Genomic DNA, 56199 nt, shown 5'->3' with positions numbered 1-56199 from the left:
AACCGGAAAACATCGTAGTTAAACGGGTTCCGGGTAGTTTTGAACTGACTTTTGGAGCCAAAAGATTGGCCGAGACAAAAGAATTAGACGCCGTGATCGTTCTGGGATGCGTCGTAAGAGGTGATACACCACATTTTGATTACGTTTGTTCCGGCGTTACGCAAGGCATTACAGAATTGAATTTAATGTACGATATCCCTTTCATTTTCGGCCTGTTAACAACCAATACCATGCAACAATCCGAGGATCGTGCGGGAGGTAGATATGGCAATAAAGGGGATGAGGCAGCGGTTACCGCAATAAAAATGGTAAATTTTTCAGCCTAAACGCTTGCAGGTTTCAAAATAAATCGTACCTTTGCACTGCAATTAAGAACAAGGGGGCAGTTACCAGAGTGGCCAAATGGGGCTGACTGTAACTCAGCTGGCTTTCGCCTTCGGTGGTTCGAATCCATCACTGCCCACCTTAATTGATCAGTTCACTATGTGAACCAATTCTTTCGAAAATCGAAAGAATACATATTGCGGAAGTAGCTCAGTTGATAGAGCATTAGCCTTCCAAGCTGAGGGTCGCGGGTTTGAGCCCCGTCTTCCGCTCTAGGAAAAGAGGAAAATCGAAAGGTTTTCCTCTTTTTTTATATCCTCACGATACTATATATCCGGGATAATGTCTACTTTAGCCCCCAATACAACAAATAACAAAAAGAGAGATGAAGATGGTGAAAGGGATATACGTGTTGCTGACAATGTTCCTATTGATGGGATGCGCTACGGTAATGAATCCTTATAAAATGGACAACCGGATGCATAAGATAGAGCTAGGGATGACCAAGCAAAAGGTTATATCGATACTAGGAAAAGATTTTGAGTCGGCTGGCGCACGAATAACCCCAGACGGCCCCATAGAGAGTATCAGTTATAAGACGGTCACCATGACGATAGCCGACTACTCTGAAGGCTACTACATCCTAAGCTTCAAGAATGGGATACTAGTGGAGTGGTTCAAGGAAAAGACACCGATCAATAACAATACAGCGAACTAAGGTCTTCTTTTAGGCCGCTAAAAACAAATAAGGCAGATGCCTCTGGGCATCTGCCTTCATTCTTTTACGATTATAAACTTTCTTCGATACATGAATCCGATTATGACTGACCGGCCTGCCGTGGTTTTCTAACTCGGCCTCACGACTGCCTTTCCGGTTAGCCTTTATGTACTCGACTAACGGATCTTGCTTTTTTCTCTTTGTCCTCATAGCTTTATTGCTTTTATATCGCTTTCACGAGGGCAAAGATACGAAAAGAATTTATTAAATCTCATTATCGTCCCAAGGGTATTTTCTTTTCGGATTCCGAGGGAACCAGCCTTTCTGCACGCGTTCCTCCTGCTCGAAAATCTCCTTGATCGTCCAGAACGATGAGAAGGCGAATACGCCGCAAATAGCGGACACAAACACGCTGTCTATAAACAGGGAAGCTATCACCCCTAAAATTCCCAAGACAAGGAATATCCACCAACACTTCGTCCCCCAATAATACTCGGCCTTCACGACTACCGGATGAAACAGACCGATAATCAAAAATGTAGCGATACCGATCAACAATCCATCAAAATTTATCATATCCATATCAGAGTATTTATACTTTTTCTTATTATAGTTAACAAATGTACGAACAATATTTCATGAAACTAATCATTTTTTTCTATCAAAGTATAAGAAACATCTATTCCTTATAATCTTTTCACGTAAGTGAAGAGATCTTTTCACCCTTGTGATACCATCGTTTCACCTATGTGATACGATCTCTTCACCTATGTGAAAAGATCAATCCCTGCGGAAGTTTTCGCTTGAGATAGCGCAAAAAAAACCACATCCTTTATTATCGGACATGGCTTTTATATCATTTTCGAATCGGATCTTACTTATTGCTTTCCTCCGCAGGTGTAGTAGTAGCGGGAGCTTCCTCTGCCGGAACTGCCGGTTGTTGCGCTGTACCAAAGTCTGGAGCGATCGTGTTCGGATCGATAGAGATAGCTTCATTTACTTGTTGTCTGATCTCAGATTGAGTAGCATACTCTGCTCTGGGGATAAATGCGGTAATCAAGATGCTCAATACGATTACGGTACCCGCCAAACTCCAAGTAGCTTTCTCCAAAAAGTCTGTGGTCTTACGTACACCCATGATTTGGTTAGAAGAAGAGAATCCTGAAGCCAAACCTCCACCTTTTGAATTCTGGATCAACACGATCAAGATTAATAGTATAGAGGCAATCAGGATTAAGATAGAAATAAATACGTACATCTTAGTTTTATTTTTTAGTGTTAATAATCAACTTTTCCAAAAATCTGATTTGGTCTGCAAAGTAAACATTTTTTTCTGGATATTTCAAGCTTAAGTTTTTAATAATTTGCAAAGCCTTATCATATCGCTTTTGTTTTATATAAATCCGGGCTAAAGTTTCCGTAAGGCACGAGTCTTCCAACGACTTGGACCGCTCATCATCCAAGTCTTTCACCGATTCAGGAGTCTCCGCACGGCTGTTTTCCTCACGGATTTCCAGCCCGCTACCCGGCATACGCTGTTGATCATTTTTAATGAACGAGTCGATCAAGTCGTGATGTCGAAGCCTATTCTCCGTATCCTCGCCTGATGGCTTCTCCTCTTCCTCCTCCGATAAAGACCAAAACATATAGTCCGACGATACCGATGGTTGAAACAAGAACGGAGCCTCTTTCTTACGCTCCGGTTCCTCGTTACGGTTAGAGAGGAATGCGTCTATCAAGGAGAAAGCATCCTCTTTTCGCATATCCGGCTCATGCTCCACACGGGAGTTCAAACCATATTTGTCTCCCTCTATCAGTTGGAACAGCTTTTTCCGGTCTGGCAAGAATATCGCCATCTTCTCCAGCTCCGAGGCGAAACTCATATCATTTAATACAGCCAGATTCTTTAGATAAAGCATCCGTGCCACTTGAAAATACGGGTAATCCTCCACGATTCGTCGCAATTCAAGAAGAGTACCCTCGGTCAATTCCGAAGGCTTCTCCATCAAACGATATAAATCCTCCGCCCTCATTCTACCAATTGGCAACCGTAGCGTTATAGATTTGGTCTACTATTTCCTCAATAATCTCCTCGCATAATGTACCTTCTACCTGCTGCGGCATCAAGTTACTGTCGAACTCGCGGTAAGCGGAGAACGACTGCTCGAAATCCTCGTCCGGGTTAACCCGATTAGAGTAACGAACCCGCACCGTGATCGTCAACCTCGTCTGCGAGGCGATAGCATCCTCCTTCACGGCCATTGGAGCGAAATCGTAACCAGTAATCTCACCCTCCAGCTCAAGATCGCCATTGCTCGGAACCAGCTGCAGACGGGTCTGACGGATATAAATATCCTTCAAATCCTCCGTAAACTGCGGCGCAAGGGTCGGGTTCACGTAGGGAGCTTGGTTCGTGAAATCACGAATCGTAATGGTCTTCACCTTCGTATAATCGATAGAGGCACCATTAAACTTATAGGAGATAGAGCAAGCCGTAGCCAATACCGTCAAAAATGAAAGTATAAGCCAATTGGCTGCCGACAAACGTATGTTGACAATCTTCTTTAGCATATTATTATTCCAAATTGTATTCCTTGATTTTTCGATATAACGTACGTTCCGATATCTTCAAGTCGGCCGCAGCGTTCTTCCGCCGCCCGTTATGCTTCTCCAGAGCCTTACGGATCATCTCCTTTTCCACCTCTTCCAAGGATAAAGTCTCCTCTTCCACATCCTCGGCATCTTGGATCGTCGGGGGCATCGGATGAACTGCCGCCGGATGGATCGGATGCGCATAAGGGGTATCGTCCACCACCGTCGGCATCGGGATATTCCCTCCCATGATATCATGCACTAATTTCTTTAGCTCGTTCACGTCCTTCTTCATATCGAATAAGACTTGATAAAGAATCTCCCGCTCGCTGTTAAATATCTTTTGATCCGGATCTTGCTTCACCAATACCGGATATTTCTCAACGTTCAAGTTCGGTAGATAAAGACGCAAGACATCTGCCGTTATATCCCGTTTCTCCTCAATCACGGAGATACGTTCCGTGATGTTTTTCAACTCACGCACGTTACCCGGCCAACGGTAAGAAACCAATAATTGACGGGCTTCATCATCCAAGCGGATCGGCGGCATCCGGTATTTCTCGGCGCAATCGCCGGCGAACTTACGAAACAATAAGATGATATCTTCCGGACGCTCCCGCAAGGGGGGCACTTGAATAGGCACCGTATTCAAACGATAGTACAAATCCTCACGGAATTTACCTTCCGAAACCGCCTGCACTAAATTCACGTTCGTAGCGGCAACGATACGCACATTCGTCTTCTGTACCTTAGAGGAACCAACCTTGATAAACTCACCTGTCTCCAACACACGAAGCAAGCGTGCTTGCGTAGGAGTTGGCAGCTCTCCGACCTCATCCAAGAAGATCGTTCCACCGTCCGCTACCTCGAAATATCCTTTACGATCGGCCAATGCCCCGGTAAAAGAACCTTTCTCGTGCCCGAAAAGCTCCGAGTCTATCGTCCCTTCCGGAATGGCGCCACAGTTTACGGCTATATATTGTCCATGCTTACGCTGACTGTTCTGGTGAATAATTTGCGGGAAAGTCTCCTTCCCGACTCCACTCTCTCCTGTAATAAGAACAGACAAGTCGGTTGGCGCCACTTGAAGCGCAACGTCGATCGCACGATTTAATCCTGGGTTATTACCAATAATCCCAAAACGCTGTTTTATCTGTTGTACATCAACCTTCATCACTCTTTCACTTTTAAAATCTGTAATTATTTCAGTTACTCTGCCAAAATTACAAATCTTAATTCAAACTACCACTATTGATAACAGATTCTATCGGCCGTTTCTTATTTTTTAGCACCATATGTACGTTTATACAAGAACTCGGCAAGATCCTTGTCTTCCGGGATGGCGGAGATCTCTTCCGGTGAGATAGGCTCACCGATATATACATCCGCTTTCTTTCCACGCTTATTGAAAGCTTCGGTAGGAATACGCAAGGTACGTATTTGCCAGCTGATATTCCCTAGCCAATAGAAGAAATGGGTATTTTGGAAATCAAAATAAACAGGATATACCGGCGCTTTCGCCTTACGAACCAAGCGGATCACGCTATGCGCCCACGATAAATCCCGCACCTGTTTCTCTTTTTTATTATAAAAAGAGATCGCTCCAGCGGGGAAGAAACCCATCGGATGGCCTTCTTTCAAGCGTTGCAGGGATAGTCGCACGCCATTAACATTCGCCGGATTCGCCCCCCGCTTGTGGGAATCGGGCACCACGGATATGAAATTATCCTCCATCGCCCCGATCTTGGTCAAGATGCCGTTCACCATCACCTTAAAGTCCGGACGGCGGGAAGCGAAAATATCAATCAACATGATTCCATCCAACGACCCGATCGGATGGTTGGAAACAGTAACAAAAGCTCCTTCCGGCAGATGATCTAAAATCTCTTTATTATGAACCTCATAGCGGAGATCAATAATAGGATCGTGCAATAAGGCGGAAGTAAACTCTGCGCCCCGTAAATGACAATTCCGGGCATGTACCTTATTAACCAGATCCACACGTAAGCACTTTATCAGCAACTTACCCAACCATGTCCCCACTCGCCCCTTGAAGAACGGGGCCATCTCTTGCAAATCATAAATGTCAACTACACTCTTCTTCATACTTTATCCTAAAAACGAGGCACACATCTTCTCGTGTTTCTTCATCACTATCGCTAGTACGATGTTCAACACGATGATCTCGTATAGGTAATAAGCCCATACCTGTCCCGTTAGTACGATCACAAACATAACTATCGTCCGGCCATTAAAAGTCAACAAGTCTATGTAACGCATTAAATGACGACTCTGTTTACGAAAGTCTATACGGATATTCTCCGGTATATCATCCCCATACTTCGCATGCAAATTTTGTAACATTCTTTGTAAGGTAGGCGTAGCCTTTACTTGCAACATCGTATACCAACGATATAAGAAATAGAAGAACTTGTTAATACCATACTTCATCTCCTTGTGTTTCGCCTCCACCTGCTCCAAAGACTGAAACTCCGAGCCTTTATCCTTACTGATAAAATAAAGGTGAAGCGTCTTATAGTAATCCGTGATATTCGCTTGAACTAAATGAGACAGACCGGATAAGACCGCCAAGGCAAAGAACCAGTCCGTACCGTAATCATGCGAGAGACGAAGAGCGAATCCGATATAGATCGAAGCGAACCAAATATCCCCGGCGAACCCGTCCAAGATACGCCCGATCGCAGACTTAATTCCGGTAAGACGTGCCAGCTGCCCATCCACGCAGTCGAGGATATTGGCAAATACCAACAACAATATACCGCAGATATTATATGTCAGGTTATCGCGATAAAACATAAATCCGACCGCCGCACCCACGAAGATCGAGATAACCGTAATCATATTCGGGGTAATCCCCGTACCTCGCAACATACGAGCAATACGAAAACCTATCGGGCGATAAAAAATTCGGTCTATCTTATTCTCTGTTTCTATTGACTTTAACGATGCTTCGTATTCCTTATCCAACTCGCTCATTTGTTTCTTATTTATACGAGTAACCGCCATCCACAACGACTACCTCGCCATTAAAATAACTATTCTCTATCAACATCTTATAAACTTCCGCCAATTCATCCGGGTCGCAGAACCGTCCCAAAGAGACCTTGTTCTCTATATTCCGACGGATCTCGGCAGGCTTTGTTTTCTGCCATTCCGTATCAACAAAACCGGGAGCCACTGCATTCACACGCAGTGCATAGGGAGCCAAGAACTTCACCATGTTTTTGACCAGCGCATGAACCGCACTTTTCGTCACTCCATATGCCAAGGATACCGAATGAGGCTGTATCCCCATCAAGGAACCCGTAAACACGATACTTCCTCCCTTATTAATCCGTCCACCAACAAGCTTCTGTAAAAGGAAAACCGGGAAATGGACATTCGCAAAGAAAACTCGATCCCAATCCTCGAATGAGAGTTCCTCAAAAGGATCACGGCAAGTCATTCCGGCATTGAACACAAGGCCGTCCAGACATAGCCTATTCTCCTCCAAGAACGAATCGATAACCCCGATCGTACTCCGATCCGAGATATCGGCCCGCAAAATAGAAACCTGTATATCGAAACGATCCACCAACTCACTACGTACCTCCTCAGCCGCCGCATGGTCGGAAGCGTAAGTCAATATAAGGTTATATCCGGCCTTCCCTAAGCAGAACGATACCGCCTTTCCTATCCCTTTTGTCCCACCGGTAATTAAAATAAATTTATCCATGAAACCGATCGTTATTTAGCGGCAAATCCTTTCACTGTTTCCGGCTTCGCCTGACGTTGGGTCGTCAGATTCGCCTCATAAGAATCATGTATCGTTTTTTTCAGGTTCGAGGAGGAAACTCCCGTTCCATAAGGGAAATAAAATACCTGAACACCTAAATCTTTCAGATAGTCATACTTCCCGAACCAGTCATCACCTACCACGAAAGCGTCGATATTCAGTTTCTTCACGATTTCCGTGTGGTCCAAAGAATGTTGTGGTATAACGATATCGGGAGTCTTCAACGCCTCGATGATCTGCAAACGTTCATGGAACGGAATGATCGGCTTCGCCTTATAAGAAGAGACCAACTCATCTGTACTAACCCCTACAATCAATATATCCGCCAAACTACGGGCGTAATTGATCATTCGAAGATGATTATAATGGAACATATCAAACGTTCCGGATGTATATACTATCGTTTTGTCTTTAAACATAATCGTAATTTTCGTTTTAAACCGCAAACTTACGCAAACTTTTCCTATCTTAAAAGTTTAAAACCAAAAAGCGTCCCATGCTCCATACAAAAATGTCATGTCAATAACATCCATTTGTTATTAACATGACATTTTATGTATTTATTGAAACTTGTCCGGAAAGATCTACTATAATCTGTCCGTATCGTCATCTTTCGTCAAATCCAATTTCTCATTATCTCCTCCCCTATCGAAATATTGCTTACGCAACGGGTTGGCAGTAGCCTCCTGATAACGCAACCGGTTCCGATAGATATCCAACGCCGCATATAAGGCTTGGCGGAACGACTCTTCCGAGGCCACGTTCTGCCCAGCGATGTCATAAGCTGTCCCATGCGCTGGAGAAGTCCGTACAATCGGCAATCCTGCCGTATAGTTCACCCCGTCATCCATCGCCAACGTCTTGAAAGGAGCGAGCCCTTGATCATGATACATCGCTAAGACACCATCAAATTTATCATACATCTGCGCACCAAAAAAACCGTCAGCCGCATAAGGGCCAAATGACATTACGCCTTTTTTCTCGGCCTCTTGCATTGCCGGTATGATAATCGTCTCCTCTTCCGTACCCAGCAATCCAGCATCACCGGCATGAGGGTTTAAGGAAAGAACTGCGATACGTGGCTTCACGATACCGAAGTCTTGCTTTAGCGACTGATTGAAAATACGCAGCTTTTTCACGATATCGCCCGCATTGATGGAAGACGCTACTTGCGACAATGGCATATGTCCTGTCACCAAAGCGACACGAAGATCATCTTTCATCAAGATCATCAAGGCTTTTTTATCCGAACCATCGAAGCATTTCTCCAAATACTCGGTATGCCCGGGAAAATGGAAACCTTCGTTCTGGATATTATGCTTATTGATCGGGGCGGTAAGCAGTATATCCACGACTCCCCGTTTCATATCCGTAACCGCCGCTTCCAATGCCTTGAAAGCCGACTCCCCGGCAACCGGCGTAGATTTAGACAACTCCACCCTGGTCTCGTCCTCCACGCAGTTAATAATGTTCACTCGGTTTACTCCCGCATCCTCCGCATGTGAAATAATATTCATATTGATAGGAGGAAGCTCCAATGCCTTCCGGTGATAGGCGGCAATCTTGGACGAGCCATAGATGATCGGCGTGCAAAGCTCCGCCATGCGGGTATCGGAAAAAGTTTTTAATATCACCTCATAGCCAATACCATTTATATCTCCGTGGGTGATCCCCACTTTAATCAGTCGTTCTTCCATATATTTTGTTTGTTTATTACCTTTTCTCTTTTGGGATATCCAATGTCTCTGTTACCGGTTCATCGAATTCACCCGGTAAACGTAACGTAAACAAGGAAGCTTCCATTCTACGCATGAAATTACGCTTGTCTGTCTCCGGAGCATACACAAATCCCTCCGCTACAACCACACGATGATTCTTTTCATCCAAACGGGTGTGGCTTACGAACGGGCCTCCCATCATATCGCCTTGCATTCTCCACAGACCGCGCATTACGCCGCAATATTTACCATTTAAGGTTATTGGCGTATACTCCACTCCCGCACGCATTTCCGTCTGCATATAGGAACCCGGAAATGAACCCGGCAGATTCGCCTTCAATACAGAATCTCGTTTAGCGACCAGATATTCCTCCGTAAACGTATTCGGGTCTGTATAAGGAAAAGTATATACGATCAAGTCCATACGACCCGTGTTAGCGTTATTGGAAGACCAGAAGAAATCAGTCGTATCCTTATAGTACGTAAAGTTTGCCGGAGCGTTTAACATCACGTTTAAGTCGCTTTTCAGGTTATCCATAACCACCATACTATACTCCTTTTGTAATTGCTCTATCGCACGATTCATCTCCACCTTCACGAAGAAATCGACCAACGCCTTCTCATGGGTCTTTGAATACTCGACGATCGACTCCGTATCAGGAGCTTTCAGCGAAACAACTACCTGTCCTCTAGCCCAAACATTATTCTCGTAGCCTACAGAAACTTTCGTATAAACGGTAGGATCTATCGTAACCACCAATATATTCCTTACATACCGTAACAGGCCTGTAAAATCCTTTGGTTGCACGTAAGTAATCTTCAAAGAAGGCTCAGCTTGCGGCAGTCCGGGCACTGAAGAGGCCAACTCAGACTTTATAGCTTCACCCGCAGAACCTTTCCAATCCTTTTGATCCATAACTACGACAACCTCATATGCGAAGCCCGTAGCTTGAGTCATCACAGAACCAGAATTACATGCTCCCATCAAAACAAGAAGCAGTAACATACCGATAAATAAAGAACGTATTTTCATACCCATATGTTTTATATTATACAAATGTAACATTTTTTGCGGTAGAAAGCATTCCACAGGCAGCGAAAATATCCTCTCCTCGTGATGCCCTTATCGTACATACAACTCCTTTGGCGTTTAAGAAATCCCGGAACATCTCCATTTTAGCGATATCGGAAGTCTCTAAAGACACATTCGGTATCGCATGAAAACGGATCAAGTTTACCCGACAAGGAATTCCTCCTAATAAACAACTCAAAGCTTCGGCATGTTTCAAGCTATCGTTCAAATTTTTAAAAACAATGTATTCAAAAGAGACCCGTCGTTGATGCGAAAAATCATATTGTTTGATTAAACCGATCACCTCTCTCGCTGGGAATGCCTTTTCAACCGGCATCAAGGAAAGACGTTCCATAGGATAGGGAGAATGCAGACTTACGGCCAGATGACATTCGCTCTCCTCTAAGAAGCGTTTCAAACCTTTCGTCACACCGACAGTTGAAACCGTGATACGCTTCGGACTCCACGCATACCCATACGGGGCCGTGAGTATTTCCAAAACCTTGAAAAGCTCGTCTACGTTATCCAGAGGTTCCCCCATTCCCATGAAAACGATATTCGTCAATGAATCGTTTTCCGGCAAAGACTGGATCTGGTTCAATATCTGGTTTGCTGTCAGGTTCGCCGTGAAACCTTGTTTTCCCGTCATACAAAACAGGCAATTCATTTTGCATCCGACTTGAGAAGAGACACAAAGCGTCGCCCGGTCATCCGTAGGAATATAAACAGACTCAACAAAACGCCCCGGTCCGGCAGCATATAGATATTTGATCGTACCGTCTTTCGACTTTTGATATTCAGATGGCAGATAGGCCCCAACCTCGAATGAATCCTCCAATAAGGCACGTTTGGCTACCGCTATATTCGTCATCTCCGAAATCCGGGTTATTTTCTTCTTATAAATCCAATCGGCCATTTGCTTAGCCGCATATGCAGGAAGACCTACCTCAGACGCTACACCTTTCAGTTCCTCCAAGGTCATCCCTAATAATTGTCTTTTGTCAACCATGCTATCAATGTTTTCTTATTCGCAAAAGTACGAGAAATATTCCATAAAATTAAAGATCCCCTGTTTTGTTGTCAAGATATATTTATTTTGACAACAAAACAGGGGACCTTTTATCTTAAGTAGAAATATTCTTTAATTAATAGAAACGGATACGGTTGTCTTCCACCTTAGCGTTGTTAACCATAGATTGGATAGCTTGGAATCCTACACGATATGCGTTCGAAGCATCCAACGCACGAATTTCCTCAGCCTCATTGAACTCTTTACCATCTTTATTTCTCGCATATACTTTGAACACATAGACACCGTTGTTACCTTTAACCGGAGCACTTACTTGGTCAACTTGAGCCATAGAAACCATAGCATTCAAATTCGGTTCGATACCGATACCGGCAATACGGCGAGTACCAAAGTTCACGAACTTAACTGAATCTACAGAAGAGCCCATCGTTTCAGCATATGCCTCAACTGAAGTCAAATTCTTAGAAGCCAATTCCTGAGCGATCTTATCGCCTTTCTTTTGAGCAGCCAATTCAGCTCTCAAAGCCGGAGCGACCATATCAACCGGACGATACCCCTCGGATATGCTTCCTTCTACAGCAGCCACAACAAATTTATCACTACATTCGAAGATCTCAGAGATAGAACCTTTATCGTTCTGGAACGCCCAACGAATTACCGGACGTGAATTCTTAATAGAACCTAACAATTGATCATCCGTAGTAACCGTTGCACCTGAAATCAAATTATAACCGGCTTCCTTCGCATTCTCCTCCAATTTAGCCATAGAGTTGTTCTTCGATACGAACTGATTCAGCTCATTGTAGATGTCGCTATAGGTCTTAGAACTAGGAGATACAGTCATGTCGATATCAGCGATCTTATATTTTTCTACATTTCCAGTTTTCTCTGTTACTTTTACAAGGTGAGTACCATATAAAGATTTCACAACCGCTACCTCATTCAATGAAGTTGAGAAGACAGCCTTCTTGAAATCATCATTCACACCTCTCAAAGCGGTAACCTCTGTAAACCAACCTAGTTCACCACCATTCTCGGCGGCTTGGTCCGCTGAGTATTTCTTAGCTAATTCAGCGAAATTAGCACCACCTTTCAACGCTCCCATCAAACTATCAGCCAAAGCTGTTGTCTCAGCCTCAGATTTACCGGCCAACATGATGTGGCTAACTTTTACTGAATCCGGAGCGACCGTCTTATCGACTAGCTTAAACATTCTGTATTTGTCATTCTCGAATACAGGACCATAAACAGCACCAACCTCAGAAGTCGTAGCGAATTGTTTCATCTCCGGATCCAAAGCCTTCTCCGTGAAGAAAGCGTCAACATAAGGAACCTCAGAGTTCTCGTTTACTACATCAGCCACTCTTTCAGAAGTAGCTAGCTCCTCTTTCAAGCTCTCGATCTCGACCTGCGCCTTATCATAATCCTCTTTACTCGGACGGATATCTACGGCGATATATTTAATTACCTTAGATTCTTTTTGTCTATAAAGCTCCTTACGTTGGTTATATAATTTCTCGATCTCGCTCTTGCTTACCTCAATCGTTGAATCCGGAATCGTAGCATATGATTGCATAGCATAAATGATATCCGAATTCTCGGCATTATCATTATAAGCTTCCTTTGCATCTAATGAATTCGCAGAAATAGCCTTGCTTAATAATGTCGTATATTTTTGCTCCAAACGTTGACGTTTGATGTTCTTCTCCCAAAACAACCAGAAGTTCTTAGCTTGAATCAACTGTGCCTGTTGATCTGCCGGATAGCTAGCGATATTATCGGAATCGATTTGTTTCAAGAAATTCAACAAAGCAGCCTTATCAAAAGCACCTGTCTGAGGATTCGTAAACATTTGCATTTGTTGGATCAACGGAGAGATATTTTCACCTTGAACCATATCAAACAATTCTTCCGGACTTACTCCCATACCTAATTTAGCAGTAGCCTCGTCCAATACGACCTCTTGTACCATCGCATCGAATACGGACTGGCGAATCTGTGTCATATATTCCTCGGGCAGGCTGGCTGAACCGGATTGCATCTTATACATCTCGACCATCTCATCGACACGACCTTGATAATCTTGAATTTTTACAACCTCTCCATCAATCTCGGCGATCCGTTCCTGTGATTGCCTAAAATAAGTAGAACCAGAGTTTAAAAAGTCTCCAATGATAAAAGCGAACAATGCCAAACCCACCACGAGTACCAGCAGTCCTGCTTTGCTTCTAATTTTTTCCAGCGTAGCCATTTATCTTTATTATTTTTTAAAGTTTATTATTTCACATTTTAAGGGCACAAAGATATGAAAAAAAGGAAATTCCACAGCATATAATCCTTTTTTTTATCAAATCCCTACTTTCATACGTACAAGTTCAATCTTCGTGGCCGTTACTTTGATTAACTTAAACGAATATTTATCGATTTGGACGGTTTCGTTCAATTTCGGAAATTTTTGATAGAAGTGCAAGATAAAACCGGCGATGGTAACATAATCATCCGACTCCGGAAGATCCAACCCGAACATTTCGTTCAAAGTATCAATCTCCATCCTACCCGACAGCAAGTACTCATTGTCCGATACTTTTTTAGCCACATGCGACTTCATATCATGCTCATCCTCAATCTCTCCAAAAATTTCCTCCACCAAATCCTCAAGTGTCACGATACCCGACGTACCACCAAACTCATCCACGACAACAGCCAAGCTCTTCTTCTCTTGCATCAGCAGTTTCATCAATTTATTCGCAGCCATCGTCTCCGGAACGATCGATACACTACGGATATGCTGAGTCCAATCCTCCGGATTCTTGAAAAGCTCGGAAGAATGGATATATCCGATAATGTCGTCAATATTCTCGTTATACACCAATATTTTCGAAAGTCCCGTCTCGATAAACTTAGAACGCAATTCCTCTATCGTAACCGACGTATCGCAGGCTACGATCTCCGTCCGGGGCACGATACAATCCCTCAAACGGACATTCGAGAAATCTAAGGCATTCTGGAAAATCTTAACCTCCGTATCCATATCCGAATTTTGAGGTGCATCTTCCAGACTTTGCTGTATAAAATAATCCAAGTCTACCTTGCCTAATACCTGAGGCGAACTTTTCAAGTTCTTCACGCCCCCTAACTGCAAAATCAAAAAAGATAGCAGGGATGAGAGCTTGGAAACCGGATACAGAATGATATATACAATAAATAATGGTATCGCAAATATATTGAGTGATAAATTAGGATTCAACTTAAATATGGTCTTGGGAATAAACTCTCCGGCAAACAAGATCAAGATCGTAGATATCACGGATTGGATAAAAACGATCAATGCCTCATTCGCAACCACCTTGGCTATAAACGGCTCCAACACGATTGCCATCTGAAGACCATAAACGACCAGCGCAATATTATTTCCTACCAACATGGTAGAAATAAACAAATTTGGATTACGATAGAAAATACCCAGTATCTTACTGGATAGACTACGTTCCTTCTTATCCAGCTCGAAACGAAGCTTATTGGAGGAGATAAAAGCAATCTCCATCCCGGAAAAGAATGCGGAAAATGCGAGGGAAATTAAAATGTAAGTCAGCGTCCCCACCTTAATTACTTTTTATTGAATCTATTTGTGACACATCTACCCAGGTACTGTCTCCTTGCGCTGTCCGTGCCGTATCGGCCGGGGCATCACTCATCGGGAAAATACCTTGTGAGTTAAATATCTTATACCGAGTCATATTTTGGTTCGACTCAAACCCTATACCTGTTATGATCTTATCTTCTTGCTCAATACGCATATACTTATCGGAATAAACCTTCTCTTGCTTCTGGTCCCAGAACAATTGGGAAGTCTCAAAATGTTCTCCCTGCAAACTTTCCACCTCAACATTACCGATCAGCTCCCAAAGCCCTTTTTTATCATAATAATAGGCTGTATCCGCCTTAATACTCGCTTCTGTCTGGAACAAGGTATCGAATTTCTCCACATAGATCCCCTCAGGGAAATACCAATGAGGCTCCGCCGCTTTCCCATAGATCTGCCATTCTTTCGCTTTCAAGCGATATCTCGTGATACCCGAATCGGAGATCAAAGAGGATACATCCGTAGCCTTCATCGTATAAGTCTTATCCGGATCAAACTCAACATCAACCACCTCCTTATGCTCCTTGCCGCAAGAGGCAGAAAACAAAAGAAGCATAACAACCACCACGAAGGTAGTTGTTATGCTCATATTTTCCGTTTTACAATGAAAACGATGTCCTATCATAATTACCGAATCGTTGTACGCTCTCCGATCCAACCACCGACAGTGAAAGGTTTTCCCTTTTCCAAATCCGGATGCATAAAGATCTCCTCCGTAGAAGGAAGGTGAGCACGATAAGATGAAATCAAAGCATTAGCCTCTTCTGCAACACTCGGATCTACTTGTTTCGCTTTCTCAAATTTATCAATAGCGGCATTATAAGCAGCTCTCGCCAACACACCATCATTCGGATAAGCAGACTTAACCGTAGCCGCATACATCTTACCGATCAACAGATAAGGAGCTCCAGAAGCAGGATTCATCTCAGCCGATTTCTGACAATATTGTCTAGCTTTAGAATAAGAATTTTGCTCGAATAAAAGCAAAGCGATCATGTAATAATCATCAGCCTTCGCAGAGTTTTCTGTTTCCAAATTAGCAGCTTCCTCAAAATACTTGATAGCCGTATCGTAGTCCTTAGCCTTTACAGCTTGCTTTCCTAAACCAAGAGCAGCGTCAGCGCTAGGCTCCAATTTATAAGCATAACCGGAAGCGGCAAAGTAAGCGTCAATTTCTTGGCAACGCATTCTTCTCAACAAAGAGACCACTTGCTTCAAGTATTCCAAATTATCCTTGTTCTCCTCGATCTTTGCAGCATATAGACCTTGCAAAGTCTCACAATCCGCTGCGCCACTGTTTGCGAAAGCGTTATCTACGCCAGACTTGTACGCAGTCACTGCGTCAGCCTCTTTTTGGTTATTCGCTGCCTGGGCAGCCTTCAACTGAGTCTCTAACCCCCCGGAAGCCTTCAAATAATCTTGGATATATTGTTCCTTGAAATTCGGATCGTTCACCATTTTCTTCATAGACGCAAAAGCATACAATGAAAGACCTAGAGCCTCCGTATTCTCGCCCTTCTCGTCCACAATTTCTTTCAACCAACTATAAGCTTGGTTATAATCAGCGTTATCACCTGTCTGTGCAAAATAATCTTGAACTTTACGAGCCACGATCCAATCCTTTCCATATCGGCGATCGTTTCCAAAGTACTTGACACGCTTATCATAAACGGCCATCAAATCATCAATAAGCGCTTTCTTCTTAGCGGGATCTTTCTCTTGGGCGACCTTCCAGCCCATAATTCTCACACCGTACAAATAGATATCTTTTGTAGCGGCAGGACACTCATCGTACACGATCTTCCAGAAATCATAGGCATCTTTGAAGTTTCCGGCTTTCGCGTAAGGAACAAACAAGCTGATATTGGTAATACAACGCACGCTATCCTCACCAGAACCGAACTGTGTACCATTATCTACTCCTTTCTGCGCATAAGCACCCAACGTACCCATAGTACATCCAAGCGCTAGTAATAAAACTTTGATCTTCATATCTCTTTCTATTAAAGTTAGCTACAATTTTATATTCCTTCAAAAAAGTTTCATACTCATTAGACCCTTTCGCCCATTCCCGGTTTAATCCACTTTTCGTTTAAAAAACCATAATTCGTTAAATGTATAGTTCACTGTAAACCGGAAATACTGCTCATCAATCATTGTACGTAATTCCGGACGGATCTTCACGTATTCAAACGATAGGTTCACTAATGAACGGTTATCGATCAAAGGAAACCCGAAACCGACACTCGCCCCATATTCATTATAACCATGTCCTTTATAACCATTCTCTTCGGAGCGACTTACCCTTAAATACGAATTGCTATAATGAAAACCGGCACGGTATCTGATACGTCCCAGATAATTACGATTATCATAACGAGGAATAAACTCGGCACCAGCCGCTACACGTGTACGATTCTTGAATTGGCCTTTCTCGTTATCAAAATAAGCGTTAGCCCAGTCTTCATATAAGAAATCCGCGGCTAACGTCAACCGATTCTCCTTCACATAAGAGATACCTGCTCCATAAGAGTTCGGCATATCAAACCGATAATTCTTAATCGTATCGTTTCTTGTATATCCGGATGCAGCCGAAGAACCGACAAGTTGAGTATCATACACAGTCGTATTCAACTTCTTCCCGGGAGAATAAACGAAACCTACCGTGACATGCTCCGTCTTACTCAAAGGGTGCGTATATTGAATACCAAAATCTAACTTTAAATCACGAATCTCATAACGTTGATTTCTATACACGTCGTCCGCTCCTGTCGAACTAGGGAAAATCAAGTTACGGGAGTGTGTTATATTTCCAAATAAAAATCCAGCGTTCATCCCAATGGAAAGACGTTTCTTCCAAATATCATAGGAGAGTCCTAAATAGGCATCGCTTAAGCCACCTTCGCCACTAAAGCTTTCCCCCCAACTTAAACCGCCTTCGGTACGGTTCTCGCCGAAATCATATCCTACATACGAATAAGGCAACAAACCTATACTCATCGCAAAACGCCGGGTGATCGGAAATTGCATGGCGATATACTCCACGTTTCCATTCATCTGCCGTTGCTTGTTCGTACCGTCATAGAACCAAGACACTTGACCGGACGCACCAAAATCAAAAAGAAATGTCAACGAATCCATGCAACTATAAGAAGCAGGATTTAAGGGATTTATCTGTTTAGAAGACCTCAATCCATAACCGACTCCCCCCATTGCCCTTCCGGCACCAAAAGATCGATCCCCCAACTCTCCATATCCAAATCGCGTATAAGGCGAGTTCGTGTTATTTTGAGCCCACAATGACAATTGTGTAAAGATAAGAAAACTTATTATTACTACCTTATTAATTTTCAACATTATACTCTAAGATTCTGTTTAATCCTGTCAACACTAAATTAATGTCTGCAAAGATGGAGTTTTTTAGCCGTCTTTCAAAATAAAACGAATGACCGCCTGTTAAAAAAACCAAAAGATCCGGATATTTTATTTTCAGCTCATCAATATATCCGTCCATCTCGTAAACAATCCCATTCACTACCCCCGCTTGGATAGCTGTTTCCGTACTCGTCCCGATAAGCGGTATATCATCCTCTTCCGTTACCAAAGGTAGTTTCTTCGTAAAATGATTCAACGCTCGAAAACGAGTTGTCATCCCCGGAGAGATATTCCCCCCCAAAAAGACACCCGACGCTTCTATCATCTCATACGTGATAGCGGTTCCGGCATCGATAACCAACAGGTTTTTTCCCGGCTGCAAATAATTCGCCCCCACGACAGCGGCCAAACGGTCCTTGCCTAACGTTTTCGGTGTCTCATATTCCACCTTGATCGGTAAAGCCACATTCTCGTCCAAGAACACGAAAAACTGAAGCTTACTTCTCAAAAAAGCGACCAACTCCTCATCCGCATCTACCACCGTAGAGAAAATCCCTTTCGAGAAAGCGTATTTCCCGAAAAGCTCGGCAACCACAGACACACCGAATTCTTTATATACAAAAGAAGCTTTTATCTGCCCATTTTTATAGACAGCGACCTTTGATGACGTGTTTCCTTGTTCTATAATAAGATTCACTTCTCTGATATTTTTCGCGAAGAAAAACAAAAATGACGAAATAAAAAAGGAAGATCGGCATGAAATACGATCCCCCAGCCTAGACAGAAGGTAATCGCCCCATATCGTGATATAGCCATGAAAGGATGCCTGTACTGGCATCGGGTCACGCCTGTATCGGCGCAAGACGATGCCAGTAGTGCTTATCGGCGCTGACGGTACTGCTTTTCCCTCATTCCTTCATTCCTTCATTCCTTCAAACCTTTCTCTTGCACACACACGCATGAGTACATGCGTACATAATTAATAACACACCTTGATTATTTCCTGTTGTTGCAAAAAAAAGATTTGCCACCTGTTTATCTTTGAGCACACATTAATATGTATGCGCATGCTTGTGTGCGCGTGTGAGAAAGGCTTGAAGGAATGAAGGAATGAGGGAACGACATCAAGATTACCCTACAAAAGCCGAAGGAATCACAAGTACACATTTTTTAACAACACTAGAATAACTAGATTCACAAGGTTTTAAGAGGGAACAGCGAAGAAAGGCCAAGAAAACGCTTGTAAAGTAAAAAATAATATCTACTTTTGCACCCGGGTAAGTCCTACACGGCATGCTCCCTCGGAATCCCCCAGGGCTTGACCGCAGCAAGGGTACTTGGTTGTAGCGGCGCGATGTAGTAAGCTTACCCACCTGCCTCTTTAGCTCAGTTGGCCAGAGCACGTGATTTGTAATCTCGGGGTCGTTGGTTCGAATCCGACAAGAGGCTCAGATAAGACAATTTTAAAGAAGGAAGCTTATACGTAGGCTTCCTTTTTCGCATTTTATGCATAATATAGTTGCGCATTTGCATTAATATATTAACTTTGCTGATAAGAATTCAAAACTGCAGCATCATGGAAGAGAATAAGAATTTACTTTTAAAAGGCGCCATGACTTATGGTTTGGCCATGGGCATATATTGGGTCGTGAAATATATCTTCTTCATCTTCAGCGTTTCCGTCCCCTCCTTAAGTCTTGTCTATTGGCTATTGACGCTTGCTGTCCCTTTCATTGCCTACTACATGACGAAAAGATATCGGCAGGACATTGGTGGAAGAATCAGCTTCTTTCATGCTTGGAGATTCGGCACGATGTTGTATTTTTTCGCCGCATTGATCGTCTCGCTTGAATACTTTGTCTTCTATCAGTTCATCGCTCCACCTGATTTCGTGGCAAATGCGATCGGGCAATTAACGACTGTACTAAAGGATAGCCAAGTCAGCTCGGAGATGATCGACTCGCTCAGCAAGATTCGTATCTCGCCAATCCATATGGCTATACAAGGAATATTTAATAACGTATTTTACGGCATCATACTTTCTATACCGGTAGCGGCTCTTTTGTGTAGGAACAATTCGACAGGTTCCATCACTGAAAACCGCTAAAAAAGTTAATTACAGACAAATAATGGATATATCAGTTGTTATCCCGTTGTATAACGAAGCCGAATCTTTACCCGAGTTATTCTCGTGGATAGAGCGGGTGATGAAAGAACATAATTATACCTACGAAGTAATTTTCGTGAATGACGGCAGTACGGATAATTCCTGGGAAGTGATCGAGGAGCTGAAGCAACGTTCTCCGCATGTCCGAGGAATCAAGTTCCGTCGTAATTACGGTAAGTCACCAGGATTGCACTGCGGATTCCAACGGGCTAAAGGTGACGTGGTCATTACCATGGACGCCGATCTGCAAGATAGCCCGGATGAGATACCCGAGCTTTACCGAATGATCACCGAAGACGGGTACGATCTGGTATCCGGCTGGAAAAAGAAAAGGTATGACCCGCTGTCCAAGACGATCCCCACGAAATTATTCAATGCTACGGCTCGTAAATTCTCGGGAATAAAGAACTTGCACGATTTCAATTGCGGATTGAAAGCGTATAAGAACATTGTCATTAAAAATATAGAGGTATATAACGATATGCACCGTTACATACCTTATTTAGCTAAGATTGCCGGATTTCACAAAATTGGCGAGAAAGTAGTAAAACATCAAGCACGCAAGTACGGAACTACTAAATTCGGGTTGGATCGCTTCGTAAACGGTTATCTGGATTTGATCACGCTTTGGTTTACTTCCAAATTCGGAAAGAAACCGATGCACTTCTTCGGTTTATGGGGAAGCGCAATGTTCTTCATCGGTTTTATCGCTCTAGTAATCGTACTCAGCATGAAATTGATCTCGATGTACTCTGGAGATTTAAGGCCTTTGGTTACAAGTTCCCCTTATTTCTATATTTCATTGACAGCGATGATTCTGGGAACCCAAATGTTCCTAGCGGGCTTTATCGGGGAGTTGATTTCCCGTAATTCTCCGAATCGCAATAACTATAAAATAGAGGATGAGATATGAGTTTCCTAGAATTAGCGAAAAAACGTTGCTCTATCCGCAAATATGCATCCCAAAACGTAGAGCAAGAAAAGATTGATTATATCCTAGAAGCAGCTCGTCTGGCTCCTTCGGCGGTAAATTACCAACCTTGGTATTTTATATTGGTTCAAGGTGCGGAAGGAAAAGCTAAATTACAAGAATGCTATCCCCGGGAATGGTTCAAACAAGCACCTTATTACCTGATTATTTGCGGAGATCATCAGCAATCTTGGAAACGAAACGATCATAAGGATCATATGGATATCGATGCGGCTATCGCCACGGAACATATTTGTTTAGCCGCTGCCGAACAAGGATTGGGAACTTGCTGGGTTTGCAATTTCGACATAGAGCTTTGCCAGAAACATTTTAAAATTCCGGAAACGATCGAGCCAGTTGCACTGATACCGTTCGGTTACCCTTATGACGCGGCACTGTTCGAAGAGACTCCAAAGAAACGTAAGTCCAAAGAAGAAATCATTAAACGGGAATCATTCTAGTATGTTATACATTGAAGTTCTGTTACTAGCGATAGGCTTATCTATGGATAGTCTAGCAGTATCAGTTACCGGCGGCGCAGTTCTTAAGAACAACTGCACCGCCGGTAATATTATTAAGATAGCGGGTGTGCTCGGTATATTCCAATCCGGAATGACCGTGATCGGTTATACGATGGGATTAGGATTCGAAAAATACATTTGCGCCTTCGACCATTGGATCGCATTTACCCTCTTGCTTTACTTAGGAGGGAAAATGATATACGATAGCACGAAGGAAGAGGAAGAAGATGGGAAATTCGACCCTTTATGCAACCGGACATTATGCGGATTGGGAATAGCGACAAGTATTGATGCCCTCGCTGTAGGAATCTCTCTAGCGATCTTGAAATCACCGCTCTTGTTGCAAGCCTCGACGATAGGTGTTGTCACCTTCGCCCTCTCTGCCTTTGGTGTCTATTTCGGTAACCGGTTCGGCAAGAGAATCGACTTGAAACTGGATCTCATCGGAGGTTTGATCTTAATTGGTATCGGTACAAAGATTTTGATAGAGCATGTATTTTTTAGCTAGGCATTGATCACCGACGACCGTTTCTCTGGAGCAACTCGAGGCCCGGCGAGAAGATTAGACATAATCGGAACCGACGGTATCGAGAGAAACGCAGAAGAGAGAGAAAAGGTCCTATCCGAAAGACGTGAACATTGGATAAAACCAGAGTCAAAATACAAAAAAAGGAATCCTTGATATTTATACACACAATAGTGTCTCCCCCATGAAAGGGGCATATATGGAATTTTTTATGTAAGTTCGCGACATAAATTTCCATAAAGATGCGCAAGAATATCACCACAGTAGTCAGTCTGCTGATCTTATCGCTTACGGCTTGCTCGGACAAGGGCCAATATTTCGAAGAAAGTGGTTCTGTTTTTCATACAAGTTACCACATCAAATATAAGGCCAAGCAAATCCTAACCGATAAGATCGACAGCGAGCTGCAACGCTTTAACCTCTCCTTAAATCCTTTCAATCCCAACTCCACGATCGCGAAAGTCAATAATAACGAGGAGGTGGAGATAGACGAATGGTTCACCGAGGTATTCAATAAGTCGGAGGAAATTTCCAAAAAATCAGGAGGCGCATTTGATATTACTTGTGCTCCATTAATTAATCTATGGGGATTCGGATTTAGTAAGATGGATAGCGTAACCCCGCAGATGATCGATAGCATCAAGGCTTTTGTCGGTTATCAAAAAGTAAGATTGGAAGGAAAGAAAATCATCAAAGAAGATCCCCGGATTCTATTGAATTGTTCCTCTATCGCAAAAGGTTATGCTTGCGATGTTATCGCCCGCCTGCTAGAGAAGGAAGGCGTAAAGAATTACATGATAGAAATAGGTGGTGAGGTCACCATGAAAGGAGTAAATCAACAAGGTGACTGTTGGCGAGTGGGCATCAACAAACCAGAAATAGGGACAAGCGGCGTAACAAATGATGTGGAAGAGATCGTGCAATTATGCAAAAAAGGGGGGGTAGCCACTTCCGGCGACTATCGAAACTTCTACATCAAGGATGGTAAGAAATATGCCCATATAATCAATCCGGTGACCGGTTATCCTGCTGGACAAAATATTCTTAGCGCAACAATCGTAGCGGAAGATTGCATGACAGCAGACGCTTACGCTACGACTTTCATGGTTTTGGGAGTTGAGAAAGCGAAGCTACTGGCACAATCCATTCCCCAAATAGAGTATTTCATTATTTACGCAGACAACAACGGACAGCAGAAAGTCACCTACTCAAAAGGTATGTTGGAATACCTTCCTAACAGAAAAACATTGGCTATCCTCGAAAATCCCTAAGTTCTTACATGAAGCATTATCTAAATCAACTTGAATGCAAAATACTAAGAGCGGGAGATTCCCCGTTTAATACCGCAACCACGGATAATCTATTGATCTTCGTATTTTCGGGGAAACTTATTATTTACAGTCAAGAAGGGACACATATAGCGGAAGTGACAAAAGATCATTTCATATTACTTGCGCAAAACACCAACCTTAAGATCATAGCCTCAACTTCTACCCGCCTTATCTTAATACATGAGAGCAGCCTATCCGACATGATCATAAATGACCCGGAATGGAATTTGGAGAAACCAGTCGTCTTACCGATTCCCCCAACCTTAGCGCACACATTAAATCAGATAGAATATTATATGAAAGATAAATACTTTACCTTGAATTGAGATTAAAAATGTTTCAATTCCTGATAAAGCTTTTGCACAGGTAATCCCATCACGTTATAAAAGCTACCATTGATAGACTCCACCCCGATATAACCGATCCATTCCTGAATACCATACCCACCGGCTTTATCATAAGGTTTATATTTATCCAAATAATAGTTAATCTCCTCATCACTCAATTTAGCGAAACAAACCGCAGATTCTACGGAAAAACCAACATTCTTGTTCTTCGTCATGATACAAACACCGGTTATTACCTGATGTACATGATCAGACAAAGCATGAAGCATAGCATAGGCTTCCTCCCGGTTCGCAGGCTTCCCCATAACCCCCTCAAACGTCCAAACGATCGTGTCCGCCGTAATCAGCAATTCATCATCTGCCATAGTCGATTTATAGGCCTCAGCTTTCGAACGGGCAATATATAAAGGGATCTCCATGGATTCAATAGAATCCGGGTAAGACTCGTCAATATCCGGAATTATTCTCACCTCGAAGTCGATATCCAGACCAGATAACAAATTCCGTCGTCTCGGAGAATTAGAGGCTAAGACGATCTTGTACTTTTTTAAATTCTCTAACATAACCTATTCGATTAAGCATAACACATTCACCTCAATTTTACCACCCAAAAGCCTCCTCGCCGAACCAGTGTCCTTGTGCCCGCATCGTTTGCTCGATCACGTCCCTAGCTACGCCTTCACCACCTCGCCGGGAGGATATATATTTCGCTATCTCCTTGATCTCCGGTGCCGCATCCGCTGGCGCCACCGGCAGCCCGACTTGCGTCATTACCTCATAATCAGGAATGTCATCACCCGCATACATGATTTGCTCAGAAGACAAGCCTGTTTTTTCCATGAAATCCTTAAAGTCATGTACCTTTACAGCACTACGCATATAGATATGTTGTATTCCCAAACGAGAAAAACGAATCTGTACGGCTTCCGTATATCCGCCCGTAATTATAGCGACCTCATATCCTTTCTTTACGGCCAATTGCAAGGCATAGCCATCCTTGATATTGACAGTACGCATCGGGTCGCCATTCGGATGAAGCGGAATCACATCACAAGATAATACCCCGTCTACATCAAAAACAAAAGCCTTTATTTTTGTCAAATCATAGTTTATACTACTCATTGTTGAGCCTCCTTATGTATACTTCGGCTAATCAACTCATATAGATTCCGCATATCCGGATCTTTAAGCATAGCCATATGTTTGTTTATCACATTCTCGTCATATCGCATAGCAGGTCCCGTTTGAGCCTGAGCCGGCGACATCACATGCACCTTAGCGGCTGTCTCGTCTATCAAAGGCAGCAAGACCTCTCCCGGTATTTCTTGCTCCGCCAAGATCTTCTCAGCTAACGCATACATATGATTCGCAAAATTACAAGCGAAAACGGCCGCTAAATGTAAGCTCTTTCGCTTCTCGGATGAGAGAAAACGGACATTACAGGAGAGTGCCCTAGCCACCTCTCCCAGCACCTTCTCATCTTCAGACGAGTTCGCTTCCAAAAAGAACGGTATGTTCTTGAAATCCACCTCCCTACTCTTACTAAAGGTTTGTAACGGATAAATCACCCCACATCTAGCCGTAAAACCCTCAAAGACAGAAATAGGCATACTCCCCGCCGTATGCACCCACAAACCGTTATTCGGTTTTACACGGGCGATAACATCTTGGAGCACGGCATCTTTCAAAGAGAAAACATACAAGTCGGCATCTTCCACAATCTCTTCCGGGACAACAGTCCACCCACATCCCAATTCATCGGCTAAAATCTTAGCATGCTCACTTGTGTGGCTATACACTTGCCCGATACTCATTCCGGACTTACGCATTTCCAACGAAAGCCGGGTAGCTAAGTTTCCGGCACCAACAAATACGACTTTCATTCTCCTGCCTCTTTATTTTCTTCCGGAAGAGAGAACTTTCCTATATGTATCTTCTCCCATTGTAAATGGGATTCATCAAAAGGCTTACGAACCTGATCCTTATAACCGATACCAATGATAGACAAGACATCCAATTGATAAGGGATATCCAGCAACGAACGAACATAATTATTCGAATCCGCCTCGTCCTCTGTTACCCGGTTCCGGATCTGACACCAGCAACTCCCCAATCCCAAATCCTCCGCTTGCAATTGCATATAAATAGAAGCGACCGAAGCGTCTTCGATCCAAACATCACTTTCCATCACATTCGCCAAAACAACCACGGCCAAGGCACAACCTTCCAAAAAGGCGGAACCATTTTTCTTACACCCGGCAAGCTTCTTCAACATTTCCTTATCTTCCACGACCACGAACTGCCAAGGATTACTACGTTTTGAGGCCGGAGCCATCAACGCCGCTTTCAAGATCTGTTCTACCTGCTCGGGTGAAAGTAGTTGTTCGGTAAACTTACGTGTACTTCTTCTATTTTGTATAAGTGTTGCAAAACTCTCCATTTTTTTCGTTCTTTGTACTTCTTTAATATTAAGATTCGCAAATATAAATATAATTTTTTGCACCTATTATATACGTATCATTCTTTTTTCTCGTTAGTATTTTTATAATTGAACAATAGATTATGAAGATTCGTGCGATAGCTGCGCTGCTATTTATACTTATTTCCGTGAGCGCCTTTGGCGAGGGCCGCATAAAAATCACCGGTTATGTACGTGACGCCGACGGTAACCCACTGGAATTAGTGAACGTCCGGGTTAAGAACACGTTGATCGGCTCCATGACCAACGAGAAGGGATATTATTCCTTCTCCATATCACCGGGAGATTCTATCTCCGTTATTTACTCTTGTCTGGGATATAACAAGGCGGAACGCATCATTCCTTCGGCACAAGCGGATATGCGCCTGAACGTACAGATGAACTATACCTCCGTTGATTTAGGGGAAGTATCCGTTACCGCCATTCGCAAGCAGACCACGACCATGGAGTCACTAAACGCAGACAAAATCAAATTATTACCCGATCCCTCCGGAGGTAGTATAGAGAGCTTGGTCGTTACGTTTGCCGGAGTTTCGTCCAACAACGAGCTAAGTTCCCAGTATTCCGTACGTGGAGGTAGTTATGATGAAAATATCGTTTATGTGAATGGGATCGAGGTATTCCGTCCGCTTCTGATTCGCTCGGGGCAGCAAGAGGGCCTTAGCTTTATCAATCCGGACCTGACGGAGGCGGTCAATTTCGCCGCCGGCGGCTTCGAGGCTCGTTACGGAGACAAGATGAGTTCCGTGCTGGATATTACCTATAAAAAACCTAAGCTGTTCGAAGGCTCGGCTTCCGCAAGCTTGTTGGGCACCAATGCTTACGTGGGTAGTTCTATCGGTAAATTTACCCAAGTAACGGGTTTCCGCTTTAAAAGCGGTCGGTCTATTTTGGGCACTATGGATACTGACGCCGAATACAACCCCAAATTTATCGATCTGCAAACTTACATCACGTACCAATTTTCCCCTAAATGGGAAATCAATTTCTTGGGAAACCTCGCTAACAATAATTATAAATTCACCCCTTATAGCCGGGAAACCTCTTTCGGTACGGCCGAGCGTCCCAAGAACTTCAAAGTCTATTTCGACGGAAGGGAAAGAGATCGTTTCCAAACCTTGTTCGGTGCGCTTACATTGAAACACAACCCCAATGAGAACACAGAGTTGGGACTTCAAGCCTCCGCTTTCAAAAGCAAGGAAGAAGAGGGATACGATATCGCCGGAGAATATTGGCTGAGCGAGAACGGAGCGGAAAATCCGGATGACGACGCGTCAGCCGCCATGTCCGTAGGCCGTTATCACGAGCACGCACGAAACCGCTTGAACTCGACTGTCATGAATGTCGGGCATTATGGGATGGCCCGCCTTTTAAATAATACGTTGAAATGGGGAGCCACGGTACAAACGGAGAAGATCAATGATAAGATCAGTGAGTGGGAAAAAAGGGATTCCTCAGGTTATTCTTTGCCCCAAACCGGTAATAACGTAAGTGTATATTCGAACCTCTTTTCTGATAATCAGATAGAAAGCACACGCTTTTCCGCTTATGCGCAAGACGCGTTCAAATTCAGGACCAAGCAAGGCCTGTTCACGTTAGTCGCTGGAATTAGAGGTAGTTATTGGACTTATAATAAAGAGTTTCTTTTCAGTCCCCGTGCCTCATTGGGCTTTATCCCGAACTTCGACCAAGATTTAACGCTCCGTTTCGCCACCGGACTGTATTATCAATCGCCCTTCTACAAGGAATTGCGTAAAGTAGACAAAGATAAGAACGGCAATAATATCACGGTATTGAACAAAGATCTAAAGTCACAACGCTCCATCCATTTCATATTGGGAGGAGATTATACGTTCCGTGCCGTAGACCGGAACTTCAAGGTGACCGCCGAGATGTACTATAAAAAACTGGACAATCTGAATCCCTACACCGTAGACAACGTCAAGATCCGCTATTACGGCGAGAACTGCGCCAAGGGTTACGCCATGGGACTCGATGTCAAATTCTTCGGTGAATTCGTACCGGGCACCGACTCATGGATCAGCTTCTCCTTGATGAAAGCCCAGCAAACCATCCGGGAAACAACGACCGTACCTATGGCCAATAGCCAAGGCTACAACATCTCCCTCTTCTTCCAAGATTATTTCCCGGGCTATAAACGAGTCAAGCTAAATCTGAAAGGAGTTTTATCCGGAGGACTTCCCCAGACAATCCCCGGCAAAGGATACGAAGCCGGCTATTTCCGTACGCCCGCCTACAAACGTGTGGATATCGGCCTCTCCTATCAATTGGCAGGAGGCACGGACGCTATCATGGACAGGGGCTTCTTCCGCCATTTGAAAAACATTTGGCTAGGCCTGGACGTATTTAACATATTAGACATCAAAAACGTTAGTTCCTACTATTGGATAACAGACGTGTATAATGTCCAATACGCGGTTCCAAACTATTTGACCGGACGGCAGCTAAACGTGCGATTGATTGTGGATTTCTAGTAAGACTCATCAAAGACCTTTTACCGCGACCCGCCTTGCAGTAGTACTGCACCGCACGTGCAGTGACACTGCAATAGGCGTGCAGTAACACCGCAAGGCGGGTCGCGGTAAAAATAGAAATGTAGTTTGGCATAATTACCTCAACAAAAAACAAGGATTTATTTCCTCATTCATAAAAAGTAGTGTACATTTGCGGAAAATAGAAACAAACATTTACTAAATCTTTAAATTATTATTGACATGGAACTTACACATATCGAACATTTAGGTATCGCCGTGAAGAGTATCGAGGCTTGTTTACCCTATTATGAAGGCGTTCTTGGATTAAAATGCTACAATATCGAAGAAGTAGCAGACCAAAAAGTAAAAACCGCATTTTTCAAGGTAGGACAGACTAAGATTGAATTACTGGAGCCGACTAGCGAAGACAGCACGATCGCGAAATTTATCGAGAAAAAAGGTGAAGGTATCCACCATATCGCATTCGCGGTACCTGATGTACAGGCCGCATTGAACGAGGCTGAGGAAAAAGGCGTTAAATTAATCGACAAAGCTCCCCGCGGTGGCGCGGAAGGTTTGAACATCGCTTTCCTTCACCCGAAATCAACTTGCAGCGTATTGACAGAACTTTGCATGCCGAGCAACAAATAATTAATCCGTTCATTTCTAACAACAAATCAAAATACAATGAGTAACCAGCTTGAAAAAGTAAAAGAGCTCATCGCACTTCGTGAGCAAGCTCGCTTGGGTGGAGGAGAGAAAAGAATCGAATCACAGCACAAAAAAGGCAAATATACCGCTCGTGAGCGTATCGCCATGTTGCTTGACGAAGGTAGTTTCGAGGAATTCGACATGTTTGTTCAACACCGTTGTACAAACTTCGGCATCGAGAAAACTAAATACTTAGGCGACGGTATCGTAACAGGCTATGGTACGATCGACGGACGTTTGGTATATATCTTCGCTCAAGATTTCACCGTATTCGGTGGAGCCTTGTCTGAGTCTTTGGCTATGAAGATCTGTAAAGTAATGGATCAAGCCATGAAGATGGGCGCTCCCGTTATCGGTTTGAACGATTCCGGTGGAGCTCGTATCCAAGAAGGAGTAAATGCTTTGGCAGGATACGCTGAGATTTTCCAACGCAACATCTTGGCTTCCGGCGTTGTTCCCCAGATTTCCGGTATCTTCGGCCCTTGCGCCGGTGGAGCCGTTTATTCTCCGGCTTTGACAGACTTCAACATCATGACACGTGGTACCAGCTACATGTTCTTGACAGGTCCGAAAGTAGTAAAAACCGTAACAGGTGAGGATGTAACCCAAGAGCAGTTGGGTGGAGCCAGCGTACACACTACAAAATCGGGTGTGGCCCATTTCGCTGTCGATACAGAAGAGGATGGTCTGCAATTGATCCGTAAATTGCTCAGTTTCTTACCTCAGAACAACTTAGAGGAAACTCCGCTGATCGAATGCAAGGATCCGATCGATCGTTTGGATGACGTTTTGAACGAGATCATTCCTGATAACGCTAACCAATCTTACGATATGTACGAGGTTATCGGTACGATCGTCGATAACAACGAGTTCCTAGAGGTTCATGCGGATTACGCTAAGAATATAATCGTAGGTTTCGCTCGTTTCAACGGACAATCTGTCGGTATCGTAGCTAACCAGCCGAAGGTTATGGCAGGATGCTTGGATAGCAACGCTTCTCGTAAAGCGGGCCGCTTCGTTCGTTTCTGCGACGCTTTCAATATTCCTTTGGTAACATTGGTTGACGTTCCGGGATTCCTTCCGGGTACAGGTCAGGAATACAACGGTGTAATCCTTCATGGCGCTAAATTGCTTTACGCTTATGGCGAAGCCACTGTTCCTAAGATTACCGTTACATTGCGTAAGTCTTACGGTGGAGCTTATTGCGTGATGAGTTCTAAACATTTACGTGGTGATATGAATTACGCATGGCCGACAGCCGAGATCGCCGTTATGGGCCCGAGCGGTGCCGTAGAGGTTATCTTCGCCAAGGATGTCGCAGCCGCTGAAGATCCGAAAGCATGCGCCGCAGAGAAAGAAGCTGAATATAAGAAGGCGTTCGCAAATCCTTATAACGCAGCTCAATACGGTTATATCGACGATGTTATCGAACCGCGTAACACTCGTTTCCGTATTATTCGTGCTTTGCAGCAATTGCAGACTAAGAAGTTAAGCAATCCTGCTAAGAAACATGATAACCTGCCTCTATAATCCGTAAAACAGGAGATGAATATGATAAATAAGAAAATAGGGGTATTGCTTTTGTTAATGGTTCTCTTCAGCATGGGAGCCAAGGCACAGCTGACTACCTCCGTTAAGTTAAACGAAGTATTGGTTGTCAACGAGGATAACTTCGTTGATGACTACGGAAAACGCCATCCCTGGTTTGAGTTGTTCAACAACTCAGCCGGCACGGTAGATTTGCGGGGTTGTTTTTTGACTAACGATAAAAATAACCCCAAGAAATATATGATCCCCAAGGGAGATGTATTGACAAAGGTACCCCCTCGCCAACATATACTTTTTTGGGCGGACAATGCTCCAACGAAAGGAACATTCCACGTAAACTTCACGTTCGATCCGAGCAAAGACAATTACCTGGCTTTATATGATTCCGACGGAACGACATTGATCGATGAGATCACGATTCCCGCCGGGCAAAGAGCCGACATAAGCTACGGATTGGATATAGATGGCACTGGAAAGTGGGCGATCTTGGACAAGGTAACCCCCAGTACGAATAATGTAACGTTAGACTCTAACGAGAAGATCGAAAATTTCCAAAAAAACGATTCTCTCGGTATCGGTATGACTATCACGGCGATGGCGGTTGTGTTCATCGGCTTGATGATCTTGTTCCTTGTATTTAAACAAATTGGTAACGCAGCGATCCGTGCCAGCAAACGTAATGCGCAGAAAGCAGCGGGCGAAGGCGTCACCGTTTCCGCTAACGCCGGACAAGAATCCGGTGAGATATTCGCAGCCATTGCTACCGCTCTCTATGAAATGAGCGATGACAATCACGATATCGAACATACGGTATTAACGATCCGCAAGGTACAACGCAGTTATTCTCCATGGAGTTCTAAGCTTTATTCTTTACGTCAGACTCCGACAAAAAAATAATCATCCTCTAAAATCAACTAAAGAATGAAAAGTTTTAAATATACCATCAACGGTAATACATATAAAGTACATATCAATTCTGTCGTAGATGATATAGCAGAAGTGGAAGTAAACGGTACTCCCTATCAAGTGAAGATGGAGAAGCCGGCCAAGAAACAAATGGTAACCTTGAAACGTCCGGCTCAAGCCCCGACGACAGCCAGCGGCGAGCCTGTTATCACTCGCCCGACCGCTCCAAGTGCCGCAGGTGCAGTGAAATCTCCGCTACCAGGCGTGATCTTAAGCGTGGATTGCAAGGTAGGCGATGTGGTTAAGAGGGGCCAAAAGATCCTCGTGTTGGAAGCCATGAAGATGGAAAACAACATCAACGCCGATCGTGACGGTAAGATTGTAGAAATAAAAGTAAATAAAGGCGACTCTGTATTGGAAGGTGCGGATCTCGTTGTAATCGGTTAATGATATGCAAGAAAGTTTCTTACAATTCCTAGGAGAAAATATCCAAATATTTCTCTCTTATACAGGATTTGCGAACGCAACTCCGGGGCATATCATAATGCTGCTGGTAGGTTTGTTGTTCATATTCCTGGCTATAAAGTATGAGTTCGAGCCAATGCTCCTGATCCCGATCGGTTTCGGTATCTTGATCGGTAACATTCCATTCAAGGACGCCGGATTGCAGTTGGGTATATACGAAGAGGGTTCCGTATTGAACATCCTGTACCAAGGTGTGAAGCAGGGATGGTATCCACCCTTGATATTCCTCGGTATCGGTGCCATGACAGACTTCTCCGCTTTGATATCCAACCCTAAGTTAATGCTAGTTGGAGCTGCTGCTCAATTTGGTATTTTCGGAGCTTACATCATCGCCTTGCAAATGGGCTTCGATCCGAGCCAAGCCGGTGCTATCGGTATTATCGGTGGTGCGGATGGTCCGACCGCGATCTTCTTGTCCTCTAAGTTGGCTCCCAACTTAATGGGTGCGATTGCCGTATCAGCCTATTCGTACATGGCATTGGTTCCTATTATCCAACCGCCGTTCATGCGTTTACTTACGACACAAAAAGAACGTGTGATCCGTATGAAACCGCCTAGAGCTGTTTCACAGACGGAGAAAATCATTTTCCCGATCGTTGGTTTATTGTTGACAGCCTTCTTGGTGCCGTCTGGCCTGCCATTGTTGGGAATGTTGTTCTTTGGTAACTTGATCAAGGAAAGTGGCGTAACTCGCCGTTTGGCAGAGACAGCCCGCGGCCCGCTGATCGATGTTATCACGATCTTGTTAGGCATCACGGTAGGTGCTTCTACACAAGCTACCCAGTTCTTAACATTAAACTCTATCAAGATTTTCGGTTTGGGTGCGTTGTCATTCGTTATTGCTACTTGCGCAGGTGTATTGTTCGTTAAGTTCTTCAACCTGTTTTTGAAAGAAGGCAACAAGATCAATCCGTTGATCGGTAACTCCGGTGTATCCGCCGTACCTGACGCTGCCCGTATTTCCCAGAACGTAGGTTTGGAATACGATCCAAGCAACTACTTGCTGATGCACGCTATGGGTCCGAACGTCGCAGGCGTAATCGGTTCCGCTGTAGCTGCCGGTATCTTGCTAGGATTCCTTGGTTAATAAAATAACTATCTATATTAAAAAAGGCGAGGTCCGAAAGGATCCCGCCTTTTTATGTTATTGTTCTCAGTTAGCTTGCTCTATAGGAACCGGAGCATGAATTTGGTTATGTGCCCTTACTCTTATTTGTTTTTCCCTAACGCCTCGTTCAGCACTTTGTTCTTAGCGATCGTTGCTTGGAATTCTTTCAAATAGAAAGGCTCAAAATAAGCCACATTCTCAAAACGCCCCTCATCATATGCCTTCTGCGACAAGGATGCCATATTTACAGCCAATGGATAGATACCATCTATAAAACAAGCGTTCGGAGAAGTGATTACCGCCTTACATTTAGCGGCACCGTCCCCAAAGAAACAAACCTTACCGTTCTCTAAAAAAGAAGCATACGAATCAGCATCTATGATATCAGCGGTCGTGGCACGTATCGTGTTGAGATGGGAATCATAAATCGAAGTGTAGACTTCCATACGGCGGGCATCCAACATAGCGCAATATAAGCAATCGGCCTCCTCCTTATTTTTCCGGATAGCGTCAGACGCTAAAATATCCAACGTATGAATACCGATCAAAGGAATACCATACCCAAAGCATAGTCCTTTAGCCACAGACACCCCGATACGCAACCCCGTATAAGATCCGGGTCCGCTACTTACTGCCACAGCATCCAGTTTCATCCCTTTCGACTTTGCGACCTTTAATGCCTCTTCCATATAAACGCCCAATAACGCCGCATGAGACGGCCCCTCAAAGGAAGCCTTCTCAAAGACCACCTCCTCCCCTTCCGACAGGGCTACTGAACACACGGAAGTGGATGTCTCGATATTTAAAATCAATGACATAATAATTAACTATTAACAATTGATAATTGAACGAACAAGCAATCTCAATCCTTCAATCTGATTAGGCTGCGAAGGTATACAAAAATTCATTATACTATCCTGGCAGTCCTATGAGAAACATCTATTTATGGGAAAATAAACATCAAATCTAAAAGGAAACCACTATCTTTGCACAAACTTTTGAGAAAAATGATACAATCAATGACTGGATTCGGTAAGGTTACTGCCGAGCTCCCTTCAAAAAAAGTAACCGTAGAGATAAAGGCTTTAAACAGTAAGCAATTGGATTTGTCCACCCGTATCCCTTCCATATACAAGGAAAAGGAGATGGAGCTTCGGAGCCTGTTACTTCAATCTTTGGAGCGGGGAAAAGTTGAGTTCAATATCTTTATAGAATATATAGGCAAAGATACTCCTACACAGATCAATCTTGCCGCCGTAGAGAATTACTACAATCAAATCAAGGAGATCGCCGAGAAACTGAACATCAGTGTTCCGAGTGATTGGTTCCAGACTTTGCTACGGATGCCGGACGCTATCAAATCCGAGACCGTAGAACCGGACGAATCCGAATGGGAAGTGGTTTTAGCAACGGTAAAAGACGCTATCAAGCACCTGTGTGATTTCCGCATCCAAGAAGGAGCTATGCTTCAAAAGCTTTTCGAGCGAAAGATAGCCAATATCGCCACTCTGTTGAAAGAAGTGGAGAAATACGAGGGGAAACGTATCGAGAAGATCAAGGCTCGTATCATGGATAACCTGCAAAAGATAGCCGAGAAGGACTACGACAAGAATCGCTTCGAGCAGGAGATGATCTATTACATCGAGAAGCTGGATGTCAACGAGGAAAAGAACCGTCTGGACAACCACTTGAAATATTTTATCTCAACCATGGAATCCGGTCACGGCCAAGGCAAGAAGCTCGGTTTTATCGCTCAGGAAATGGGACGTGAGATCAATACGCTCGGTTCAAAAAGCAACCACGCCGAGATGCAGAAGATCGTGGTCCAGATGAAAGACGAGTTGGAACAAATCAAGGAACAGGTACTAAACGTATTATAATAAGATTAACGAGAATGGCTGGCAAATTAATTATCTTCTCCGCACCCTCGGGTTCCGGAAAATCAACCATTATTAATTATCTTTTGAAACAGGATTTACACCTTCGTTTCTCCATCTCGGCTACCAGCCGGGCTCCGCGGGGAACCGAGAAGAATGGTGTGGAATATTATTTCCTTACGCCGGAAGAATTCCGCAGTCGTATCGCTAATGGAGACTTCTTGGAATATGAGGAGGTGTATACCGATAAATATTACGGTACGTTAAAGAGCGAGGTAGAGCGTATCTTGAACGAAGGGGATAACGTGATTTTCGATGTGGATGTGGTAGGCGGATGCAATATCAAGAAATTCTATGGAGACCGTGCCCTGTCTGTTTTTATCCAACCCCCTTCCATCGACGACCTACGGAAGCGATTGGAAGGACGGGGAACAGACAGCCCGGAAGTTATCGAAAGCCGTATCGCCAAGGCTGAGTATGAATTAGGGTTCACGGGACAGTTTGATAAGGTTGTCGTAAACGATGATCTGGAGACTGCCCAAAAAGATGCGTTGAAGATCATTCGTGAGTTCTTAAACAAATAGTCTATGTCTAATATATTCAAGAATACCCGTTTTATGATGGGGCTTTCTATCGTTTGTGGGATAGCGAGCCTCGTATTAGGTGGTATTAGCCTGTATTATAAGGAGTATATCATCGGGGGCATCCTGATATTTAATATATTCATTTGTTTTATCAACTATAAGGGTTGGCAAAAGAAGGGGTAAGTATAAAGATGAGACTCAAGACCGGCATCTACAGTGGATCGTTCAATCCCATTCACATAGGCCATCTCGCCTTAGCGAACTGGCTATGTGAGTTCGAGGGACTGGATGAGGTGTGGTTCGTGGTCACGCCTCATAATCCGCTGAAGAAAAAGGATGACTTGCTAGATGACTCACTACGGTTGGAAATGGCCCAAGCCGCCATTGACGGATACCCGAAATTCAAGGTCTGCGATATTGAGTTCCACCTGCCGAAACCTTCTTATTCCATTGATACCTTGCGAGCCTTATCCAGTAACTATCTGGATAGGGACTTTTATTTTATCATGGGAGCCGATAACTGGCAACTTTTCCCCCGATGGAAAGAATATGAAAAAATACTCCAAAACTACAAACTGCTGATTTATCCCCGTCTAGGATTCGACATCTCGATCCCTGCCATTTATCCGAACGTGAAAAAGGTAGACGCTCCCTTGATGGAAATCTCCTCCACATTTATCCGTAACGCTTACCAAACCGGCAAGGATATCCGTTTCTTCCTTCCGGAAGGAGTACGCCCCTACTACTACAAGATCTAAACAATCGCCCCGTAGATGAATCGTATGGGTAAGTATAAAAAGGGTTTATCCCCCTATGTATCCATAGTCTTCCGTAACACTATTATAATCAGCAATATTACATAAGCAAAATATAATAAATAACAATTAAAAAAACGCAACACCTATTGCTTTTTATTTTTTTTTAGTTCCTTTGTAAATATCAAAGCAAAAACATTTGACCACACATCAATTAACCTTTTAAATCTTTCAAATTATGGACAATCTAAAAAAACTGACAAAAGTAGTGTTAAACCTACAAGGTAAAGTTCTTCCAAAAGAGCAAATGATGAAAATCTTAGGGGGAGGAAGTGCGTATTGTCATTGCTGGAACAGTTCCGGTTCCTTTGAAGCCTCCAGCTGCTCTGAGTGTGATTCTAAATGCAATGGTCTTGGAGGAGTACAAAACTGCAATACCATAGGAGGTTAGTAACAAAAGAAAGAACAGGTTTTAGCAGGCGCCATCTGCTAAAACCCGCTTTTTTTCTTAAAACAAAAACGATCATGATCTATCTTCTATTTTTAGTCGCTCTTTTGCTTATCAGTTGTAATCAGGATCAAGCCAAGGATAATAGCAAGGACGAAATAATCGAGTATTTTATTCCACTCTCACATCGGGTAGAAAAAGACGTGGATGAAGTATTTGAAGAACATTGGTATGTCCCCCTGGAAACAAGGGATGACGCATTGATAGATGTACTTTACAAAATCAAGAACATCGCCCTCTTTCAAGAGGATATATACATCGGCTCTGATAACATTTTAATAGTATATGATAAATCAGGAAAAATCAAACGTGTCTTATCTAAAAAAGGGGAAGATCCACAATCGTACCCCTTCCTTAACAATTTTATGATATGGCCCAATGGCGATATCACCATAGCATCCACACAATCCATGATAACCTATTCAACCTCATTCGAGTTCATCAATAATAGGCATTATGAAAACATAGCATATATAGAGGCTATCACCCTATTTAATGACAACTCATACATTATAAAATGTGCGCCTGCCGAGAGGCAATTGCGTTACAGAATAATCAATCATAAGAACGGAACCTATATCAGCACCTATGACTCCATAGAGAAACAAAATAAATATATCAGCTCATTCACAAACTCATTCGAACGTTTTGAAGGACTTATAATCTCTCATGGCTATCAAGGCAATGAGATACTTGAGTGTACGATGGATAGCACTAAAGTTCGATATCGAATAAATATCGACAATAAAATTCCTCCAGCGGGATTTTGGGCACAAGACGGAAAGAATGATATGCAAATTGTAATGGAGGAGACAGAGAAAGGATACATCGGGCATATCCCGGATTACGTGGAATCAAAGGAAACAATATTACTCTCCTTCAAGGGAAAAAGGGATGATCTTGAAGGGGTTGCCTTAATCGACAAAAAAGACGGAAACGCAAGAGTTTTAGAAAACATCAAGTTCGATGACAACTTCCGGTGGTTGCCCAAACAGTTCTTCTCGTTAGATGAGGGCTGGTGCGCCATGCTGATGTATCCGGAAGACGTTTTGAAGAAGGAAGAGTTCGCACGACGTTTCCCCGGACTGAACGAGGAGAGTAATCCGGTGCTGTTTATCGGGAAGCTGAGATAATCACTAAAAACTCTAAGCTATGGAACATGACAATCTGTTCATCCAAATTTTAGAAATCTTATCGATAAGATACACGAAGGATTTTACGATAATATTTTATTAAAGGTATCCACACAAAAATAACTTGCTGGGATTGTCCGAGATGCTGTGTTATTATAAATAGAGTATTAAAGAACGTAGCAGCCGAATTAAAAAACACAAAAGTTAGATTACCCACACGATTCGTTACAAAGCCTCGATCATGCCATTCACACGTTCTGCCATGACTTTTGTCCGCAAGAATAATTTTAACTCAAACTTTCGTACCTAACGGATAAATGTAACATCATCAACATTGTACTTATACAGCACATATTAAATCATTTCTCATGACCTTTCCATAAAAGTTAATCATTGTAATCCACACTATCAATTTAATAAAAACACCTTAAAACAATAAAAAAACATAGTCCTCCTTGTTTTTTAATATTTTTTGATTTTCTTTGTGAATATCAAAGCACTTGATACACATCAATTAACTTTTTAAATCTTCCAAATTATGAATAAACTCAAAAAACTGACAAAAGTAGTATTAAACCAACAAGGTAAAGTTCTTCCAAAAGAACAAAAGATGAAAATCTTAGGGGGAGGATCATACGCATGTATGGTTGATGGCCAACTTTGTTGTTTTATCGGTGCATCTGACATAAATTCTTGCACTACACTATGCAAGAGTTACTATGGAGAACGTGCAGGCTGCTCTTAAGCGAAAGTTCATGATCAATAGGCTTAGCCGTATTGATATAAGAGAACAAGCATAGATAAATACATCATATATTAATCATGATAAACCACATAATTATGCGAACATATATCTTACCAATTTTCATTATATGCTTATTATCGCAAGCCTGCTCACAAATTCCTACCCAAATGGATTTAATCTCATTTGTTCTGGTAGATAATCCCCAAGAGAAAGAGATTTTTCTAACCGAAGTAGCGGAGATCAGCTATTTTCAACCTAGCAATAACAATCCAGACTATTTATTCCGTCGTCCACTGATAAAAGAGGGACAAAATGAAGTGTTACTCTTTGATTTCCCATCGGGTTCGTTCCTTTTCTTCGATAAGTCGGGAAAGCCACTTCGGCATTTCAACCATAAAGGGAATGGTCCCGGAGAATACACGGTACTTACCGGCTTTTTATATGACCAAAAAAGAGATGAAATATTCGCCTATTTCAAAAATCAAATACATGTATATGACTCGAATGGCACTTATATACGATCACTCTCCCTTCCGGAAAAGAGTTGGATCACAGAGGCTATCGATTTCGATAACAACCACCTGCTAATTTATGACAGTGAGGCAAGACATCGGATCGCCTTTTCCGCAATAGCCGATCCCCAATCAAAAGAAATTCCAGAGCAAGAGGGCAATAATGAATGTCACGAGAAACCATTCGTGCTGATTTCGAAAGAAAACGGAGCTGTCGAGCAATACCTTTCTCTATCTGAGAATGAAAATATACAATTAAACGTTACTGAAAATATCGCAGGTAATAATATTGTATTTGTGGCAAAGACTAATCGTATCGTACCAACCAAAGAAGGAGCGACTCTTTATAACCAAGAGACTGACACCCTGTTTCACATAGATAAAAATCGCCATCTTACTCCGCAAGCGATATGTAAGCCCGCTATAGCGACAACTCAACCAATCGTCTATATGAACGGATATATTCAAAGTAAAGGCTACCAATTTATTGAAAGCATCCCCTTGCAAGTGGAAAGAGGGCAATTCAAGTCAAGATTTTTGGTTCGTGATCCACAAGACGGAAAACTCTATAAGCAAATATTGAAATTAGCGGATTATGAAGACAAAACGTTCACACTCTCCCCTAACATGCTTATGAATGGAACGACTGCTTGTATCGAACTATCCATGGAAGAACTTCAAATCGCCCTTCTTGAAAATCGATTAAAAGGAGATTTAGCAAGGCTTGTTTCTAAATCCAATGAGGAGGCAAACAATATTTATATGTTTTTACGCTTTAAATAGACATTACATTCTCCTTTCATAATTCCTTGCCATGAGACGAAATAATATATTTATTGAAATATTAGAAACTGTATCGATAAAATACACGGTAGATTTTACCATAAGATACTACGAGAGGCATCCACACAAAAACAATCTGTTTGGACTGTCCGAGATGCTACGTTATTATAATATAGAGAATGTAGCGGCCGAAATTCAAAAAACACAAGAAAACTTATCCTCATTGGATGTACCCTTTGTGGCTTACGTAGATCATGAGTTTGTATTGGTGCGACATGTTTCTACCGAGGCAATCATCTATTCATGGCGAGGTAAAAACATCACATTATCTATCCCGGTATTCTTGGAACGATGGTCAGGAATCGTCCTTCTTTTCGAATCCACCGATGAATCTATTGAACCGGATTATAAAGAGCATAGAAAGGAATACTTACGACAGCGGATAGTAATCGCATGTTTCGTTTCATTACTTCTATCATTAATAGGGTGTGCCCTTATCACCAACAGAGGAATGGAGATAGGAATCTGGGGGTTATGGGGTGTTAATGTGATCGGAGCATCTTTCTGCGGTATCCTGCTTTCTCGAGAGATCTTAGGCTCGGATAAATATGTCAACAAAATTTGTTCCCTGTTTTTGAAATCCAGTGATTGCAATGGGACATTGGATTCCCAAGCATCTCATTTCTTGGGGATCAGTTGGAGTGTCTTCGGCTTAGGATATTTTCTTTCCGCAATATTGTTTATCGCCTTGTTGCCCCAATATGTTATATATGCAGAGACTCTGAATATAATCGCATTACCTTATACAGCGTGGAGCGTATGGTACCAAAAATTTAGGGTAAAACAATGGTGCGCTTTATGTTTATCTGTACAAGCTACCGTATGGATCACCTTTCTTATCTCTCTATTTGCGATAGGCATGGATTTCAATCAATGGGATTTATTTGATTTCACTACCATTGGATGCGTGTATGGGCTCGTCATTCTATCGCTCCATTTTACTGTTACATTATACGTAAAAGAAAAGCAAATCCAACGAAGCAAAAATAAACTTAGCAGCATAAAACTGAATGCCTCTGTATTTAAGAGCTTATTAAACGAACAGCCTCAATATGACATTGACAAAAATACAGGAATATTATTGGGCAATAGGGATGCCAAAGAGTGGATTACCATTATCTCTAATCCACATTGTGCTCCTTGCGCAAAATTACATCTCCAAATAGAAAAGTTACTCAAAGAATATAAAGAAGAGATTTGCATACAAATCATCTTGACCTCTTTTAGCAAGGAATTAGAACCTAGCGCCATGCTACTGACCTCCATGTATCTACTAAATAATGAATCGGATTATTTACGATTCCTATCTGACTGGTATGCAAAAGGGCGTCATAAAAAAGAGGATTGCTATAAAAGATACAGATTAAATCCTAATGACAAAGATATGTTAGCCAATTTTCAAGCACAAAACGAATGGGTTAGGCGCAATACAATAAGTTCCACTCCAACAGTTTTGACAAATGGTTATTTATTGCCGGAAGAATATGAGTTAAAGGATATGTCGTATTTAATAAATTAAGTACTATGAATAAATTAGCATCACAAATAGATTCGCTAAATAAGCATTTGATAGGCTCATTACATACAAGCTACCCTTTCGGGTTGGCTCACGGCAAAATGGGATTACTCATCTATTTATACCATTTGTATGATTATACGCAAGAAGCTATTTATAAAGAGAAGGCTGAGCGATTGCTGGACGATCTCTTGGAAAACGATCTCTCTAAAAACGCAGAACTTACTGTGGAGGAAGGTTTATGCGGAGTTGCGTTAGGATTGGATTATATTGTAAAAAAGCAATTTGTAGACGGTGATATTAATGATTTGCTAAGTGGTATCGATGATTTGCTATTCAAGAAGCTGGTTTTCGGAAATATGGAATCTAGGTATTCCCTGTCTCAACTCATCCATTTCTTATATTACATTTATAAAAGGCTGGAAATCCAGACAAACGATAATGAGCGTTTCCCTTTCGAGGGCTTAGCAATCAAGTTAGTTAATCAATTGGCCGATTTGATAGACGCCTCCTTTTTCGAGGAATCCTATACGTTTTCCATTTACCAATATCACGTACCGATATTGATGAAAACCCTGTCCTGTCTTATACAATATGATTTTTACAAGGATCGGATACAAAAGGTTTTGGAACAACTATCTCTGTATATGTTCTCCCATTTGCCTCATCTGCATTTGAACCGACTATATCTGTTATGGGGCATACTACCTTTACGGGATTGTTCGCCGGATTGGCAAAGATATGTGAACGAACTAAGAAAATCAATCAATCTAGACATAATATATAATAGAGAGATCAAAGGCAAGGATATCTATATCAGTAATGGATACGCTTCTCTATATTTCTTGTTAGAGGGATTAAAAAGGGACTTCCCCGAATACACCATCCCTTTCAATCCGCACCTAATTTACGATCGGATCATCTCGTCTGACGCTTGGGATGCCCTAATGGAGAACGAATACTACTATAATATACACCGAGGATTGCTGAATGGTTTCCCCGGTACGGTGTTGGCATTGTTAAACATTAAGCAAAGATATTTATGCGAATAGACTTGACAGATACAACATTTATTATTCCCGTACGGATCGATTCCATGATCCGTTTGGAGAACCTGTTGATGTCCGTGGACTCAATAGTACGTTATTTCCGGACACGCATCTTAATTCTGGAGGCCTCATCATACCAAAATGAGATTATCCCCTCGTTAATAAAAGACGATACGGTGAAGTACACTTTCCTCGTGGATAAAGATCCTGTATTCTACAAGACCAAATACTTGAATATCTTCGCAAAGCAGGTTGATACTCCACTTGTTTGTATTTGGGATGCGGACGTGATTTTAGATCATACCCAAATAGTGGACGCGGTAGAAAAACTTCGTGCTGATACGTACGATATCGCCTACCCATACAACGGGGATTTCCTAGACACCTCCGATATATTAAGGGAACATTATTATCGCCATCGCGATCTGGGTTTCTTGAAAAAGCACCAAGGAAAGATGAACTCTTTGTACACGGTAGAGGGAGTGATCGGCGCGGTCGGGGGAGCCGTATTTGCCCAAACGGAGCAATACAGGCGAGCCGGCATGGAGAATGAGGCTTTTTACGGTTGGGGGCTGGAAGACGGGGAAAGGCATTACCGCTGGCTGGAGTTTGGCTACCGGATTTATCGAAGCGATGGATGCCTGTTCCATCTATCCCATCCCCGGGATCAAAACGGAATGTTTCGTTCAAGAACACATAGCGAGAAGGCAGTGCATGACATGAATGAAGTGGTCAATTATTCCAAAAAGGAACTTCGAAATAAGTTCTCCTTGGATTCAAGATAAATTCTCTTTAAATGAGAACCATTTAATATTTGTTCAACTTAAATTTCAAGCATCATGAAAGTTTTGAGTAAGTTGTCCCTACGAGAGGACGCAAGAGTTTTAACTCCCAAAGAGATGAAATCACTGAAAGGTGGTAGTGCTTATTGTCGCTGTAGCGGGGAAAGTGAATCTTTCCAGATTAGCAATTGTATTTATTGCCAAGCATTATGCCGATATGGAGCAGAAAGTTGTACGACTACTCCATAAAAGCACGTAAAAAGAAAGGGTGTATCAAAATCACAAGCTAAATTTTGTTACGCCCCTCCTTATATAAATCTAAAAACAAAATATATACATGAAAACCATTTTATCGATATGCTTATTCATAGTTCTCCCCTTCTTAAGCATGGCGAACAACCCGGAGACCGAGGAGCATCTTATCAAAATTCCCTTGAGCAAGGAAGTGAAATGCCCGTTAGACAAACTTTTTAGCGAATATGAGTTTGTCACGTTAGATAGCGATGATCCGGCTTTGCTGGAAGGATTGGACATCATCAACCGGATCATCGTGAAAGATGATTACATTTATGTAGGCGATCTCTTTAAGTTAACCCTGTTCGATCGATCGGGAAAATACGTGACGACCTTGAACAAACAAGGACAAGGGCCGGACTCTTACCTGTCGCTCTTCAATTTCACCGTACATACCAATGGAGATATCTCCATCTTAGACCGCATGGCATCCGCCGTCGTCACCTACAACAAAAAAGGAGAAATGATTCGTAAAAATCGTTTCTCCGAGCTATCGCTCCGGGATCTGACCATGCTGGATGACAGTACGCTAATATTAAAGACTATGGGCGACAGGGACTCGCGTGACAACATTTATATCGTAAACTGGAAGAATGGCGAGGTGATCAATTCCTATTATCCCGTGGCCCACTCCAAACTCATCCACATGTTTAAGGATTTTTTTCCGACTTACCATAAGCGTGTTTTCTTAAACGGGTATCGTAGCAATCACATCTATGAGCTGACCCGGGAGAAGTTGCTCCCTGCCTATACCATCGATGTGGATGGCCGAATACCTCCAAAGGATTTTTGGCAATCCTCGGATAACAGCCGCCAATTGGAGCAGTCGTATGTCGAGAAAGGCTATATCGGGCACATCCCCTTTTTCATGGAAGGTGAACAGAAAATACTTCTACGCTTCGAGGGAGCTTCCGACGCTTTAAAAAGTTATGCGTTGATAGACAAAACCACCGGGAAAAGCGAACTGATCAAAGAGTTTCTATTCGACCCGTCTTTCGGTTGGGAACCTGAATATATTTTTCCCCAATCGGATGGTACGGTCATCATTCCTATCCCGTCCCATCTTCTATCCGAAGACAAAGGGAAGACTTTATCACAACAGTTCCCCGGACTGAACGAGGAGAGCAACCCAGTGTTGTTTATTGGTAAACTGAGGTAATGATAAACCATAAGCCGGGAATCCCCAAGGTTATTGCAAAATTTTACCAAAAAGAAGGCTTATAAGCATAAAAATAAATATTTTTATACTTGTAGGCTTTTTTTATTTTTATATTTATGGGGCACAGAACGAAGCGGTTTAACTCTGAATATTGAAAACACTACGGAAAGCCTTTATTCATAGGCGTTTCAGAAGGATAGGACACGAATGCCGGTTTAAAACGAAACGGTTTTTGCCTTACACTTGCTTAGTTTTAGCTTAACACTTGAAGTTATCTAATTAAAGCAAACGCCGGCCGCCATTTACTTTTCTCTTTACTTTGCTTATATTTCCCCGATACGAAAAACAAAGCCGCCATAGGGCCTCAAAACGAGGTTGCCGGCGGCTTTGTTTTTGCTGTTTTTTATTTTTCCTTTTTTGGTAGTTTAACGATATAAAAACTTCCAAATATTTATTATTTGGTAGTTTTGCAGTATAAAATTCCAAATACGCATGGGAAAGACAGAAACAAAGGTGATACATGTACACCTGATATTTGAGAAAAAAGATTTCTATTTTGGTAGTATATCTGCCATATTCAAAACACTGGACGAAGAACGTATCGGTATTAAGAAAAGTACCCTTCTACATGCCGGTTTAAGTGATGGAACGTCCTTGCCTACCCGAAAAGCTATTATAAAGCAATCCTACCTTATTAGAGGCGGAAGTTAAAGTGTTGTTACATTGAATATTAGAAGCCGTCAAAATGCCTTTGATATGGTATTCTAACGGCTTTTTTATTGGTGTTCTAACATCTTGTTTTACTTGAATGCCTTACAAAAACACCTACATAAAACACGTACAAAATATATGTTAAAACACTTACAAAAGACTTACAAAAACATGTAATATGATGCTTGTAAAATATATAAAAACAACATAAAACGGTTTGTTTTGACAGAAAAAGCCGTTTAAATGGGTAGAAAAAGCCATTTATATAAACGTATTAATCAACACAATTATACCTATTATATCACGTATTATCAGATAGTTATGCTTTATATCTCCTTTCCCGGCTTTCATTTTTGTGTGCGTATGCCTTTGAGGGATTATTCAAGCCTTAATACCCCTATTACAAGTGCAACCGAGTGGATTGCGCTTAAATGTAGTTCGAACGGATCATAATTGGGGTTATCTGATATAATGGACACATGTTCTTTGTCGCTGCCGGGTTTTATTCTTTTAATAAGTGGCCCTTGTGTTGTGTCGATAACATATACTTTATTCCATTGAAAGAACAGATCGGACATAGGCACATGTTGGCAGGCTACAATATCACCGGAACTATATTTCGGATACATGCTGGAACCTTTCACCGGTATGAGAAAGTCAGCCCCTTTGAACATTGGTATGACGTAACGTTCGCATTCGTACTCTAAAATAGTCTGTTCGCTTGTTAAAGCTCCGGCCATCGCTTCAATTGGTATTAGTGGTATCCCTTCATTGGGATGAATAGTCGGTATAGCTACTGGTTTGTCAGCAGTATTTTCTATTGGGGCTGTCGGAGGTATACAATTAACGCTTTTTACTGGGTTTGTATGTGTCGAATCTACCAATGGAGGATTTTCCTCTTGTAGCATAGTACCTCTACCTGTTAATAGCCAATTGGGATTTAAATCCGGGTATGCGTATAGAATTTTCTCTATATTAGTAGAACTCATGCCTTTACCAGAGGCCTTTGCTTTACCTATAAGCCCAACAGAAAGACCTGCTATAACAGTCATTTGATTGTCGTTAATGCCTTTTGTTTTCATATAATGTTGAAGTCTTTCTATAAAATTCTCCATAAAACTTGATTTTTTTCAATGAAACATTCTATATATAGAAAAACTTCTATATATTTGCAGCGTGTTAAACATATTAACGGGCGGTAAATATAATAAAAAACGCTCGACAGTTCAATAATTAAAGGAGTGAAATATGAAAAGGTATTGGTTTGAGTTGACAGATGAACGCTATAATGATTTGGGCGTATCAATACCGGACGGTAGTAGTAAACAGACTGCAATCAATCACGCTAAAAGGTGGATGAAAGAAAACTGTGTAAGAGTTGCGGAGCTGGCTGTAAACAGTATGATTACTGGCAATTTGCTTGACACAATAGAAATCGAACTTAATTAAAACGGTAAAATATGAAAGCAATCAAAGTATTTATTGATGAAGCGGAACAGTTTAAGATGCTGAACCTGATAGAGAAGTTCAACGGCCACGAAGATATAGCGGCTACGGGGACAGGCCAGACGGATTTTGTAGTAGCTGCTTCCGGTGAATGTGCGATGGCTTATGTAAGGGCAGTCCTTGCCGGGAAATTGGATGATTGTACGATTGAAATAATTAAATGATATAGGAAATGAAAGAGCTTGGTAGTATAGAAGTAACAGTCACCCGCATCACATATGGATTTGATGAATCGGATTTTGAGAAAGAAGGAGTAAACAAACATTGTATAAAAGGTGAACGAACCATTGTAAAAATGGATGGCGAAGTCTATTACGACCAGTATGTCGCCACCCATTTGACAAGAAAATGCCCATTTTTTGGCTCCCCGGTGGATTGCTTCTGGAATTATGTCGTAATGCTATTTCCCGAAGAGAAGCCCAGCTGCGGTAGCAATACCGGCTGCGATGCTTGTAATCGTTTCCGCTTTATGAGGAAGCGACGGTTTGAGGTCTTCAATCTCAAGAAGCAACTTTTCAATGTTCGCCTGAAGAAGTTCTTCTTGGGCTTTAAATCCCCCCTTGGAAAGAAGTTCAGAGGCTTCAAGATGTAAAAGATATGAGACCTTATAAGCATTGGCACTACATTCGCTAATTAGGTTGAGCCTTTGAAAGTGTTTCATAATGCCTATAATCTTTTCTTTCCCCTTAATGGGGTATTCAGAATAGGCGAAACCCGTGATACCGATATAGGAACCACGTTCGCAGACAAAGGAAAGCATAAGGTCTTTTTCTTCAATGATATTATTCATGGTATTAAGTATTAGTTAGACATGCTACAAATGTAGCAAAACTTCCGCGGTTCGTGAGAATAGCGGAAGGTATTTAAAACAGAGTATTAACTATAAACGATATAGCGATGAAAAAGCATATTTATTTAGACAGGGCCGGCAAAGGCAAATTGCGTCAGATATTTGACTGTACGGGTGTGATGATATGGAAAGCATTGACTTTTGAAAGCGACAGTGGGCTGGCCCGCGAAATCCGTTACACGGCAATAAAGGAATTAGGCGGTTTTACTATCAATGACGGTTTTGCTATGGACTGGGAAACAACCCATCAAACGGCAGAGCATACAATGACGCAGACTTTTGGGAAACGTGTTAAAATCATATCACATAATGATTTTCCTTTAGTCGTTGCCTTTATAAATGGCAAAGAAGTGAAGAGAGTAGAAAGCAGTTTGATGATTTCTGATTTTATGAACCTTCAGGATGAAGTTGTGAGAATGGCCTACGGCCCCCGAATTTAAAGTATCACTATGGAGTACTACGGAAAAATATTGTGTATATCAAAAGATGACCTGACACGTGACGACCGGCCGCTTTTAGGGGACTATCGGTTAGATGTAACGAAAGCTCCTATAATGACAGTTAGCTGTTTCGATCAGTTGGTTTATCGTAAAATAATACAGGTGATTCGTAAAGGTATAGGCCGTGGGGTAAAATCCCTTGTTTCCGTGGATAGTCTGCCGGATAAATATAAAAAGTTAGTTGAACAAAAATACGGAAGTATGGACGCTGAGATTTTAAGAAACTGGTTCGCTTCGCATTGGGAAGTGGATGCGGATGCCCGCAGCTTTTATTCCCGCTTCCGCCTGCCTTCCGGCAAGCCTCTGGAACCGGAACAACAGCAGGAATATACATTGAATGCTTCCGCTTTACAGTCAGTTGTCCGCCTGATGAATGATGTCAGGATGAAACGGGCTGTCATGCAGAACAACAAAATACGTTGGGAAGAAATGGCCGGTGCGATCAGCTTCTTTCAAAAAGAGTTTGGGCATAGTTTGCCGCTTTCGGTAAACCGCTTCAAAAAGAAAGTAAAGGACTTTCAAGAAAACAGTTACATAAGCCTGATAAGCAAAAAGTTCGGTAATCAGAACACAAGGCTTGTCAATGTGCAGGTTGAAAGTTTACTGCTTAGTTTGGCGACATTGCCGAACAAGCCGTGGAATAAAAACGTGTGGGAAATGTACAACATGTTTATAGCCGGTGAGTTGACTGTTTGCAATCCGGAAACCGGCGAGATATTTAACCCGGCGGAATTTGTGGATAAGAAAGGCAACCCGATCAGGCTTAGCCAATCCACTATAAACAACTATCTGAACCAGCCTAAAAATCAGGTCTTGATAAATCACAGACTTATGAGTTGGAGCACATTCATGCACAATGAACGCCCGCATGTACACCGCCACGCCCCGGAATTTTCTTTCAGTAAGATTTCGTTCGACGACCGCGATTTGCCACGTAAGCTGAAGGATACCAAACAACGTCCAAAGGCTTATTATGCCTATGACGTAACCAGCCAATGTGTAGTCGGCCTTGCTTACAACCGTAATAAGAACGTTGATTTAGTGGTAGACTGTTTCCGCGATATGTTTCGTCTTATGGAGCGTAACGGTTGGAATTGCCCGGCACAAGTCGAAGTGGAAAACCACCTTATGAGCCAGTGGAAAGATAGTTTTTTAAAAGCCGGTACGATGTTTCCCTTTGTTCGTTTCTGTGCCCCGCTAAACTCACAGGAAAAGTTTGCAGAACCATTAAACGGCGCAAAGAAACGCAGTGTTGAACACAAAAACCATTTAGGAATAGGCCGCTTTTATGCCAAAAATGAGAAATACAGGGCAGAAAGTAAAAAGATAAGTGACGAATATAACGACACTTACGAAGAAAAGCAGTATTACACATGGGAGCAGCTTATTCAGGAAGATATTGCGGATGTTCACGAATTTAATCATTCCCTGCACCCCAATCAAAAGAAATACCCCGGTATGACGCGCTGGCAGGTGCTTGAAAGTAATATGAACCCGACTTTGCAGCCTGTTGATAAGGCTATTTTATACCGTTTCATTGGTGAACACGTAGAAACAAGTATCAGACGAAACAGTTATTGCCGCGTAAACTATACAGACCTTTGGTTAAGCAGTCCAGAAGTTCTCGACCGCCTTGCCCCCAATAATAACCAAGTGGATGCCTATTACCTGCCGGATGAAGAAGGAAACATGGGTGATGTGTATATCTACCAAAACGGCGTACTACTTGATAAGTTAAGCAATGTCGGAACCTTCAATACATCGGAAGCCGAACAGACGGATAAGGACAAACAGGTAATGACAGAGCAAAACAAGTTAATCAGCCAGTTCGACGCAATGACTAAGAAAGAAGCTATTGCCCCGGTGGTGGTGATGAAAGCAGAAACCGCCAAAAAGATAGCGAAAGCAACGGCGAAGCCGATACAGGTTGATAATGTAGAAACGGATGCCGATAGCCTGATAGCTCAATTCAGCGACTACAAAGGCCGGGGCGTAGCAAGTATATAACAGTATTAGAATAACATTAAAACATTATTATAACATGGAAGTAACGAACGATATTAAACAACGTATTCTCGAAGCCATTACGGTAAACCGAGAAAATTACCCTTCGGATAACAAGCACGCCGCCGCACTTGGCATTTCGGCCAGCGTGTACAATGTACTGAAAAAAGGGAAAATTGACAAACAGGTTAGCGATACAAATTGGATTTGCCTTGCCCGTCGCTTGAATGTATCGCTGAATAATGAAATTCAGTGGCAAGCGGCCGAAACGCCGACTTTTGTCTATATAACCGAACAGTTGGCAATGTGTCAAGAAAGCAGTGTTTCCGCAGTGTTATGCGATATGGCGAATATAGGTAAGACGTTTACGGCCCGCCTGTATGTAAAGAACCACAAGAACGCCATATATGTCGATTGTTCACAGGTAAAGACTAAACAACGCCTGATACGCTTCATTGCGAAAGAATTTGGAGTAAACAACAACGGCAGGTATTGCGACGTTTACGACGACCTGTGTTTTTATCTGAAAACGCTGGAACACCCTTTAATTATTCTTGATGAAGGGGGCGACCTGCAATATGAAGCCTTTTTGGAGTTGAAAGCCCTTTGGAACGCTACGGAACGTTGTTGCGCTTGGTACATGATGGGGGCTGACGGCCTGAAAGAAAAAATGAACCGGTCTATCGAATGCAAAAAGGTAGGTTATACCGAAATGTTTTCCCGCTATGGTGACAGGTACAGTAAAGTAACCCCGGAAGACGGGAAAGAACGCGAAGCCTTCCTGAAGGCACAAGCCGCAATGGTCGCCAAATTAAATGCGCCTGAAGGGACTGAAATTATGAAAGTGGTAAACCGTACCGGCGGAAGCCTTCGCCGGGTGTATACAGAAATTGAAAAAATAAGAAAAGGGGGCTTGGTATGATGAAAAAGATTTATCAACTCGGAATGGAGCCGCAATATGCTGCGCATGTGCTGTTATTGTGGAATGAAGGTGAATATCCCTGTGATATTTGTGTACGTCGGGCGAAAACAGCCGGTTTGATAATTATTGAACTGGATAATTTGGAGTTAGCTAACAAAATAGTAACCGCGACCCGTTGCAAGGTTGCATGTAGATACGCAAAAGGATGAAACGGGCTTATTCTCCTAAAGAGATACAATCTATGAATATACCCAGCTTCCCGTTTACCGATGAATGGGAAGCTGCATTCGGAACGCCTGACCGCACAGGCACTTGGATTATTTGGGGTGACAGTGGTAATGGCAAAAGTAGTTTCGTTATGCAGTTGGCCAAGTATCTATGCCAGTTTGACAAGGTGATTTATGACAGCTTGGAAGAAAGTACAGGGCTTTCGCTTCAAAACAGTTTGAACCGGTGTCGCATGGATGAAGTTAACGGGAGATTTCAGATACTTGACCGGGAACCAATGAATGAACTGTCTGAACGCCTTTTAAAACGGAGAAGTGCCGGTATCGCCATTGTGGATAGTTTTCAATACTCCGGGCTTACTTATGCGACCTACAAGGCAATGAAGGAAAAGCACCGTAATAAGCTGCTGATATTTATTAGCCATGCCGAAGGAGTGAAACCTGAAGGCCGGGCAGCAAAAAAGGTGGCTTATGATGCTGATGTAAAAATATTCGTGCAGGGCTTCCGGGCAATTTGTAAAGGCCGGTTTATCACAAAGCCGGGCAATCACTTTACGATATGGGCTGAAGGTGCTGCGCAATATTGGAATGAATAATAAACAATTTTAAATACATAGTCGTGGATGATGTGATTGAAGCAATTTTAAACAGTGCGATAAAGAAGGCCGAAGGCTTTTCTTTCAGCGACCAGTCTTTTATTTATAGTGAAGTATCAGAACGCCTCACTAATCTTTCACACGACGCTCTGATGGCTGAATATGGACTAACAGAAGAAGATTGTATATGAAACGAAATTATGCCCGGTTTTATACTCTTCTTAACCGGATGCCCACATCGGACAAAGAAGAATTAAAAGTGGAATTGGTACGGCAATACACAAACGGCCGTACAACTTCCCTGAAGGAATTGACCGATAAAGAATACGACGCCATGTGTGACGGTATGCAAAGACAGGTAGGCGGATATAAAGCCCGCGAAATTGCACGAGAGGAACTAAGACGCAAACGGTCGGCGGCCCTTCTTCTTTTACAAAAGAATGGAATTGACACAACCGACTGGAACCGCGTAAACGCCTACTGTAAAAACCCGCGAATTTCCGGTAAGGAGTTCGGAAAATTGACAGTTGAAGAATTGGAACTTCTGTGTATCAAATTGCGGTTGATAATGCGGAAAAATGATAAAAACAAGGATTATTCACAATTAAATTAATAAAGTTATGACAGAAGAAAAGAAAGCCGTTGAAATGACGGACGAGGAACTGAAGCAGTTCAATGAATTTAAGGCCGAACAGGCTAAAAAGAATGCCAAAGAACAGGCTAAAAGAGATCGTGAGGCTTACCGCGATTTGGTGGATGAAACCATTGACAAGACAGTTCCGGCCTTAATGCGCCTTAGTCAAGGTATTAAGGAAACAAAGCAGTCGATTTTGGATGATTTCAGGCACGTTATTGAAATGAAAGCCGATGTTCTAAAGTTGAAAAAAGACGGTCAGCGCAGCGATACGTTTACCAACTCACAGGGTGATAAACGGATAACTATCGGTGTCTATACAACGGACGGTTATCGCGATACGGTAGAAGATGGCATAGCAATCGTTAAAGAGTACATCGAAGGGCTTGCCAGTGATGAAAAAACAAAGGCACTTGTTAAAATGGTGCTTCGCTTGCTGGCCCGCGATGCGAAAGGCACATTAAAGGCAAGCCGTGTAGTGCAACTCCGGAAGATTGCCGAAGAAACCGGAAGTGACCGTTTTATGGAAGGCGTTCAAATAATAGAAGAAGCCTATCAACCGGCGATAAGCAAACAGTTTATCCGGGCTGAAGTAAAAAATGAGAATGGCGCATGGGTTTGTGTACCTTTAGGAATGACAGAAGCATGAGCAAGCGACAACCAATGTTATTAATATCGCCGCCGCTTTTCCCAAAAGAACACCCGACAGAACAGGTGGTATTCGGCGGTGTCCCCTGCGGGTATTGTCATGGGAACGGTTGGTTTTGGGGAATGGATGAACTGACACATGAAAGTGTAAAGGTAGAATGCCCGGTTTGTAAGGGATATAAGAAATTAAAAGCAGTTGTGACTATCAACTGGGTAGCTGATGAAAATAAATAGTAATATTAAAATAATAAAACGATATGGGAAACATTTTAGACAGATTTAGAAAGCCAAAGGAAACGCAAGAACCCAAAGGGATAAAAAGAACAAGGACTATTCCGCCGCATGTAGTAGCTTGCAAGGTGTGCGACGGCCGCGGTATCATAGACGGCCATATTTGCGAACAATGCAAAGGTTCAGGGCGCATAATAGTCACCTGTGATGTTGTAACCTATGTGATGGCATTCGTGCCGGAAACGCTTTAAAATAGGCTTATATGAAGTATGTCATATTTGAACAAGAAGGAACCGGCTTAAAAATGCCGGTTCTTTTTCCCGACCATGTAACACATAATATGGTGAATATAGAAGGAATGAAAATTGTTTCTGCCGGCTTCTGTTTGATTGGTGGGGATGAAATTGTTACCATCCCTTCGGGTGTAAGCGAAAGTTTGAATATAGGCCCGGCAGAAGGCGATAGGGGGTTAATTATTGCCACTTTGTGTAACGCAGGCGTATATGCTTTTCTAAACTTTTAATTTAAAAAATAACGAATCATGGAAATATCAGAACGATTTAATGATGCAGAATTACTGACAAAGTCAGTGCTCGCTATTATGGATAAAAAAAAGGCTATTGAAGCCCGATATAAAGAGGAAACAGCCCCTTTAGATCAAGAGATAATAGAACTGGAAAATGCTTTTTTGGATAAGTATTTGATAGATTCAACTGGAAAGCCTATTAAAAAAGGTATGATTTTGGAAAAAGAGGGGAAGAGCTATAAGGTATTGAATAGATATCAACAATGTTTTATTCGGTATTTGGGAAATGCACGAGTCAGCGTTCTGCCTGATGGGAAGAAAGGAGCGATTGATATTGGAGTTGGCGAAATACAAGATTATACGATTGTCGGTTAATTAACATTAAAAAAACAGCGAATATAAGCAAAATTAAAAGGAATAAAATGGAAACAGAAGTACCAAATAAAATAGTTGAAAGACTGAAAAAGTTAATGCGCCTTCAACAATCAGCCCAAAAAATCGGGTCAGAAGGTGAAGCAAATGCCGCTGCGGCTGCGATTAGTCGACTGTTGACACAATATAATTTGTCATTGATGGATATTAACCCGGAAGAAAGAAAAGAGTCTTTGCGGGTACAAAGAACCGGAAATATTAGTTTTAAAGACACATACGGCCTTTGGAAACGCTTGCTTATGAATGTTATATGTGAATTTAATTACTGCAAAGTTTTCCTGATTTCCGGTCAAACAAATATGATTGTAGTAGGAACAGAAGCAAATACTTCAACGGTTATCTATTTATATGATATGCTGCGCAGTATCTTCCGCAAATTGGCTCCGGTCAGGTATAAAGAATTTGCAAACGGCAAACGTGGGGCTATACGAACAGAAAAGTATAAACGCAAATATATTGCTTCGTACCTGAATGGTTGTGCCTATGGACTAAGGGAAAAACTAACCATTGAAGCAAAAGCAAATGAAGTGCAGGAAAAATCGCTTGTTGTTTGTCATAATCAACTGATAAATGATTATATGCATAGTTATACACCTATGGAAAGAAAAGCCCCTAAAACGAAAAAGAAAGATATTATAGAGGCTTTTTATAATGGCTATTGTGACGGTAAGAATACTAATATTAACAAAGCAATAAAGTGTAATAGTCAAGACTTGTTCTGACATTTGTTTTACTATCGGACAAAAAAACTGT

67 protein-coding genes and 3 tRNA genes (1 of these 70 only partly in view) are annotated in these 56199 nt (G+C 42.4%); 44 read left to right on the top strand and 26 right to left on the bottom strand.

Going from position 1 to position 56199, the window contains the following annotated elements; all coding sequences use genetic code 11:
• The 4 genes from ribH to E5342_RS07520 all read left to right on the top strand — a co-directional run.
• Positions 1 to 326, top strand: partial view of a 6,7-dimethyl-8-ribityllumazine synthase gene (gene ribH, locus E5342_RS07535; protein WP_135959129.1) — the 3' portion only. The gene continues 157 nt to the left of window position 1, outside the view; the window shows 326 of its 483 coding nt (coding positions 158-483); its start codon lies off the left edge, out of view; its stop codon occupies positions 324 to 326.
• Positions 327 to 380: 54 nt separating this feature from the next.
• Positions 381 to 463, top strand: a tRNA-Tyr gene (locus tag E5342_RS07530).
• Between the two features lie 60 nt (positions 464 to 523).
• A tRNA-Gly gene (locus E5342_RS07525) sits at positions 524 to 596 on the top strand.
• A gap of 113 nt (positions 597 to 709) precedes the next feature.
• Entirely contained in the window at positions 710 to 1042 is a 333-nt protein-coding gene (locus E5342_RS07520) for a hypothetical protein (RefSeq protein ID WP_008774115.1), read from the top strand.
• A 9-nt stretch (positions 1043 to 1051) separates the two neighbouring features.
• Here E5342_RS07520 and E5342_RS07515 read toward each other — a convergent pair whose 3' ends face one another.
• The 19 genes from E5342_RS07515 to E5342_RS07425 form a co-directional block, all read right to left on the bottom strand.
• On the bottom strand, positions 1052 to 1252 hold the full coding sequence (locus tag E5342_RS07515; RefSeq protein ID WP_121736122.1) for a hypothetical protein: 201 nt from the start codon (positions 1250 to 1252) through the stop codon (positions 1052 to 1054).
• 54 nt (positions 1253 to 1306) lie between these two features.
• A complete protein-coding gene (locus E5342_RS07510; RefSeq protein ID WP_121736121.1) occupies positions 1307 to 1624 on the bottom strand; it encodes a DUF4491 family protein in 318 nt (105 codons plus the stop codon).
• Positions 1625 to 1916: 292 nt separating this feature from the next.
• Positions 1917 to 2300, bottom strand: a complete 384-nt coding sequence (gene secG / locus E5342_RS07505) for a preprotein translocase subunit SecG (protein WP_121736120.1) — start codon at positions 2298 to 2300, stop codon at positions 1917 to 1919.
• 7 nt (positions 2301 to 2307) lie between these two features.
• Positions 2308 to 3075: a hypothetical protein gene (locus E5342_RS07500; protein WP_121736119.1), complete on the bottom strand. Its 768-nt coding sequence runs from the start codon at positions 3073 to 3075 to the stop codon at positions 2308 to 2310.
• A 1-nt stretch (position 3076) separates the two neighbouring features.
• Positions 3077 to 3613: an LptE family protein gene (locus E5342_RS07495; protein ID WP_005861582.1), complete on the bottom strand. Its 537-nt coding sequence runs from the start codon at positions 3611 to 3613 to the stop codon at positions 3077 to 3079.
• Positions 3614 to 3617: 4 nt separating this feature from the next.
• The gene (locus tag E5342_RS07490) at positions 3618 to 4808 is read right to left on the bottom strand and encodes a sigma-54 interaction domain-containing protein (protein WP_202036754.1); all 1191 of its coding nucleotides are present in this window, start codon (positions 4806 to 4808) and stop codon (positions 3618 to 3620) included.
• Between the two features lie 104 nt (positions 4809 to 4912).
• The gene (locus E5342_RS07485) at positions 4913 to 5740 is read right to left on the bottom strand and encodes a lysophospholipid acyltransferase family protein (RefSeq protein WP_121736117.1); all 828 of its coding nucleotides are present in this window, start codon (positions 5738 to 5740) and stop codon (positions 4913 to 4915) included.
• 3 nt (positions 5741 to 5743) lie between these two features.
• The gene (locus E5342_RS07480; protein WP_121736171.1) at positions 5744 to 6631 is read right to left on the bottom strand and encodes a CDP-alcohol phosphatidyltransferase family protein; all 888 of its coding nucleotides are present in this window, start codon (positions 6629 to 6631) and stop codon (positions 5744 to 5746) included.
• Positions 6632 to 6638: 7 nt separating this feature from the next.
• Positions 6639 to 7370 carry an SDR family NAD(P)-dependent oxidoreductase gene (locus E5342_RS07475; protein WP_135959128.1) on the bottom strand — a complete coding sequence of 244 codons (732 nt, stop codon included), beginning with the start codon at positions 7368 to 7370 and terminating at the stop codon, positions 6639 to 6641.
• 11 nt (positions 7371 to 7381) lie between these two features.
• Positions 7382 to 7849, bottom strand: a complete 468-nt coding sequence (locus E5342_RS07470; protein WP_121736115.1) for an adenylyltransferase/cytidyltransferase family protein — start codon at positions 7847 to 7849, stop codon at positions 7382 to 7384.
• A gap of 168 nt (positions 7850 to 8017) precedes the next feature.
• Positions 8018 to 9127, bottom strand: coding sequence for a 4-hydroxythreonine-4-phosphate dehydrogenase PdxA (gene pdxA / locus E5342_RS07465; RefSeq protein ID WP_121736114.1), 1110 nt, complete (start codon positions 9125 to 9127; stop codon positions 8018 to 8020).
• Between the two features lie 16 nt (positions 9128 to 9143).
• Entirely contained in the window at positions 9144 to 10181 is a 1038-nt protein-coding gene (locus E5342_RS07460) for a DUF4837 family protein (protein ID WP_121736170.1), read from the bottom strand.
• 16 nt (positions 10182 to 10197) lie between these two features.
• Positions 10198 to 11229 carry a 23S rRNA (adenine(2503)-C(2))-methyltransferase RlmN gene (gene rlmN, locus E5342_RS07455; protein WP_135959127.1) on the bottom strand — a complete coding sequence of 344 codons (1032 nt, stop codon included), beginning with the start codon at positions 11227 to 11229 and terminating at the stop codon, positions 10198 to 10200.
• 136 nt (positions 11230 to 11365) lie between these two features.
• On the bottom strand, positions 11366 to 13501 hold the full coding sequence (locus E5342_RS07450) for a SurA N-terminal domain-containing protein (RefSeq protein ID WP_121736112.1): 2136 nt from the start codon (positions 13499 to 13501) through the stop codon (positions 11366 to 11368).
• Positions 13502 to 13597: 96 nt separating this feature from the next.
• Positions 13598 to 14851: a hemolysin family protein gene (locus E5342_RS07445; RefSeq protein WP_121736111.1), complete on the bottom strand. Its 1254-nt coding sequence runs from the start codon at positions 14849 to 14851 to the stop codon at positions 13598 to 13600.
• A gap of 1 nt (position 14852) precedes the next feature.
• Positions 14853 to 15518, bottom strand: a complete 666-nt coding sequence (lptC, locus tag E5342_RS07440; protein WP_135959126.1) for an LPS export ABC transporter periplasmic protein LptC — start codon at positions 15516 to 15518, stop codon at positions 14853 to 14855.
• A 2-nt stretch (positions 15519 to 15520) separates the two neighbouring features.
• Complete coding sequence (locus E5342_RS07435) at positions 15521 to 16885, bottom strand: tetratricopeptide repeat protein (protein ID WP_121736109.1); 1365 nt, start codon at positions 16883 to 16885, stop codon at positions 15521 to 15523.
• A gap of 84 nt (positions 16886 to 16969) precedes the next feature.
• Positions 16970 to 18250 (bottom strand): hypothetical protein, encoded by a 1281-nt coding sequence (locus tag E5342_RS07430; protein ID WP_135959125.1) that lies wholly within the window; start codon positions 18248 to 18250, stop codon positions 16970 to 16972.
• Complete coding sequence (locus E5342_RS07425) at positions 18237 to 18956, bottom strand: type III pantothenate kinase (RefSeq protein ID WP_246867074.1); 720 nt, start codon at positions 18954 to 18956, stop codon at positions 18237 to 18239. Before E5342_RS07425 ends, E5342_RS07430 begins: the two co-directional genes overlap by 14 nt.
• Positions 18957 to 19643: 687 nt before the next feature.
• Between E5342_RS07425 and E5342_RS07420 the strand changes: the two genes are divergently transcribed.
• From E5342_RS07420 to E5342_RS07385, 7 genes are all read left to right on the top strand, one after another.
• Positions 19644 to 19717: transfer RNA gene (locus tag E5342_RS07420), tRNA-Thr, on the top strand.
• Positions 19718 to 19844: 127 nt separating this feature from the next.
• Positions 19845 to 20375, top strand: coding sequence for a DUF4199 domain-containing protein (locus E5342_RS07415; protein ID WP_121736107.1), 531 nt, complete (start codon positions 19845 to 19847; stop codon positions 20373 to 20375).
• A gap of 22 nt (positions 20376 to 20397) precedes the next feature.
• Positions 20398 to 21348 (top strand): glycosyltransferase family 2 protein, encoded by a 951-nt coding sequence (locus tag E5342_RS07410; protein WP_121736106.1) that lies wholly within the window; start codon positions 20398 to 20400, stop codon positions 21346 to 21348.
• Positions 21345 to 21866 (top strand): nitroreductase family protein, encoded by a 522-nt coding sequence (locus tag E5342_RS07405; protein ID WP_121736105.1) that lies wholly within the window; start codon positions 21345 to 21347, stop codon positions 21864 to 21866. The genes E5342_RS07410 and E5342_RS07405 overlap by 4 nt, the downstream gene beginning before the upstream one ends.
• A gap of 1 nt (position 21867) precedes the next feature.
• Positions 21868 to 22434, top strand: a complete 567-nt coding sequence (locus tag E5342_RS07400; protein ID WP_121736104.1) for a manganese efflux pump MntP — start codon at positions 21868 to 21870, stop codon at positions 22432 to 22434.
• 260 nt (positions 22435 to 22694) lie between these two features.
• Positions 22695 to 23723: an FAD:protein FMN transferase gene (locus E5342_RS07390; RefSeq protein ID WP_135959124.1), complete on the top strand. Its 1029-nt coding sequence runs from the start codon at positions 22695 to 22697 to the stop codon at positions 23721 to 23723.
• A gap of 8 nt (positions 23724 to 23731) precedes the next feature.
• Positions 23732 to 24109, top strand: a complete 378-nt coding sequence (locus E5342_RS07385) for a hypothetical protein (RefSeq protein ID WP_121736102.1) — start codon at positions 23732 to 23734, stop codon at positions 24107 to 24109.
• Positions 24110 to 24111: 2 nt separating this feature from the next.
• Here E5342_RS07385 and E5342_RS07380 read toward each other — a convergent pair whose 3' ends face one another.
• Genes E5342_RS07380 through E5342_RS07365 form a run of 4 tightly spaced genes read right to left on the bottom strand, consistent with a single transcriptional unit; the run spans position 24112 to position 26570 of the window.
• Positions 24112 to 24693 (bottom strand): Maf-like protein, encoded by a 582-nt coding sequence (locus tag E5342_RS07380; RefSeq protein ID WP_121736101.1) that lies wholly within the window; start codon positions 24691 to 24693, stop codon positions 24112 to 24114.
• A 37-nt stretch (positions 24694 to 24730) separates the two neighbouring features.
• Entirely contained in the window at positions 24731 to 25252 is a 522-nt protein-coding gene (locus tag E5342_RS07375; protein ID WP_121736100.1) for a KdsC family phosphatase, read from the bottom strand.
• Positions 25249 to 26013 (bottom strand): Rossmann-like and DUF2520 domain-containing protein, encoded by a 765-nt coding sequence (locus E5342_RS07370; RefSeq protein ID WP_121736099.1) that lies wholly within the window; start codon positions 26011 to 26013, stop codon positions 25249 to 25251. The genes E5342_RS07375 and E5342_RS07370 overlap by 4 nt, the downstream gene beginning before the upstream one ends.
• Positions 26010 to 26570 (bottom strand): nitroreductase family protein, encoded by a 561-nt coding sequence (locus E5342_RS07365; RefSeq protein WP_135959123.1) that lies wholly within the window; start codon positions 26568 to 26570, stop codon positions 26010 to 26012. The genes E5342_RS07370 and E5342_RS07365 overlap by 4 nt, the downstream gene beginning before the upstream one ends.
• Before the next feature lie 122 nt (positions 26571 to 26692).
• On the opposite strand from E5342_RS07365, the gene E5342_RS07360 reads away from it, so the two are divergent.
• From E5342_RS07360 to E5342_RS07335, 6 genes are all read left to right on the top strand, one after another.
• Positions 26693 to 29104, top strand: coding sequence for a TonB-dependent receptor (locus E5342_RS07360; protein WP_135959122.1), 2412 nt, complete (start codon positions 26693 to 26695; stop codon positions 29102 to 29104).
• 240 nt (positions 29105 to 29344) lie between these two features.
• Positions 29345 to 29755 (top strand): methylmalonyl-CoA epimerase, encoded by a 411-nt coding sequence (gene mce / locus E5342_RS07355; RefSeq protein WP_135959121.1) that lies wholly within the window; start codon positions 29345 to 29347, stop codon positions 29753 to 29755.
• A 36-nt stretch (positions 29756 to 29791) separates the two neighbouring features.
• On the top strand, positions 29792 to 31345 hold the full coding sequence (locus E5342_RS07350) for an acyl-CoA carboxylase subunit beta (RefSeq protein WP_121736095.1): 1554 nt from the start codon (positions 29792 to 29794) through the stop codon (positions 31343 to 31345).
• Positions 31346 to 31366: 21 nt separating this feature from the next.
• Positions 31367 to 32260: an OadG family transporter subunit gene (locus E5342_RS07345; protein WP_121736168.1), complete on the top strand. Its 894-nt coding sequence runs from the start codon at positions 31367 to 31369 to the stop codon at positions 32258 to 32260.
• Between the two features lie 24 nt (positions 32261 to 32284).
• Positions 32285 to 32716, top strand: coding sequence for a biotin/lipoyl-containing protein (locus tag E5342_RS07340; RefSeq protein ID WP_121736094.1), 432 nt, complete (start codon positions 32285 to 32287; stop codon positions 32714 to 32716).
• A gap of 4 nt (positions 32717 to 32720) precedes the next feature.
• Positions 32721 to 33881 (top strand): sodium ion-translocating decarboxylase subunit beta, encoded by a 1161-nt coding sequence (locus E5342_RS07335; protein ID WP_121736093.1) that lies wholly within the window; start codon positions 32721 to 32723, stop codon positions 33879 to 33881.
• Between the two features lie 122 nt (positions 33882 to 34003).
• Here the strand turns inward: E5342_RS07335 and tsaB are convergent, their stop codons facing one another.
• Positions 34004 to 34720 carry a tRNA (adenosine(37)-N6)-threonylcarbamoyltransferase complex dimerization subunit type 1 TsaB gene (gene tsaB, locus E5342_RS07330; RefSeq protein ID WP_135959120.1) on the bottom strand — a complete coding sequence of 239 codons (717 nt, stop codon included), beginning with the start codon at positions 34718 to 34720 and terminating at the stop codon, positions 34004 to 34006.
• 189 nt (positions 34721 to 34909) lie between these two features.
• Between tsaB and E5342_RS07325 the strand changes: the two genes are divergently transcribed.
• The 13 genes from E5342_RS07325 (at position 34910) to E5342_RS07260 (ending at position 46370) form a co-directional block, all read left to right on the top strand.
• Complete coding sequence (locus E5342_RS07325) at positions 34910 to 35782, top strand: YicC/YloC family endoribonuclease (RefSeq protein ID WP_135959119.1); 873 nt, start codon at positions 34910 to 34912, stop codon at positions 35780 to 35782.
• A gap of 14 nt (positions 35783 to 35796) precedes the next feature.
• On the top strand, positions 35797 to 36363 hold the full coding sequence (gene gmk / locus E5342_RS07320; RefSeq protein WP_121736090.1) for a guanylate kinase: 567 nt from the start codon (positions 35797 to 35799) through the stop codon (positions 36361 to 36363).
• 3 nt (positions 36364 to 36366) lie between these two features.
• The gene (locus E5342_RS07315) at positions 36367 to 36546 is read left to right on the top strand and encodes a hypothetical protein (protein WP_121736089.1); all 180 of its coding nucleotides are present in this window, start codon (positions 36367 to 36369) and stop codon (positions 36544 to 36546) included.
• 8 nt (positions 36547 to 36554) lie between these two features.
• Complete coding sequence (gene nadD, locus E5342_RS07310) at positions 36555 to 37121, top strand: nicotinate (nicotinamide) nucleotide adenylyltransferase (protein ID WP_121736088.1); 567 nt, start codon at positions 36555 to 36557, stop codon at positions 37119 to 37121.
• 522 nt (positions 37122 to 37643) lie between these two features.
• Positions 37644 to 38759: a 6-bladed beta-propeller gene (locus E5342_RS07300; RefSeq protein WP_121736086.1), complete on the top strand. Its 1116-nt coding sequence runs from the start codon at positions 37644 to 37646 to the stop codon at positions 38757 to 38759.
• A gap of 538 nt (positions 38760 to 39297) precedes the next feature.
• The gene (locus E5342_RS07295) at positions 39298 to 39504 is read left to right on the top strand and encodes a hypothetical protein (RefSeq protein WP_135959118.1); all 207 of its coding nucleotides are present in this window, start codon (positions 39298 to 39300) and stop codon (positions 39502 to 39504) included.
• 167 nt (positions 39505 to 39671) lie between these two features.
• On the top strand, positions 39672 to 40799 hold the full coding sequence (locus E5342_RS07290) for a 6-bladed beta-propeller (protein WP_168354464.1): 1128 nt from the start codon (positions 39672 to 39674) through the stop codon (positions 40797 to 40799).
• A 31-nt stretch (positions 40800 to 40830) separates the two neighbouring features.
• The gene (locus E5342_RS07285; protein WP_135959116.1) at positions 40831 to 42378 is read left to right on the top strand and encodes a vitamin K epoxide reductase family protein; all 1548 of its coding nucleotides are present in this window, start codon (positions 40831 to 40833) and stop codon (positions 42376 to 42378) included.
• Positions 42379 to 42383: 5 nt separating this feature from the next.
• Complete coding sequence (locus tag E5342_RS07280) at positions 42384 to 43427, top strand: hypothetical protein (protein WP_135959115.1); 1044 nt, start codon at positions 42384 to 42386, stop codon at positions 43425 to 43427.
• On the top strand, positions 43418 to 44209 hold the full coding sequence (locus E5342_RS07275) for a galactosyltransferase-related protein (protein ID WP_135959114.1): 792 nt from the start codon (positions 43418 to 43420) through the stop codon (positions 44207 to 44209). Before E5342_RS07280 ends, E5342_RS07275 begins: the two co-directional genes overlap by 10 nt.
• 54 nt (positions 44210 to 44263) lie before the next feature.
• Complete coding sequence (locus tag E5342_RS20300) at positions 44264 to 44455, top strand: TIGR04149 family rSAM-modified RiPP (RefSeq protein ID WP_135959113.1); 192 nt, start codon at positions 44264 to 44266, stop codon at positions 44453 to 44455.
• An 88-nt stretch (positions 44456 to 44543) separates the two neighbouring features.
• Entirely contained in the window at positions 44544 to 45659 is a 1116-nt protein-coding gene (locus E5342_RS07265) for a 6-bladed beta-propeller (RefSeq protein ID WP_135959112.1), read from the top strand.
• A 492-nt stretch (positions 45660 to 46151) separates the two neighbouring features.
• On the top strand, positions 46152 to 46370 hold the full coding sequence (locus tag E5342_RS07260; RefSeq protein ID WP_121772172.1) for a hypothetical protein: 219 nt from the start codon (positions 46152 to 46154) through the stop codon (positions 46368 to 46370).
• 377 nt (positions 46371 to 46747) lie between these two features.
• Here the strand turns inward: E5342_RS07260 and E5342_RS07255 are convergent, their stop codons facing one another.
• A complete protein-coding gene (locus E5342_RS07255; protein WP_121772173.1) occupies positions 46748 to 47485 on the bottom strand; it encodes a S24 family peptidase in 738 nt (245 codons plus the stop codon).
• 133 nt (positions 47486 to 47618) lie between these two features.
• Here E5342_RS07255 and E5342_RS07250 point away from each other — a divergent pair, with 133 nt between their 5' ends.
• Together E5342_RS07250 and E5342_RS07245 are read left to right on the top strand one after the other, a co-directional pair.
• Entirely contained in the window at positions 47619 to 47819 is a 201-nt protein-coding gene (locus E5342_RS07250) for a hypothetical protein (protein ID WP_057327626.1), read from the top strand.
• 11 nt (positions 47820 to 47830) lie between these two features.
• The gene (locus tag E5342_RS07245) at positions 47831 to 48040 is read left to right on the top strand and encodes a hypothetical protein (protein WP_121772174.1); all 210 of its coding nucleotides are present in this window, start codon (positions 47831 to 47833) and stop codon (positions 48038 to 48040) included.
• Between the two features lie 236 nt (positions 48041 to 48276).
• Here the strand turns inward: E5342_RS07245 and E5342_RS07240 are convergent, their stop codons facing one another.
• Positions 48277 to 48666, bottom strand: a complete 390-nt coding sequence (locus E5342_RS07240) for a hypothetical protein (protein WP_121772175.1) — start codon at positions 48664 to 48666, stop codon at positions 48277 to 48279.
• A 107-nt stretch (positions 48667 to 48773) separates the two neighbouring features.
• Here E5342_RS07240 and E5342_RS07235 point away from each other — a divergent pair, with 107 nt between their 5' ends.
• The 12 genes from E5342_RS07235 (at position 48774) to E5342_RS07180 (ending at position 56168) form a co-directional block, all read left to right on the top strand.
• Positions 48774 to 49166, top strand: a complete 393-nt coding sequence (locus E5342_RS07235) for a hypothetical protein (protein WP_121772176.1) — start codon at positions 48774 to 48776, stop codon at positions 49164 to 49166.
• Between the two features lie 162 nt (positions 49167 to 49328).
• Positions 49329 to 51233 carry a hypothetical protein gene (locus E5342_RS07230; RefSeq protein ID WP_135959111.1) on the top strand — a complete coding sequence of 635 codons (1905 nt, stop codon included), beginning with the start codon at positions 49329 to 49331 and terminating at the stop codon, positions 51231 to 51233.
• A 34-nt stretch (positions 51234 to 51267) separates the two neighbouring features.
• The gene (locus tag E5342_RS07225; protein ID WP_057327622.1) at positions 51268 to 52152 is read left to right on the top strand and encodes an ATP-binding protein; all 885 of its coding nucleotides are present in this window, start codon (positions 51268 to 51270) and stop codon (positions 52150 to 52152) included.
• Entirely contained in the window at positions 52149 to 52361 is a 213-nt protein-coding gene (locus tag E5342_RS07220; protein ID WP_075555818.1) for a hypothetical protein, read from the top strand. The genes E5342_RS07225 and E5342_RS07220 overlap by 4 nt, the downstream gene beginning before the upstream one ends.
• 32 nt (positions 52362 to 52393) lie before the next feature.
• Entirely contained in the window at positions 52394 to 52975 is a 582-nt protein-coding gene (locus E5342_RS07215; RefSeq protein ID WP_172681329.1) for an ATP-binding protein, read from the top strand.
• 23 nt (positions 52976 to 52998) lie between these two features.
• Entirely contained in the window at positions 52999 to 53166 is a 168-nt protein-coding gene (locus tag E5342_RS19320) for a hypothetical protein (RefSeq protein WP_167369465.1), read from the top strand.
• Complete coding sequence (locus tag E5342_RS07210) at positions 53163 to 53588, top strand: hypothetical protein (protein ID WP_075555817.1); 426 nt, start codon at positions 53163 to 53165, stop codon at positions 53586 to 53588. Before E5342_RS19320 ends, E5342_RS07210 begins: the two co-directional genes overlap by 4 nt.
• Positions 53589 to 53595: 7 nt before the next feature.
• The gene (locus tag E5342_RS07205; protein WP_121772177.1) at positions 53596 to 54258 is read left to right on the top strand and encodes a DUF3164 family protein; all 663 of its coding nucleotides are present in this window, start codon (positions 53596 to 53598) and stop codon (positions 54256 to 54258) included.
• Positions 54255 to 54491 carry a hypothetical protein gene (locus E5342_RS07200; RefSeq protein WP_121772178.1) on the top strand — a complete coding sequence of 79 codons (237 nt, stop codon included), beginning with the start codon at positions 54255 to 54257 and terminating at the stop codon, positions 54489 to 54491. The genes E5342_RS07205 and E5342_RS07200 overlap by 4 nt, the downstream gene beginning before the upstream one ends.
• A gap of 259 nt (positions 54492 to 54750) precedes the next feature.
• Entirely contained in the window at positions 54751 to 55011 is a 261-nt protein-coding gene (locus E5342_RS07190; protein WP_075555815.1) for a hypothetical protein, read from the top strand.
• 18 nt (positions 55012 to 55029) lie between these two features.
• Complete coding sequence (locus tag E5342_RS07185) at positions 55030 to 55389, top strand: xylulose kinase (protein WP_121772179.1); 360 nt, start codon at positions 55030 to 55032, stop codon at positions 55387 to 55389.
• Positions 55390 to 55436: 47 nt separating this feature from the next.
• Complete coding sequence (locus E5342_RS07180) at positions 55437 to 56168, top strand: DUF7168 domain-containing protein (RefSeq protein WP_135959110.1); 732 nt, start codon at positions 55437 to 55439, stop codon at positions 56166 to 56168.
• The last annotated feature ends 31 nt before the right edge of the window (positions 56169 to 56199 follow it).

The sequence above is a fragment of the Parabacteroides distasonis genome, assembly GCF_004793765.1.
Classification (GTDB): domain Bacteria; phylum Bacteroidota; class Bacteroidia; order Bacteroidales; family Tannerellaceae; genus Parabacteroides; species Parabacteroides distasonis_A.
Note: the sequence above shows the minus strand (reverse complement) of the source record. Positions and strands in the feature narration are given on the sequence as shown.

What these genes read in the sequence shown, in the direction of transcription:
- E5342_RS07520 (WP_008774115.1), top strand. Translation starts at nt 710, where the DNA reads ATGAAGATGGTGAAAGGGATATACGTGTTGCTGACAATGTTCCTATTG.
- E5342_RS07515 (WP_121736122.1), bottom strand. Translation starts at nt 1,252, where the DNA reads ATGAGGACAAAGAGAAAAAAGCAAGATCCGTTAGTCGAGTACATAAAG.
- E5342_RS07510 (WP_121736121.1), bottom strand. Translation starts at nt 1,624, where the DNA reads ATGGATATGATAAATTTTGATGGATTGTTGATCGGTATCGCTACATTT.
- secG (WP_121736120.1), bottom strand. Translation starts at nt 2,300, where the DNA reads ATGTACGTATTTATTTCTATCTTAATCCTGATTGCCTCTATACTATTA.
- E5342_RS07500 (WP_121736119.1), bottom strand. Translation starts at nt 3,075, where the DNA reads ATGAGGGCGGAGGATTTATATCGTTTGATGGAGAAGCCTTCGGAATTG.
- E5342_RS07495 (WP_005861582.1), bottom strand. Translation starts at nt 3,613, where the DNA reads ATGCTAAAGAAGATTGTCAACATACGTTTGTCGGCAGCCAATTGGCTT.
- E5342_RS07490 (WP_202036754.1), bottom strand. Translation starts at nt 4,808, where the DNA reads ATGAAGGTTGATGTACAACAGATAAAACAGCGTTTTGGGATTATTGGT.
- E5342_RS07485 (WP_121736117.1), bottom strand. Translation starts at nt 5,740, where the DNA reads ATGAAGAAGAGTGTAGTTGACATTTATGATTTGCAAGAGATGGCCCCG.
- E5342_RS07480 (WP_121736171.1), bottom strand. Translation starts at nt 6,631, where the DNA reads ATGAGCGAGTTGGATAAGGAATACGAAGCATCGTTAAAGTCAATAGAA.
- E5342_RS07475 (WP_135959128.1), bottom strand. Translation starts at nt 7,370, where the DNA reads ATGGATAAATTTATTTTAATTACCGGTGGGACAAAAGGGATAGGAAAG.
- E5342_RS07470 (WP_121736115.1), bottom strand. Translation starts at nt 7,849, where the DNA reads ATGTTTAAAGACAAAACGATAGTATATACATCCGGAACGTTTGATATG.
- pdxA (WP_121736114.1), bottom strand. Translation starts at nt 9,127, where the DNA reads ATGGAAGAACGACTGATTAAAGTGGGGATCACCCACGGAGATATAAAT.
- E5342_RS07460 (WP_121736170.1), bottom strand. Translation starts at nt 10,181, where the DNA reads ATGAAAATACGTTCTTTATTTATCGGTATGTTACTGCTTCTTGTTTTG.
- rlmN (WP_135959127.1), bottom strand. Translation starts at nt 11,229, where the DNA reads ATGGTTGACAAAAGACAATTATTAGGGATGACCTTGGAGGAACTGAAA.
- E5342_RS07450 (WP_121736112.1), bottom strand. Translation starts at nt 13,501, where the DNA reads ATGGCTACGCTGGAAAAAATTAGAAGCAAAGCAGGACTGCTGGTACTC.
- lptC (WP_135959126.1), bottom strand. Translation starts at nt 15,518, where the DNA reads ATGATAGGACATCGTTTTCATTGTAAAACGGAAAATATGAGCATAACA.
- E5342_RS07435 (WP_121736109.1), bottom strand. Translation starts at nt 16,885, where the DNA reads ATGAAGATCAAAGTTTTATTACTAGCGCTTGGATGTACTATGGGTACG.
- E5342_RS07430 (WP_135959125.1), bottom strand. Translation starts at nt 18,250, where the DNA reads ATGTTGAAAATTAATAAGGTAGTAATAATAAGTTTTCTTATCTTTACA.
- E5342_RS07415 (WP_121736107.1), top strand. Translation starts at nt 19,845, where the DNA reads ATGGAAGAGAATAAGAATTTACTTTTAAAAGGCGCCATGACTTATGGT.
- E5342_RS07410 (WP_121736106.1), top strand. Translation starts at nt 20,398, where the DNA reads ATGGATATATCAGTTGTTATCCCGTTGTATAACGAAGCCGAATCTTTA.
- E5342_RS07405 (WP_121736105.1), top strand. Translation starts at nt 21,345, where the DNA reads ATGAGTTTCCTAGAATTAGCGAAAAAACGTTGCTCTATCCGCAAATAT.
- E5342_RS07400 (WP_121736104.1), top strand. Translation starts at nt 21,868, where the DNA reads ATGTTATACATTGAAGTTCTGTTACTAGCGATAGGCTTATCTATGGAT.
- E5342_RS07390 (WP_135959124.1), top strand. Translation starts at nt 22,695, where the DNA reads ATGCGCAAGAATATCACCACAGTAGTCAGTCTGCTGATCTTATCGCTT.
- E5342_RS07385 (WP_121736102.1), top strand. Translation starts at nt 23,732, where the DNA reads ATGAAGCATTATCTAAATCAACTTGAATGCAAAATACTAAGAGCGGGA.
- E5342_RS07380 (WP_121736101.1), bottom strand. Translation starts at nt 24,693, where the DNA reads ATGTTAGAGAATTTAAAAAAGTACAAGATCGTCTTAGCCTCTAATTCT.
- E5342_RS07375 (WP_121736100.1), bottom strand. Translation starts at nt 25,252, where the DNA reads ATGAGTAGTATAAACTATGATTTGACAAAAATAAAGGCTTTTGTTTTT.
- E5342_RS07370 (WP_121736099.1), bottom strand. Translation starts at nt 26,013, where the DNA reads ATGAAAGTCGTATTTGTTGGTGCCGGAAACTTAGCTACCCGGCTTTCG.
- E5342_RS07365 (WP_135959123.1), bottom strand. Translation starts at nt 26,570, where the DNA reads ATGGAGAGTTTTGCAACACTTATACAAAATAGAAGAAGTACACGTAAG.
- E5342_RS07360 (WP_135959122.1), top strand. Translation starts at nt 26,693, where the DNA reads ATGAAGATTCGTGCGATAGCTGCGCTGCTATTTATACTTATTTCCGTG.
- mce (WP_135959121.1), top strand. Translation starts at nt 29,345, where the DNA reads ATGGAACTTACACATATCGAACATTTAGGTATCGCCGTGAAGAGTATC.
- E5342_RS07350 (WP_121736095.1), top strand. Translation starts at nt 29,792, where the DNA reads ATGAGTAACCAGCTTGAAAAAGTAAAAGAGCTCATCGCACTTCGTGAG.
- E5342_RS07345 (WP_121736168.1), top strand. Translation starts at nt 31,367, where the DNA reads ATGATAAATAAGAAAATAGGGGTATTGCTTTTGTTAATGGTTCTCTTC.
- E5342_RS07340 (WP_121736094.1), top strand. Translation starts at nt 32,285, where the DNA reads ATGAAAAGTTTTAAATATACCATCAACGGTAATACATATAAAGTACAT.
- E5342_RS07335 (WP_121736093.1), top strand. Translation starts at nt 32,721, where the DNA reads ATGCAAGAAAGTTTCTTACAATTCCTAGGAGAAAATATCCAAATATTT.
- tsaB (WP_135959120.1), bottom strand. Translation starts at nt 34,720, where the DNA reads ATGTCATTGATTTTAAATATCGAGACATCCACTTCCGTGTGTTCAGTA.
- E5342_RS07325 (WP_135959119.1), top strand. Translation starts at nt 34,910, where the DNA reads ATGATACAATCAATGACTGGATTCGGTAAGGTTACTGCCGAGCTCCCT.
- gmk (WP_121736090.1), top strand. Translation starts at nt 35,797, where the DNA reads ATGGCTGGCAAATTAATTATCTTCTCCGCACCCTCGGGTTCCGGAAAA.
- E5342_RS07315 (WP_121736089.1), top strand. Translation starts at nt 36,367, where the DNA reads ATGTCTAATATATTCAAGAATACCCGTTTTATGATGGGGCTTTCTATC.
- nadD (WP_121736088.1), top strand. Translation starts at nt 36,555, where the DNA reads ATGAGACTCAAGACCGGCATCTACAGTGGATCGTTCAATCCCATTCAC.
- E5342_RS07300 (WP_121736086.1), top strand. Translation starts at nt 37,644, where the DNA reads ATGATCTATCTTCTATTTTTAGTCGCTCTTTTGCTTATCAGTTGTAAT.
- E5342_RS07295 (WP_135959118.1), top strand. Translation starts at nt 39,298, where the DNA reads ATGAATAAACTCAAAAAACTGACAAAAGTAGTATTAAACCAACAAGGT.
- E5342_RS07290 (WP_168354464.1), top strand. Translation starts at nt 39,672, where the DNA reads ATGGATTTAATCTCATTTGTTCTGGTAGATAATCCCCAAGAGAAAGAG.
- E5342_RS07285 (WP_135959116.1), top strand. Translation starts at nt 40,831, where the DNA reads ATGAGACGAAATAATATATTTATTGAAATATTAGAAACTGTATCGATA.
- E5342_RS07280 (WP_135959115.1), top strand. Translation starts at nt 42,384, where the DNA reads ATGAATAAATTAGCATCACAAATAGATTCGCTAAATAAGCATTTGATA.
- E5342_RS07275 (WP_135959114.1), top strand. Translation starts at nt 43,418, where the DNA reads ATGCGAATAGACTTGACAGATACAACATTTATTATTCCCGTACGGATC.
- E5342_RS20300 (WP_135959113.1), top strand. Translation starts at nt 44,264, where the DNA reads ATGAAAGTTTTGAGTAAGTTGTCCCTACGAGAGGACGCAAGAGTTTTA.
- E5342_RS07265 (WP_135959112.1), top strand. Translation starts at nt 44,544, where the DNA reads ATGAAAACCATTTTATCGATATGCTTATTCATAGTTCTCCCCTTCTTA.
- E5342_RS07260 (WP_121772172.1), top strand. Translation starts at nt 46,152, where the DNA reads ATGGGAAAGACAGAAACAAAGGTGATACATGTACACCTGATATTTGAG.
- E5342_RS07255 (WP_121772173.1), bottom strand. Translation starts at nt 47,485, where the DNA reads ATGGAGAATTTTATAGAAAGACTTCAACATTATATGAAAACAAAAGGC.
- E5342_RS07250 (WP_057327626.1), top strand. Translation starts at nt 47,619, where the DNA reads ATGAAAAGGTATTGGTTTGAGTTGACAGATGAACGCTATAATGATTTG.
- E5342_RS07245 (WP_121772174.1), top strand. Translation starts at nt 47,831, where the DNA reads ATGAAAGCAATCAAAGTATTTATTGATGAAGCGGAACAGTTTAAGATG.
- E5342_RS07240 (WP_121772175.1), bottom strand. Translation starts at nt 48,666, where the DNA reads ATGAATAATATCATTGAAGAAAAAGACCTTATGCTTTCCTTTGTCTGC.
- E5342_RS07235 (WP_121772176.1), top strand. Translation starts at nt 48,774, where the DNA reads ATGAAAAAGCATATTTATTTAGACAGGGCCGGCAAAGGCAAATTGCGT.
- E5342_RS07225 (WP_057327622.1), top strand. Translation starts at nt 51,268, where the DNA reads ATGGAAGTAACGAACGATATTAAACAACGTATTCTCGAAGCCATTACG.
- E5342_RS07220 (WP_075555818.1), top strand. Translation starts at nt 52,149, where the DNA reads ATGATGAAAAAGATTTATCAACTCGGAATGGAGCCGCAATATGCTGCG.
- E5342_RS07215 (WP_172681329.1), top strand. Translation starts at nt 52,394, where the DNA reads ATGAATATACCCAGCTTCCCGTTTACCGATGAATGGGAAGCTGCATTC.
- E5342_RS07210 (WP_075555817.1), top strand. Translation starts at nt 53,163, where the DNA reads ATGAAACGAAATTATGCCCGGTTTTATACTCTTCTTAACCGGATGCCC.
- E5342_RS07205 (WP_121772177.1), top strand. Translation starts at nt 53,596, where the DNA reads ATGACAGAAGAAAAGAAAGCCGTTGAAATGACGGACGAGGAACTGAAG.
- E5342_RS07200 (WP_121772178.1), top strand. Translation starts at nt 54,255, where the DNA reads ATGAGCAAGCGACAACCAATGTTATTAATATCGCCGCCGCTTTTCCCA.
- E5342_RS07190 (WP_075555815.1), top strand. Translation starts at nt 54,751, where the DNA reads ATGAAGTATGTCATATTTGAACAAGAAGGAACCGGCTTAAAAATGCCG.
- E5342_RS07185 (WP_121772179.1), top strand. Translation starts at nt 55,030, where the DNA reads ATGGAAATATCAGAACGATTTAATGATGCAGAATTACTGACAAAGTCA.
- E5342_RS07180 (WP_135959110.1), top strand. Translation starts at nt 55,437, where the DNA reads ATGGAAACAGAAGTACCAAATAAAATAGTTGAAAGACTGAAAAAGTTA.